The organism is Bifidobacterium apri (assembly GCF_009299485.1).
GTDB classification, from domain to species: domain Bacteria; phylum Actinomycetota; class Actinomycetes; order Actinomycetales; family Bifidobacteriaceae; genus Bifidobacterium; species Bifidobacterium apri.
Genome location: NZ_WBSO01000003.1, coordinates 1 through 57671, shown reverse-complemented (window position 1 = coordinate 57671; position 57671 = coordinate 1). Strand labels below are relative to the sequence as shown.

Annotated in this window: 42 protein-coding genes, 1 tRNA gene and 2 rRNA genes (1 of these 45 running past the window's edge); 15 read left to right on the top strand and 30 right to left on the bottom strand. The window is 60.2% G+C overall.

Annotated features, from left to right (window positions below; all coding sequences use genetic code 11):
• The 5 genes from DSM100238_RS02880 to DSM100238_RS02860 all read right to left on the bottom strand — a co-directional run.
• Positions 1-168, bottom strand: partial view of a F0F1 ATP synthase subunit delta gene (locus DSM100238_RS02880; RefSeq protein ID WP_152355243.1) — the 5' end (the start) only. Its footprint begins 660 nt before the window's first position; 168 of the gene's 828 nt are visible here — the first part of the coding sequence; the start codon lies at positions 166-168; its stop codon lies beyond the left edge, outside the window.
• A gap of 19 nt (positions 169-187) precedes the next feature.
• Positions 188-715: a F0F1 ATP synthase subunit B gene (locus DSM100238_RS02875; RefSeq protein WP_152355242.1), complete on the bottom strand. Its 528-nt coding sequence runs from the start codon at positions 713-715 to the stop codon at positions 188-190.
• Between the two features lie 62 nt (positions 716-777).
• Entirely contained in the window at positions 778-1008 is a 231-nt protein-coding gene (atpE, locus tag DSM100238_RS02870) for an ATP synthase F0 subunit C (protein ID WP_015451080.1), read from the bottom strand.
• Positions 1009-1229: 221 nt separating this feature from the next.
• Positions 1230-2042: a F0F1 ATP synthase subunit A gene (gene atpB, locus DSM100238_RS02865; RefSeq protein WP_152355241.1), complete on the bottom strand. Its 813-nt coding sequence runs from the start codon at positions 2040-2042 to the stop codon at positions 1230-1232.
• 290 nt (positions 2043-2332) lie between these two features.
• A complete protein-coding gene (locus DSM100238_RS02860) occupies positions 2333-3445 on the bottom strand; it encodes a homoserine O-succinyltransferase (protein ID WP_152355240.1) in 1113 nt (370 codons plus the stop codon).
• Positions 3446-4784: 1339 nt separating this feature from the next.
• Here DSM100238_RS02860 and DSM100238_RS02855 point away from each other — a divergent pair.
• The 7 genes from DSM100238_RS02855 (at position 4785) to DSM100238_RS02825 (ending at position 12813) form a co-directional block, all read left to right on the top strand.
• Positions 4785-4861: transfer RNA gene (locus DSM100238_RS02855), tRNA-Met, on the top strand.
• Between the two features lie 197 nt (positions 4862-5058).
• Positions 5059-5373 carry a hypothetical protein gene (locus DSM100238_RS02850; protein WP_152355239.1) on the top strand — a complete coding sequence of 105 codons (315 nt, stop codon included), beginning with the start codon at positions 5059-5061 and terminating at the stop codon, positions 5371-5373.
• 695 nt (positions 5374-6068) lie between these two features.
• Positions 6069-7625 (top strand): amino acid permease, encoded by a 1557-nt coding sequence (locus DSM100238_RS02845; RefSeq protein ID WP_205730674.1) that lies wholly within the window; start codon positions 6069-6071, stop codon positions 7623-7625.
• An 87-nt stretch (positions 7626-7712) separates the two neighbouring features.
• A complete protein-coding gene (locus DSM100238_RS02840; RefSeq protein ID WP_152355238.1) occupies positions 7713-8720 on the top strand; it encodes an asparaginase in 1008 nt (335 codons plus the stop codon).
• 323 nt (positions 8721-9043) lie between these two features.
• Positions 9044-11269, top strand: coding sequence for a maltotransferase domain-containing protein (locus DSM100238_RS02835; protein WP_152355237.1), 2226 nt, complete (start codon positions 9044-9046; stop codon positions 11267-11269).
• A gap of 115 nt (positions 11270-11384) precedes the next feature.
• Positions 11385-11882, top strand: coding sequence for an inorganic diphosphatase (locus DSM100238_RS02830; protein ID WP_152355236.1), 498 nt, complete (start codon positions 11385-11387; stop codon positions 11880-11882).
• Between the two features lie 346 nt (positions 11883-12228).
• On the top strand, positions 12229-12813 hold the full coding sequence (locus DSM100238_RS02825) for a manganese efflux pump MntP (protein WP_152355235.1): 585 nt from the start codon (positions 12229-12231) through the stop codon (positions 12811-12813).
• 405 nt (positions 12814-13218) lie between these two features.
• Here the strand turns inward: DSM100238_RS02825 and DSM100238_RS02820 are convergent, their stop codons facing one another.
• The gene (locus DSM100238_RS02820) at positions 13219-13956 is read right to left on the bottom strand and encodes a hypothetical protein (protein ID WP_152355234.1); all 738 of its coding nucleotides are present in this window, start codon (positions 13954-13956) and stop codon (positions 13219-13221) included.
• A 251-nt stretch (positions 13957-14207) separates the two neighbouring features.
• Here DSM100238_RS02820 and DSM100238_RS02815 point away from each other — a divergent pair, with 251 nt between their 5' ends.
• The 5 genes from DSM100238_RS02815 to valS all read left to right on the top strand — a co-directional run bounded on the left by DSM100238_RS02815 (position 14208) and on the right by valS (position 21013).
• Positions 14208-14948 carry a winged helix-turn-helix transcriptional regulator gene (locus DSM100238_RS02815; protein ID WP_152355233.1) on the top strand — a complete coding sequence of 247 codons (741 nt, stop codon included), beginning with the start codon at positions 14208-14210 and terminating at the stop codon, positions 14946-14948.
• Positions 14949-15170: 222 nt separating this feature from the next.
• Positions 15171-15839: an endonuclease III gene (gene nth, locus DSM100238_RS02805; protein WP_152355383.1), complete on the top strand. Its 669-nt coding sequence runs from the start codon at positions 15171-15173 to the stop codon at positions 15837-15839.
• Positions 15769-16380, top strand: coding sequence for a hypothetical protein (locus DSM100238_RS02800; RefSeq protein WP_167510999.1), 612 nt, complete (start codon positions 15769-15771; stop codon positions 16378-16380). Before nth ends, DSM100238_RS02800 begins: the two co-directional genes overlap by 71 nt.
• 88 nt (positions 16381-16468) lie before the next feature.
• Positions 16469-18031 (top strand): ABC transporter substrate-binding protein, encoded by a 1563-nt coding sequence (locus tag DSM100238_RS02795; RefSeq protein ID WP_152355230.1) that lies wholly within the window; start codon positions 16469-16471, stop codon positions 18029-18031.
• Between the two features lie 198 nt (positions 18032-18229).
• Complete coding sequence (valS, locus tag DSM100238_RS02790; protein ID WP_152355229.1) at positions 18230-21013, top strand: valine--tRNA ligase; 2784 nt, start codon at positions 18230-18232, stop codon at positions 21011-21013.
• A gap of 90 nt (positions 21014-21103) precedes the next feature.
• Here valS and DSM100238_RS02785 read toward each other — a convergent pair whose 3' ends face one another.
• From DSM100238_RS02785 to DSM100238_RS02710, 16 genes are all read right to left on the bottom strand, one after another.
• Positions 21104-23152, bottom strand: a complete 2049-nt coding sequence (locus DSM100238_RS02785) for a hypothetical protein (RefSeq protein ID WP_152355228.1) — start codon at positions 23150-23152, stop codon at positions 21104-21106.
• Between the two features lie 91 nt (positions 23153-23243).
• Complete coding sequence (locus DSM100238_RS02780; protein ID WP_152355227.1) at positions 23244-23636, bottom strand: chorismate mutase; 393 nt, start codon at positions 23634-23636, stop codon at positions 23244-23246.
• Between the two features lie 251 nt (positions 23637-23887).
• Positions 23888-25867: a transcription termination factor Rho gene (gene rho, locus DSM100238_RS02775; protein ID WP_152355226.1), complete on the bottom strand. Its 1980-nt coding sequence runs from the start codon at positions 25865-25867 to the stop codon at positions 23888-23890.
• 255 nt (positions 25868-26122) lie between these two features.
• Positions 26123-27712 (bottom strand): NAD(P)/FAD-dependent oxidoreductase, encoded by a 1590-nt coding sequence (locus tag DSM100238_RS02770; RefSeq protein ID WP_152355225.1) that lies wholly within the window; start codon positions 27710-27712, stop codon positions 26123-26125.
• Between the two features lie 147 nt (positions 27713-27859).
• Positions 27860-28174 (bottom strand): DUF2469 domain-containing protein, encoded by a 315-nt coding sequence (locus tag DSM100238_RS02765; protein ID WP_152355224.1) that lies wholly within the window; start codon positions 28172-28174, stop codon positions 27860-27862.
• Positions 28171-29346, bottom strand: a complete 1176-nt coding sequence (locus tag DSM100238_RS02760) for a GNAT family N-acetyltransferase (RefSeq protein ID WP_152355223.1) — start codon at positions 29344-29346, stop codon at positions 28171-28173. The genes DSM100238_RS02765 and DSM100238_RS02760 overlap by 4 nt, the downstream gene beginning before the upstream one ends.
• Before the next feature lie 472 nt (positions 29347-29818).
• A complete protein-coding gene (gene gatB / locus DSM100238_RS02755) occupies positions 29819-31315 on the bottom strand; it encodes an Asp-tRNA(Asn)/Glu-tRNA(Gln) amidotransferase subunit GatB (protein ID WP_152355222.1) in 1497 nt (498 codons plus the stop codon).
• 19 nt (positions 31316-31334) lie between these two features.
• Positions 31335-32867 carry an Asp-tRNA(Asn)/Glu-tRNA(Gln) amidotransferase subunit GatA gene (gatA, locus tag DSM100238_RS02750; protein ID WP_167511017.1) on the bottom strand — a complete coding sequence of 511 codons (1533 nt, stop codon included), beginning with the start codon at positions 32865-32867 and terminating at the stop codon, positions 31335-31337.
• Between the two features lie 2 nt (positions 32868-32869).
• A complete protein-coding gene (gene gatC, locus DSM100238_RS02745; RefSeq protein WP_015451102.1) occupies positions 32870-33163 on the bottom strand; it encodes an Asp-tRNA(Asn)/Glu-tRNA(Gln) amidotransferase subunit GatC in 294 nt (97 codons plus the stop codon).
• Positions 33164-33403: 240 nt separating this feature from the next.
• A complete protein-coding gene (locus DSM100238_RS02740; protein WP_152355220.1) occupies positions 33404-35167 on the bottom strand; it encodes a SpaA isopeptide-forming pilin-related protein in 1764 nt (587 codons plus the stop codon).
• A 14-nt stretch (positions 35168-35181) separates the two neighbouring features.
• A complete protein-coding gene (locus tag DSM100238_RS02735; RefSeq protein ID WP_167511000.1) occupies positions 35182-38154 on the bottom strand; it encodes a Spy0128 family protein in 2973 nt (990 codons plus the stop codon).
• 374 nt (positions 38155-38528) lie between these two features.
• Positions 38529-39587 (bottom strand): class C sortase, encoded by a 1059-nt coding sequence (locus DSM100238_RS02730; RefSeq protein WP_240812310.1) that lies wholly within the window; start codon positions 39585-39587, stop codon positions 38529-38531.
• A gap of 10 nt (positions 39588-39597) precedes the next feature.
• Positions 39598-40479, bottom strand: coding sequence for a TrmH family RNA methyltransferase (locus DSM100238_RS02725; protein ID WP_152355218.1), 882 nt, complete (start codon positions 40477-40479; stop codon positions 39598-39600).
• 65 nt (positions 40480-40544) lie between these two features.
• Positions 40545-41249 (bottom strand): type I phosphoribosyltransferase, encoded by a 705-nt coding sequence (locus DSM100238_RS02720; RefSeq protein ID WP_152355217.1) that lies wholly within the window; start codon positions 41247-41249, stop codon positions 40545-40547.
• Between the two features lie 475 nt (positions 41250-41724).
• Positions 41725-43071, bottom strand: coding sequence for a DNA recombination protein RmuC (locus DSM100238_RS02715; RefSeq protein WP_152355216.1), 1347 nt, complete (start codon positions 43069-43071; stop codon positions 41725-41727).
• Between the two features lie 87 nt (positions 43072-43158).
• On the bottom strand, positions 43159-43437 hold the full coding sequence (locus DSM100238_RS02710; protein WP_152355215.1) for a metal-sensitive transcriptional regulator: 279 nt from the start codon (positions 43435-43437) through the stop codon (positions 43159-43161).
• 231 nt (positions 43438-43668) lie between these two features.
• Here DSM100238_RS02710 and DSM100238_RS02705 point away from each other — a divergent pair, with 231 nt between their 5' ends.
• Positions 43669-46248 carry an HAD-IC family P-type ATPase gene (locus DSM100238_RS02705; RefSeq protein WP_152355214.1) on the top strand — a complete coding sequence of 860 codons (2580 nt, stop codon included), beginning with the start codon at positions 43669-43671 and terminating at the stop codon, positions 46246-46248.
• 196 nt (positions 46249-46444) lie between these two features.
• On the opposite strand, the gene clpB is transcribed toward DSM100238_RS02705, so the two are convergent.
• Positions 46445-49132 (bottom strand): ATP-dependent chaperone ClpB, encoded by a 2688-nt coding sequence (clpB, locus tag DSM100238_RS02700; protein WP_152355213.1) that lies wholly within the window; start codon positions 49130-49132, stop codon positions 46445-46447.
• Positions 49133-49362: 230 nt separating this feature from the next.
• Here clpB and rlmH point away from each other — a divergent pair, with 230 nt between their 5' ends.
• A complete protein-coding gene (gene rlmH, locus DSM100238_RS02695; protein ID WP_152355212.1) occupies positions 49363-49842 on the top strand; it encodes a 23S rRNA (pseudouridine(1915)-N(3))-methyltransferase RlmH in 480 nt (159 codons plus the stop codon).
• A gap of 10 nt (positions 49843-49852) precedes the next feature.
• On the opposite strand, the gene DSM100238_RS02690 is transcribed toward rlmH, so the two are convergent.
• On the bottom strand, positions 49853-50059 hold the full coding sequence (locus DSM100238_RS02690; RefSeq protein WP_015451113.1) for a hypothetical protein: 207 nt from the start codon (positions 50057-50059) through the stop codon (positions 49853-49855).
• A gap of 296 nt (positions 50060-50355) precedes the next feature.
• Here DSM100238_RS02690 and DSM100238_RS02685 point away from each other — a divergent pair, with 296 nt between their 5' ends.
• A complete protein-coding gene (locus DSM100238_RS02685; RefSeq protein WP_152355211.1) occupies positions 50356-50748 on the top strand; it encodes a VOC family protein in 393 nt (130 codons plus the stop codon).
• Positions 50749-50939: 191 nt separating this feature from the next.
• Here the strand turns inward: DSM100238_RS02685 and DSM100238_RS02680 are convergent, their stop codons facing one another.
• The 6 genes from DSM100238_RS02680 to DSM100238_RS02655 all read right to left on the bottom strand — a co-directional run.
• The gene (locus tag DSM100238_RS02680) at positions 50940-51758 is read right to left on the bottom strand and encodes a fumarylacetoacetate hydrolase family protein (RefSeq protein WP_152355210.1); all 819 of its coding nucleotides are present in this window, start codon (positions 51756-51758) and stop codon (positions 50940-50942) included.
• Positions 51759-51839: 81 nt separating this feature from the next.
• The gene (locus DSM100238_RS02675) at positions 51840-53162 is read right to left on the bottom strand and encodes an MATE family efflux transporter (protein ID WP_167511016.1); all 1323 of its coding nucleotides are present in this window, start codon (positions 53160-53162) and stop codon (positions 51840-51842) included.
• Between the two features lie 245 nt (positions 53163-53407).
• Positions 53408-55936, bottom strand: a complete 2529-nt coding sequence (locus DSM100238_RS02670; RefSeq protein WP_240812320.1) for a glycoside hydrolase family 31 protein — start codon at positions 55934-55936, stop codon at positions 53408-53410.
• 85 nt (positions 55937-56021) lie between these two features.
• The gene (locus tag DSM100238_RS02665; protein ID WP_152355207.1) at positions 56022-56678 is read right to left on the bottom strand and encodes a 5' nucleotidase, NT5C type; all 657 of its coding nucleotides are present in this window, start codon (positions 56676-56678) and stop codon (positions 56022-56024) included.
• 468 nt (positions 56679-57146) lie between these two features.
• A 5S ribosomal RNA gene (gene rrf, locus DSM100238_RS02660) occupies positions 57147-57263 on the bottom strand.
• Positions 57264-57434: 171 nt separating this feature from the next.
• Positions 57435-57671, bottom strand: a 23S ribosomal RNA gene (locus DSM100238_RS02655); the annotation flags it as partial.

The following is a 57671-nucleotide window of genomic DNA, read 5'->3' as shown; positions in this document are numbered from 1 at the left end:
TGCGGGGTCGGTCAGCGCCCGTTCGACCTGGATATTGTGGTCGAGCAGATCGGTGACTGCGAACAGCTCGTTGCCCACACGCCAGGCATCCTCACCGGTCGCCTTCAATTTCGGCGCCAGCGAGTCACGCGAGACGCGGTCTGCGATGCGTGAAGCCTCTCCTCGCATGTGATCTCACTTCCTTCGCTTACTTGTTGCTGTCTGCATCCATCTCGTCGATCATCTTGTCAAGCATCTGCGTCTGAGTGGCGCTCGAGCTCAACTCCGATCCGAGAATCTTGCCTGCCAGAGCCGTAGCCAGCGTGCCGACCTCACCCTTCAAGCTCACCAGAGCCTGCTTTTGCTGGGATTCAATCGAACGCTGCGCGTTCTCGGCGATCTGGGCTGCATCGGATTCAGCGCGCGAACGCGCATCAGCGATGATATGGGATGCTTCGGCACGGGCGTCGTCGCGGATCTTGGATGCCTCGACACGCGCCTGGCTGAGCTGATCCTCATACTTCTTCTTGGCCTCGTCAGCGTCTTTCTGCGCTTTCTCGGCCTGTTCCATACGACCTTCGATCTTGGCCGCACGGGCGTCGAAGACAGCTTGGAACTTCGGCATGATGTACTTGTAGAAGCAGACCGCGATGACAACGAGAATGACCAATGACCACACGATGTCATACGTTTCAGGCAAAAACAGCGAAATACCGCTTTTCTCTGCCAGTGGCATGGGTGTTCTCCTTTCCTGCTCGGGTTTCTACTTGATTGTGATCCGTCCTGTTCGCCGGCCGGTCACTTGGCCATGACGAAGGCGACGAAGCCGAGCAGGCCGAGCAGCTCGATCATTGCCAGGCCGATGAACATGAGGGTCTGAATACGGCCGGAGACCTCAGGCTGGCGAGCGGTGCTCTCCAGAGCCTTGCCGACCAGGATGCCCATGCCGATACCAGGGCCGATGGCGGCAACGCCGTAGCCCAGAACGCTGATGTTGCCTGCAACCTCGGCGAGAGTGATGATATCCATGTGTTGTCCTTTCTTACCGAAATCTGACATGGTACGCGGCTCCGCGTCGCGGGGCCGAAGATTTTCCTTGCCCGGCGCCCCAAGACACCGGTGCACTCGCTTGATTCAATTATGGCGCATCGTTCATCACGATGCCGGGCAGACACGGCCGCTATGGGCGGTCGTGCCTGGCACCGTTGCAATCCGTCACGCAGCGCGTATGGCACGCCACGTATGTCGAATCACTCGACTTCCGGATAGCTCTGGTTGATGTACACCGTCGAGAGGATCGCGAACACATACGCCTGAAGGCCTGCCACGAACATCTCGAAGCACACGAACGCGAAACCACCCAACAGCCACAGCACGCCGACAGGCTTGATAGCCCAGTTCGACGCTTCGATGAGATAGAACTGTGTGAATGCCAAGCATGTCGCGACCAGCAAGTGGCCTGCGATCATGTTGGCGAACAGTCGGACGGTCAGCGAGAACGGACGAATGATCAGCACCTCAAGCAGGTTGATCGGGCCGAGAATGATATCGATCGGCAGCGGAACCCCCGGAGGCATCAGTTCGCCGCGCAGGTAGTGAAGGAATCCCTTCTCACGGCACGCGGCAATCCAATACTGGACAAACGTCCACAGTGCGAATACGAGCGGCATGGTCACGGTGGCCGTAGCCGCCATGTTCATGCCAGGGATGACACCGCACAGATTGAACACGAAAATCGTGAAAAACAGTGTGGTAATCATCGGCACGTACCGGCGTCCGCGCTCCTCGCCCATCACCTGATAGACGATGTTGTCACGGACGAAATCAAGCAGCGTCTCAATCATGCCCTGCCAACGGCCGGGAACGAGTTTGGCGCGCTTCGCCGTAATGCACATCACCAGCAGCAGCACGATAGTGGCAACGATTCGGATGAGAATGATGCGGTTAATGGCGAACGGCGTGCCTTGGAACAGGATCGGATCGGGAAGAAAATCGTCGATCGAGGGCAGTTCAGGACCCGCGTTGGCCGCAAGCACGAGCTGCGTGCTGACTTGTGACACCATCTACGCCTCCTACTTCTCGTAACAGCTGTCAGTTTAGCCCAACGCCCTGAGCGAATGTGACCGGAAGATTTCGGCACACATGTACACGGCGTGGCGAGTAGGTCGGGCGCCGACGGGGCCGGCGCCTGCCTTCGACTCCGAACGGCTACGTGGAGATTGTACGACGTTTTCACGCGTCTTGGTAACAATTCTTTCACATTCTCGAACCGTTTTTAGATAAAACGGTTCGAATTGCCGAACGCTACGCAAGACGTTGCTATCCGGTATGTGGACAGCGCTCGCGACAGAAGTCAGGCGTCAGAGCCGGCGGCTACAGGTCCTGCCGGCCTCGGCGATATCGCGGAACGCACTCGTTCGTCCTGAGCATAATCGCCCTCGATCAAACCATATCCGTCCATGATCATCGGTGCATACCCGTCGCGGCGCGGCGCGCCCGGAGCATGGCGGATCGACCGATCCGTACCCAACCGCTTCTGCGCGCGCAACTGCGGAACCTCACGCAAGTCGTACGGCGTGGTCTGGTACACCCAATTCAGCCAGTTGCGCCACAACAAGTTCGCATGCGCACGCCAGCTGAACAACGGCTCGAGCTTCGGGTCGTCATGCGGGAAATAGTTCTCCGGGAACGGCACGTTCGTCAGCCCTTTGGCCATATCGCGCTCATACTCCTCGGCGAGCGTCATCTTGCCATACTCCCAATGACCAAGAGCGAACACCTCGGAGAAATCACGCGTCGCAATCAAACCCGGGCCGGACTCCGGGCCCCAGGTAAGCACCTGAAGATCGGGATTCGCCGCGATATCGTCCTCATCCACACCGGCAAGCCGGGAATGCGGCTGCAACGCGATCTCATCGAAGCCGTTGGTCAGGAAGCAGTACTCGTCCTGCAAGTACTGCGGATAGACACCGAACAGCTTCTGCGGCAACAGATGCTTGCGCACGCCATAGCGGTAGTGCAGGGCGCCCATCGCCCCCCAGCACAGGTACATCGTCGAAAACACATGCGAGCCAGCCCAGTCAAGAATCTCCTTGAACTCGTCCCAGTAATCGACTTGGTCGAACTCCAAATGCTCCACCGGCGCGCCGGTCACCACGAAGCCGTCGTAATAGTTGTCCCGGAACGCGTCAAGGTTTTCATAGAACTTCACCAGATGATCGGCACTGACATGCTTGGATTCGTGGGTCGAAGTCTTCATGAAATCAACCTCGACCTGCAGCGGCGACTTCGATATCAGCCGCAGCAGCTGGGTCTCGGTCTCAATCTTCTTGGGCATGAGATTCAAGATCACCAAGCGCAGCGGGCGCACACGCTGGCGCTCAGCTTCAGGTTTCTCCAGCGCGAAAATGCGCTCGGAGTCGAGGATGGCACGTGCGGGCAGGCCGCTTGGAATCTTGATAGGCATGATTCCATTATGGCTGTTGGTCCGATATGTGTTTGGTGTCGGCTGAAATGTGACCGGTGTGCGGACGGATGGCGGCGGCAGGTGCGGTATGAGCTTATCCCGGCATTCATGTGACCGGCGCGGGCAGATGACGGGATTGGCGGTCAGGATTCCGGGGATTCTTGCGCGATTCTTGCGGGAATCCTTGCGAGATTCTTGCGCTCGAGGTTGGGCGTGACCGACGCGCGAACGATTACGGGCGGGACTATCGGTGTGGCTACCGGCTGCCGTCAACCGCCGATGTGCCTGGTGCGCGAATGGTAGCGCCGTAATGCCCCGGAATCAGGAACGTCCGGCATCATTCGCCGTGTGAGCCAATCCTCACAAACCGGGTACACGTGCCAGCAAAACAGCGGATTCCCGCTTCCCAACCACCCACTGCGTGAGCCAATCCTCACACAACACGTCACCCACACCCTCCAGCCTGCAGATTCCGGACACCCAACCACCCGATTTGTGAGCCAATCCTCACAAACCCAGCACCAGGACAGCCAACACAGTGGATTCCGACCTCCCGACCACCCATTGTGTGAGCCAATACTCACACAACGCGTCACCCACACCTGCCTGCCGGCAGATTCCAGACATCCGACCCCCACTATGTGAGCGAATCCTCACAAACCACGTCATCCGCACCTTCCAGCCTGCAAATTCCGGCCATCCAACCACCCGATTTGTGAGCCAAACCTCACAAACCCAGCACCCGGCCGCCGCAAACCGCAGTCTTGGAATAGCTGCACTACCCACTGTGTGAGCCAATCCTCACAAACCGGGTACACGAGCCACAAAAACAGCAGATTCCCGCTGCCCAACCACTCACTTTGTGAGCCAATCCTCACACAACACGCCACCCACACCCGCCTGCCTGCAGATTCCAGACATCCGACCCCCACTATGTGAGCGAATCCTCACAAACCACGTCACCCACACCTTCCAGCCTGCAGATTCCAGACATCCGACCCCCACTATGTGAGCCGATCCTCACAAACCCAGCATCAAGACAGGCAACACAGCGGACTCCCACTTCCCAACCACCCGTTGTGTGAGCGAATCCTCACACAAGCGCCGTCCGTGCGGCACCCATCAGCCTCACGCATGCCACGACATACACGCCGCCCACAACAGGCGTCCTAGAACCAACATCACACCAATCAATCAGTCTCACGCATGCCACGACATGCGCCAACGCAACAGGCGATCCATCCATCCTGGGTGCCATCTGCTCTGAGCTGAACGGCACGCCGATTTGACAATTCCCTGCCGTTCGATAAAGTAGATGACTGCTGCTTGAAGCAGCCGACGCGGGGTGGAGCAGCTCGGTAGCTCGCTGGGCTCATAACCCAGAGGTCCATGGTTCAAATCCATGCCCCGCTACCAATCAATGAAAACCGTGATTCGACATCTGTCGGTCACGGTTTTCTGCATTCCGCACTGATTCGCGTCAGGTTCACCGGCGAGCGCCAGCTCTTCGCGTCAGACCGTCAACCGCAACGCGAACCACCGAATATCGGAATATGGGAGTTGACTGCTTCCTTGCGAGTAAGATTCCGACAGGAGCAGAAGAAGGGAACAGAATGCGTATCTCTCAACCGTTGCAACCCATGGCACCACTGATTGCGCTCACACTCGGATCGCTGTCGATTGTGTCGCTCGCGCAAGGCATCGTCACCGTGCCGTCGCACATCAACATCTCCACGATCATGGAAATCATCGCCGGCATCATCGGTCTCGCGTTGACCGTGTGGGTCATCATCGCCATGCGCACCAACACCAGCGATGATGATGACGACAACAACAACGATGCCAACGACGCCGATGGCTCATTCGGCAGCAACGATGACTTCGCCCACGACATCCGCTCTGACAACACCATCGATGTTGAACGGTAAGCGCCTGCTTATCTGAACGTCCTAATATCCGGATCCCCATACCCGGCAGATTCGGATAAGGCAAATCCGGGACAAGGCAGGCCAGGACAAGGCAAATCCCAAACGCGGCAGGTCCCAGACAAAGCAGGTTCGGACAAGGCAGATCCCGGAAAGGCAGATCCCGGAAAGGCAGGTTCGGACAAGGCAGGTTCGGACACGGCAGTTCCCTGACACGGCAGGTCCGGGTTATGTACCTTGGGGTATCCGGATTACGCGTGGCGGATTCGTGCCACAACATAACCACGACATAACCACGGCACAAGCACAACCACCACACAAGGCTCGGGTACCACGGCTTGACAGCCCGGAACGACGGCAGGATCAGGCATGTAGGTGAGATGATGCGCTCACAATGTGGGTGGTTGGGGTGGCTGTGGGGGGCAGGATCGGGCATGTATGTGAGATGATGCTGCAGCCTGGCGTAACGTCGCGTTATCATTGACGGCAAACGTTTGACGTAATCGGGGGTGGGCACTTCACAAACACGCATCCGCACTACGCGGCTACGTGCGAAGACGTCCCGCCGGCGCACAAAACAGGAAGCGGTGTCACCTCGCTACCGGCATGCACCGGAACGACACCCCACCAACGCCCAAACCAACAGCCAAACCAACGGCCAAACCAGCAACCAGACCAGAAACCAGGAATCCGCCCAGATGGCATCACAGCACCAGCAAGAGCAGCGTTCGACCGGCAGCCAGCCGAACGCATCAGCAATCCCATCCGCCCAGCAACACACACCGCAGCCAATGTCGCCTGCCGCCCACAAGGACAAAAGCGACGCCGGCTACGCCAAAGACCTCAAGCCACGCCACATCCAGATGATCGCCATCGGCGGCTCCATCGGTACCGGTCTGTTCCTCGGCGCGGGCGGGCGTCTCGCGCAAGGCGGCGCCGGACTGACCATCGCCTACGCCGTGTGCGGTGTGTTCGCGTTCCTCATGGTCCGCGCGCTCGGCGAGCTCGCGATCCGCCGCCCATCCTCCGGCGCATTCGTGTCCTACGCACGCGAATTTCTCGGCGAAAAAGGCGCGTACATCACCGGCTGGCTGTTCTTCCTCGACTGGTCCACTACCGTCATGGCGGATATCACCGCAGTCGCACTGTACTTCCACTACTGGCAGGCGTTCAAGGCCGTTCCCCAATGGGTGCTCGCCTTGTGCGCGCTCGCCGCGGTGTTCGCGCTCAACATGCTGAGTGTCAAGGCGTTCGGCGAGGCCGAGTTCTGGTTCGCCGCCATCAAGGTATTCACGATTCTCGCGTTCATGGTCATCGCCATCTGGGCGATTATCACCGGCGCTCCGGTCGGGCAGTATCATGCGGGATTGGCGAATATCACCGACCACGGCGGGTTCTTCCCTGAAGGCATCGCGCCGGTTTTCGCGCTGACGCTTGGCGTGGTCTTCGCGTTCGGCGGCACCGAAATGGTGGGCGTCGCCGCCGGCGAAGCGAAAGAGGCACAGCAGGTCCTGCCCAAGGCCATCAATTCCATGATCGTGCGTATTTTCGGCTTCTATGTCGGCTCGGTTATTCTGATGGCCCTTGTGCTGCCGTATACCGCCTACTCATCGAACGAATCGCCGTTCGTCACTTTCTTCTCGGGTATCGGCATTCCCCATGCCGGCGATGTCATTCAGGTTGTCGTGTTGACCGCCGCACTGTCGTCGCTGAATGCCGGTCTGTATGCGACCGGCCGCACGCTGCGCTCGTTGGCGATTGCGGGGTCCGGCCCGAAGTTCGCCGCCCGTATGAACAAGAACCATATTCCTTACGGCGGCATTATGATCACATCAGCACTCGGTCTGATCGGCGTGGTGCTCAACGCTGTGCTGCCTGCCAATGCCTTCGATATCATCATGAATCTCGCCGGTATCGGCATCGCCGGCACGTGGTCGTCGATTCTGGTCACGCATCTCGCGTTCCTCAAGCGCGTCAAAGCAGGCAAGGAGCAGCGGCCTGAATATCGGATGCCTGGAGCGCCGTTCACGGATTATCTGGCGCTCGCGTTCTTCGCCATCGTCGTCATCTCGAATCTCACCAGCGCGTCCGGCAGGTGGACACTTGCGTTGTTCGCGGTGGTCGTGGTCGCGATGGTCATCGGCTGGTATGCGGTACGCGGACGGATCGACGGCAGCTTGATGGACGAAATCCTTGACAATGACGAGGATGAGGATTCCATCGAAGAGCTGAGCGACGATTTCGCCGCCGCTTGATTCCACGCGATCGGGCGAATCGGAATCATCCCCCGCAACCGAAGCGTAGGATACTCGAAGAACACGGCAGAACCGCAAGGAGACAGGATGCGTATTCATATCACCTATACCGGCGGAACGATTGGCATGGTCGAATCCGACCATGGGCTCGTCCCCGGCGCCGACATGCGCGGATGGCTGCGCCGCTTGCTCGGGGAAAGCGACGAGCTGAGCGATGGGGATGTTACCCTCACCGAACTTGACCCGCTGATTGACTCGTCAAACGCGACCCCTGACAACTGGCAGTCGATGATTGACGACCTGTATGCCCACCGTGAGGAGGCAGACGCGTTTGTCGTGCTGCACGGCACCGACACGATGAGCTACTCTTCGGCGGCGTTGTCTTACGCGCTCACCGGTTTCGGCAAACCAGTGATTTTCACTGGATCACAGCATCCGCTGGGCAAAATCGAATCCGATGCGACCGCGAACGTGACCGGCGCACTGAACGCCGCGCTGAGCGGGCGCGCCACCGGTGTGTCACTGTTCTTCGGTCATCACCTGTTCGCCGGCAATCGCGTGACCAAAGCCTCCAGCTGGGCGTTCGAGGGATTCAACTCGCCGTCCACCGGCATGCTCGCGTGTACGGGCACGCCGTGGCAGTGGGAATCGTTCGACAATCCAGGCGAAGGCTGGCCGACCCCCAAACCATACACGCGGCATGATGTGGCGGTGATCGACACGGTGCCCGGCATGAGTGCCGACCGGCTCGCCGCCATGCTCAATCCTTTGCCTGAGGCGGTATTGCTGCGCGCCTACGGTGTCGGCAACATCCCCAGTCTTGAGCCTGGATTCACTGATGTTATCGCGAACGCACTCGACGCGGGAGTCCCCGTGATTGTCGCATCGCAATGCGAGCAGGCGAATGTGCTCCTCGGCAGGTACGAAACCGGTGACGCCATCGCAAAAGCCGGCGCGGTCGGCACTGGCGATATGACGCTCGAGGCCGCATACGCGAAAATCATCTTCCTGTTGTCGCAAGGACTGACCGGAACCGAGCTTTCCGCGTGGATGGGCCGTTCCATCGCTGGTGAAATCACCGTGCAGAACGACTAAGCGCCCCTTCTCTGTTTCTGCCGACACTGACATGCCTCCCAGCGTCGGCAGAAGCAGAATCAAAACCCTCCACCGACGCTCACATCCTCCTCAGTGTCGGTCAAACCCTCCACCGACACTCACGGCACACTCACCGTCGGCAGAAGCAGAATCAACCCCCTCTGCCGACACTCACGACGCCCTCAGCGTCGGCAGAGGCAGAGGACGACGGGGCGCCAGGAAGCGGCGCAACGGACGGAACAGAGCCTGAATTTCAGGGAAACTCCTGCGTTTCTCGCTTGTCAATCATTCACCTGTAACGATTTTGCCCATACAATGGCGGTATGACCGAACATGCAAAGACAATGAACACCGCTGCAGCGACGACAGCGAAGACAGCCACACAGACAAAGACAGCCAAGACATCAACAACCTCCAACAGCACGACACGCAAGCGCACGGTTCGGCGCAAAACCACCGCATCCGCAACCGCCACCGCATCCGCAACGGCCTCGACACGCACCGCATCCTCCGGATTCGGTCGCATCGCCATCTTCGACATCACTCCGCATGGCGAAACGACTCCACGCGTCGAACTCGGCGAACAATTCCACGTCAGCGCGCAACTCGCCGCCGAGCAGGGGCTGACGCTCGCCGCAACCGCAATCGTGCGCAATCCGCGCGGCAAAGAAACCATGCGCCGAACCATGACCTGCACCAACCCGGGACTCAGCCGTTGGGAAACCGACGTGCAGGCCGGCGAGCCAAGCGATATCCGCCCGTGGCAGTCCGGCTGGTCGGCGGTCAAACGCCAGCTCGGCGAGTGGACGGTCAGCATCGAGGCGTGGCTTGACCCGTATGCTACATGGCTCAAGCAAGCACGCAACGCCATCGACACACGCGAAGACGTCGAAAACGCCCTCGATGCCGGCGCCTCACTGCTGCGCCGCTGGGCTTCGACCCATGACGCACATCTGACCGCCGGCGAGCGCAGCGCACTGAAGAAAGCCGCCGACACGCTGGCCGACCGTCAGCTCTCGGTCGCGGAACGCTTCTCGGCAGCAACAATCGATAAGGTCACCGCCCTGCATACGGTCAAACCGCTCCGGGACGGCGTATCCGACAGCGAGCCGCGCACCTTCCGTGTGGAACGTCCGGCTTCCAGTTTCACCGCTTGGTATGATTTCTTCCCGCGTTCCGAGGGCGCAACAGACGATGATGCGGCCGGCTTCACACGCCCCGGTACCCTTGCCACAGCTGTGTCCGGTCTTGAGCGTGCCGCAGCTGAAGGCTTCGACACGGTGTGCTTGCCTCCGATCAGCCCGATCGGCGTGACCGGGCGTCGCGGCCGCAACGGTGCCGCCCATGCGGGCGCTCATGATCCGGGCTCCCCGTACGCTGTCGGCTCGGCTGAGGGTGCTGCGGACAGCGTCGATCCGGCGCTCGGCACGATGGATGATGTCCGTGCGTTCACCGCGAAAGCCCATGAGCTGGGTCTTGAGGTGGCGCTGGATGTGTCATTGTTCGTTTCACCTGATAATCCGTGGATTGCCGAGCATCCGCAGTGGGTGCGCCGCAAGTCTGATGGCACACCTGCCGATCCGCTCAATCCGTTCGATCTGCAATCAGAGCGCAAGGACATGCTCCCGCTTGACTTCGATGCCGATTCTGACGGCATTGTCAAGGCGATCGTCCGCACCTTGGATGTGTGGGTGAAGGCCGGTGTGACGGCTTTCCGCGCGGTCGAACCGTACCGCTGGCCGGCGCAGGTTTGGCAACAGATCATTGAACGGACCCGCCACGTACACCCGGAGGTGCTGTTCCTCGCCGAATCCTTCACCGCCCCCGCGATGATGGGCGCGCTGAGCCGCGCCGGCTTCACCCAGTCGGACTGCTACTTCCCGTGGCGCAATACCAAACGCGAGCTGGAAGAGTACCTGTTCGAGGCGAACAGCGACGCCGCGTACACGCAGCATGACACGTTCTGGCCGTCCACGCATCGCATTCTCACCGATTATCTGCGCGATAACGGCATCGCCGGCTACGCGATCCGCGCGGTACTCGCCGCGACGGGTGTGCCGAGCTGGGGCATTGCCAGCGGTTATGAGCTGGTGGAGAACAAGCAGCAGCCGGGCACGCAAACACCTGAGAATCCCGAGGAATACGAGATCCGTGTGCGCGACTGGAGCCAGGCCGGCAAGTACGGTATCGCCGAGCTGCTGACATCGCTCAACGCGATCCGCAAGCGTCACCCGGCAGTGCGCAGCTACCATAATCTGACGATTCTGGACAGCCCGGATGCGAATATTCTCGCGTTCGCCCGTCACACGCCCGCCGAGCTCACGGCTGATGGCAAACCGGACACGCTGATTGTGGTCGTGAACCTTGACGGCCATGAGGCGCACCAGTCCATGATCCGTCTCGATCCGACCGCATTCGGCCTGCCCGCCGGCGAGCCGTTCACTGTGGTGGACGAGCTGACCGGCCGCACGTTCACGTGGACGAACGACAACTACGTCTCTCTCGCCCCGTGGGCGGACGTCGCGCACGTGTTGAGCGTCAAGCGGTAATTCGACGAGGCGTTCGACACCCGATAGACGGCGCAATCCGCCTCGCATGGCATACGTGCCGGGTACCGAGTATCCTGAATAACGGAAATCCTGCTGTCTATCAAGGAGATTCGAAATGGCAGAAACCTTCAATGTCGTTGTGGAGATTCCGCGCGGTTCCAAGAACAAGTATGAAGTGGACCATGAGACTGGCCGCATCTTCCTGGATCGTACGCTGTTCACCGCTATGGGCTACCCGGATGACTACGGCTACATCGACGGCACGCTGGGTGAGGACGGCGATCCGCTGGACGCGCTCGTGATGATCCCGAATTCCGTGTTCCCGGGCTGCGTGGTCGAGTGCCGCGCCGTCGGCCTGTACCACATGGTTGACGAGGCGGGCGGCGACGACAAGGTGCTGTGCGTGCCTGCCGACGTGCGTTTCGACGACATCAAGGACGTCGACGATGTCAACGAATATCACAAGGCCGAAATCAAGCACTTCTTCGAGCAGTACAAGGCTCTGGAGCCAGGCAAGGAAGTCAAGCCGGGAGATTTCTGGGCTGGCGCCGACAAGGCCGAGGCTGAGATCAAGGCTGCGCGCGAGCGTCTCGCCGCTTCCGAAGCCAAGTGACGTGGCGGGTTCGGTTTTCGGCTTGACGTCTAAGGCTTGATAGCAATCGCCAGGACCGCGCCCAAATCGAGCTCCGTACATATTCGACGCAAAGGGGTCGTCCCGATTGGGGCGGCCCCTTTCGTGTGCCTCCGCACGCGTGATCTGTGCCGTTGAGCCCATCCGCATCATCCGCGGTTGTCTTTCCGCGGCAAACGACTATACTTGACTGGGTAATTTCGACATGCGAACAGATTCATGCGAATTCAAAGCCGCTCTACGCCGGCAGTCGCAATGTCGGACCGTAAGGCGTAGGCGGCACACCGTCGAGGCCCATCCGCGCCGCGGATGAACCCATGTAGTGACTATGACATCAAGCACTTCCCTGGTTGGCATTCTTCTTATCGCGCTTTCGGTTTCGATGGACGCGTTCGCCGTCTCCATCGGCAAAGGTTTGACCGTGCGCCGGGTACGCCCGTTGGACGCGCTGAAAACCGCCCTATGGTTCGGCGGGTTCCAGGCGCTGTTTCCACTGCTGGGATATCTGGTGGCCGGTACCTTCAGCAACTATGTGACCGCTGTGGATCATTGGATTATCTTCGGACTGCTCGCGCTGATCGGCGGCAATATGATCCGGGAAGCGTTCGAGGAGGATGACGAGAACGCGCGCGAGACGCCTCAGTTTGATTGGCGGCACATGCTGCCGCTTGCCGTGGCTTGCAGCATCGACGCGTTCGCCATCGGCGTGAGTTTCGCGTTCATGAAGGTGAATATCGTGTCGTCGGTGTTGATCATCGGTGTGGTGACCGGCGCGTTCTCCGCCGCCGGCCTGCATATTGGCCACGCGTTCGGTGCCAAATGGCAGAAGCCTGCGCAGATTGCGGGCGGCGTGATTTTGATGCTGATCGGTATCAAGGTGCTGCTCGAGCATCTCGGCGTCATCGCCTGGTAGCGGGCGGTACCCGCAGCGACGGACGATGGGCAGATAGCGCCGCATCTCCGAGTTCCCGGCGAGCATCGCGCGCAGGATATCCGAAATGATACGGCTGCTGCCGCAGATTGTGGCACATGCATTTCCAATCGTGTGATTCTGCGGCGCAGACAGCCCGGGATGTCGGCGAAGCGGTCACATCTGCGAGACGCCGGAACAGTCCCCACGCGGCCCCGGGCATGTGGGGATGCATGTACGTCATCTTGCCCGAAATACCACGGAAATTGGGAGAATCCGCCCTAGAGATACCCTGGCAACCGCACGTTGCGAATCCATCTCGAAGCAGCCGGGACCCCTCAATCCCGCCGCGGCAATGGCGCTACGGCAATCAAAGTCGTGAAACGCAAGATGTACGGCCGCGGAACATCAGCCTGCAACACCAAACTGGCACAGCAGCAACGCCAGCGTCGCCGCGAACGACACCAGCCCCAGCAGCATCACCGGAAGCAGTGCAATCCCGATCCACGGGGCAGGCACGGCTGGATCTGGATCGAAATCCTTCAGCCAGAACCGCGACGCAATCACCATCAACACCACCAACGCCAACGCAACCACGCACACCGCGTCAGCCGCCCAGAACCGCGGACCGCCAAATGGGCGAGTGGATGCGACAACCGAAATGAACAACCAGCCCGGCATACTCGCCATCGCCACCACACCGGTCAGGCTCTGCGACAGCGAGCGCAGCAGATTGGTACGCTCTTTACGCGCCATCTGACGAGCGAACCCGATAACCGTAAACAATGCGAGCAGCATCACGTACACACAAGCCCAACGAATCAGCGGGCTTGCGGCGACAGCCAGCTTGCCGGTCACACGCAGCGGGGGATACAGCACCCCACTGCCCAGCGCGTTGAATGCGAACACGAACGAAACCAGCCCTGCGAGTACGCCGAGCAACCGGTCGATCCACGTGCCGCGGAACGGCCAGAACACGGTGAACGCCACCATCGCCGCGATGCACAGCGGGACTTCCAAGAACAACGCGAACTGGCCGAGCAGACCGGCGCCGACCAGCAGGACCAGCGCGATGATCTGCACGGCGAGCACACCGCGGTACGACCGGCTCGGGAGGGTGCTGTCGGATTGTGTCTGTTGTTCCATAAGTCCATTCCTTCCGCCGAGGGGCTGACCTGCTGCAGCACGGTGCCATGCGAATCGCGCAGCCGCGAAACCCGCAATCATGTTATGGGCATGTTACCGGCATGTGACGCCATGACAGGTTCCTAACACATTGTAGCCGCGCTCTTGCCCATACTCTGCCATATGGAAGCACTGCTCCTGATCATCTGGGTTGCCATAACATTACAGCTGTAAACTATGTGAAAACCGTAATTCGACCGGAGGGCTGCAACATGACTGATTTGACGTTGATGACCTCTGCCAGTGACCCCGCATCCGTATTGCCGTCGCTCGCGCTGCTCTCGCATAGGGTGCGCGTGCTGCCGATGGATGCGGCGAGTCTGGTGAAGATGCCGGAAAGCACCGTCTTGTTCCTTGATGCCAGGGACGATCTGGCCACGGCGAAGACCTTGTGCCGTCTGATTCACGCCTCCGGTTTGTCCACACCGATCGTGCTGATCCTCACCGAAGGCGGGTTCACCGTCGTCAACTCACAGTGGGGCATCGCCGACGTGGTCGTCGCCAACGCCTCACCAGCCGAAGTCGAAGGTCGTTTGCGACTGGTCACGGAACGAGGCAACATGCCGTCAGGCGTTCCGTCCAGCGCCGGTGGCACCCAAGACACGGACGGACTGATTCGTTGCGGCGATCTGGTCGTCGACACGAACGGGTACACCGCCAGTCTGCACGGCCACCCCATCGATTTGGCGTATAAGGAATTCGAACTGCTCAAATATTTGGTCCAGCATCCCGGCCGTGTGTTCACCCGCGCCCAGCTGCTGCAGGAAGTGTGGGGGTACGACTATTACGGTGGCACGCGAACCGTGGATGTCCACGTGCGACGGCTGCGCGCCAAGCTCGGCGGTGAATATGAGCACGTCATCGGCACGGTGCGCAATGTCGGCTACCGTTTCGATCCGCCGGAAGATGACAAAGACGACAGCGCGGCCCGGGCGAACGCTTCCCAGGCTTGATTCCGGCTGTTCAGGCTGATTCGAGCCGCCCTTGTGCGGACGAATCCTTACGCAACACCGCCGCCACTGCCGCCACCTTCGCCGCAGCTACCACTGCCGCCATGGCATGATTACCGCCAATCATCATCGTTATTCCGGCCAATGCCCCGCCGAGTGTGCGAATCCGCCATGGGCATACGACCCGCGGTTGGACGGATGGCAACCGTGCCTTATCATGCGGGTATGGCCAGCGAAAGCAAACGACATCGTCTCGAACGTATGCATGATGAATACCGGATTCTGTGCGAGGAGTTCCCCGCCCCGGCATGTGCGTTGCATTTCACCAACCCCTTCGAACTGCTGACCGCGACGATTCTGAGCGCCCAAACCACTGACAAACGCGTGAACACGGTGACCCCAGCGCTGTTCGCGCGCTACCCCGGACCGGAGCAACTGGCTGCGGCACGGGCGGAAGACGTCGAAGACATCATTCGGCCGCTCGGCTTCTACCACGCCAAAACCCGCAATATCATCGCCATGGCGCATGACGTGCACGAACGGTTCGGCGACACCGTCCCGCGCACCATGGACGAATTGACATCACTGCCGGGCGTCGGACGGAAAACCGCGAACGTGGTGCTCGGCAACGCGTTCGACGTGCCGGGCTTCCCCGTCGATACGCATGTGATCCGTGTGACCGGCCGCTTGCGCTGGCGCACCGACTGGCGAACCACACACCCAGACCCGGTGCATATCGAACGCGAAATCACCGCGTGCTTCCCGCCCGAGGAATGGACCAATCTGTCGCACCGGCTGATCCTGCACGGCCGGGCGACATGCCATGCACGCAAACCCGACTGCGCCGCCTGCCCCCTCAACGACACCTGCCCCAGCGCCGGTACCTTCGGGTGACTATACCAGCCAGAGAACCGTTACGACAGTATTAAAGTATGCTGATATGAACAAAGTATTCTTCGGTTTTACCCAAGTTTCATTGGCCTTGCTGACAGCCGGCTTCACTTGGCTCTTCTGCGATACGTTCACTCCTGCACTGTTTGTGGGATGGGATGCCATTTCCAATCTCGAGCCGCTGGTCAACGCAGCCATCATTATCACCGCGATATGTCTACTTGTGGCGGTCGAATCCGTTAATGCGACGCTGTATTCAACACATTCAATGCATTCATCGCGTTCAACCGCCAACTCCAGCACATCCGACCCCCAAACCGCCACCGAGGGCAATGCCCGGGGAACCTGTGTTCGCGGCGCCTTGACCATTGCGGCGATATCCATGCTCGTGCAAGCCGCCGCGAGCGTTGTTCTGTTCATCATATTCTGGGCATGTTCCGGCCTGATGCACCCGTCACTTGTCTTCGCCGAACTATTGATGCTTGTCTGGTCCTTGGGCACCGCCGCCCTGTTCTCTGCCGCGCGCGACAAGCGCGTCGGGTGACCGAAAGACCGCCAGAAGACCGCCACCATCCGATCGAAGGGGGTATGCACGGGCGGCGCATCGGCGGGGTTCGCGGTAGACTCGAATCATGACGAAGAAGCAGCAGGGCGAGCTCAGACGATGGATTGCGTTCAGTGCCATCGTCGTCGCCCTGTTCGCGCTGATCATCCTCGGAAAATCCATCGCCGAGCGTAGCGGGATCCTTGACGACACCGGATTGATCGGCTCCAATTCAACCATCGACATCGGCCTCATCGACGCCCCGAAATCATTGGATATCCGCACCGAACAAGGCACGGCGGTCGAACAGGCACTACTGGGCAACGTCTATGAAACGCTGATCGGTCGCGACGAGAACAACAGACTCATCCCCTCGCTCGCCAACAGCTGGTCCACGTCAAAGGACGGCCGGACAGTCACGCTCCGCCTGCGCGCCAATACAACCTTCTCCAATGGCGACACGCTTGACGCCGACGATGTCGTCTGGTCGCTTCAACACATCATCAGCGACAAATATGTTGGATATGAACGGCTGGGTTCCATTGCCGCCGTCTCCAGCGAAGACGCCCGCACAGTGACGTTGACGCTTCGTGAACCTGACGCGACATTGCTGCGTGCGCTATCGGGACGCGCCGGCATCGTCTACGACAGCACAGCGAACCCCGATTATGCGACGCAGGCGATGGGAAGCGGTCCGTTCATCGTCGAAAGGACATACCGGCAAGGCGCTGCCACCATCACCCTGCAACGCAACGAACGATATTGGGGCAGCAGTACAGCGGCGAGCTCACAAATCAGTCTGCATTATTATGGCGACGAATCCTCGTTGATCAAAGCCGCCGCCGATGGCAAAGTAGAGCTCGCACTGCCGCTGGAGCATACCAGCATCGCGGATATCAGCAAACGCACCGGCATGAAAGCGGTCCAAGGCTCCAGCACGTCGAAAGTGATGCTCGTCTTCAATTGCGGTACGGAATCCCCGATGTCGGATCTGCGCACACGCCAATCGTTCCGTTATCTGATCGATACCGCCGCGGTCGCCTCCTCAGCTACAGACGCGAAACAGGCGCTCGGCGGCCCGATCGGCCCGCTGGAACCCGGGTATGAGGACTTGACGGGGGTCTACCCGCATGATCAGACGAAGGCCGCGCAGATGCTCACCTATTATTCGACCCGGTATTTCGGCGATCTGACGTTCCTGGTACCGCAGGAATACCAGACGCTTGGCGAGCAGTTGAACGAGTATCTCAAACAAGGCACTTCGACGCTGACGACCATCAATCCGGATATGCAGGTGGTCGATGACGCGACACTCAACCAGCGGCTGGCAAGCGGTGATTTCAAGCTCGCGCTGATAACCGTCAGCGGCACGGACAATGTGGACTTGTTCAACGGCGTGAACAACACGCTGCAATATCAGAACGGCAACGCGCAGCAGGAATACCAGCAGGCGGTCGCATCGGCGAACGATGCCGACTACGCCGCGCATATGAAAACGTTCGCACAGACCGTCAGCCAGGACGCGGCAGCCGCATGGCTGTACGAGCGGGGCATCAACATCGCGGTCAACCCGAAGCTGACCGGATACCCGGTGAATCTGACCGATGAGATCCTCCCGCTCAAGGATCTCACACTGGGCAAGCAGCACTGAGCGGCACCCGACGGTCGGCGGCTCCGGCAGACGGCAGCCGGAAACTCATATGAGCCGGAGTCCGTCGCCATCCGAAGCCCGTCATCAACCGGCATGCGTCCACAGCTGACGCGCGCCGAACGGAAGCGTCTCGCAACCCGTCTTGCCACCCGAAAGGCCGCTCCCCTGTTGTCATAATCGCTCCCTAAACTAGCGGTTATGACTGATCAGGACAATACCATCACCGCGAACCTGACCCCGCTGCCTGACAAGGTGGGCGTCGACGGGCTCGAAGACAAGTGGCGCAAGACGTGGGACGAATCCGGCGTCTACAAATTCCGCAACACCCGCGACCGCAAGGCCGTCTATTCGATCGATACCCCGCCGCCCACCGTTTCCGGACATTTGCACGTCGGTCACGTGTTCTCCTACACGCACACCGATATCATCGCCCGTTTCAAGCGCATGCAAGGCTTCGACGTCTTCTACCCGATGGGCTGGGACGACAACGGCCTGCCGACCGAACGCCGTGTGCAGAACTATTACGGCGTGCGCGTGGACACATCGCTGAAGTACGATCCTGATTTCAAACCGCCGTTCGAAGGCACTGACGGCAAGAAGATCGACGCGAAGGACCAGGTGCCGGTCAGCCGCAAGAACTTCATCGAACTGTGCGAGCGTCTCACCAAGGAAGACGAGAAGCAGTTCGAGGAGTTGTGGCGTTCGCTCGGCCTGTCCATCGACTGGTCGCAGACCTACCACACCATCGGCGAGCATCCGCAGCGCGTCGCCCAGAAAGCCTTCCTGCGTAATCTCGCACGCGGCGAGGCCTATCAGAAGGACGCTCCGGGCCTGTGGGATGTGACCTTCCAGACCGCAGTCGCCCAGGCTGAGCTGGAAAGCCGCGAATACCCCGGCTTCTATCACAAGATCGCGTTCCGTTTCGAAGACGGCACCCCGATTTACATCGAAACCACCCGTCCTGAGCTGCTCGCCGCCTGCGGCGCGCTGATCGCCAACCCCGACGACGACCGATACAAGCAGTATTTCGGCCAGTATGTCTACTCCCCGCTGTTCAAGGTCAAGGTGCCGATTCTCGCGCATCCGGCGGCGGAGATGGACAAGGGCGCGGGCATCGCGATGTGCTGCACCTTCGGCGATGTGACCGACGTCGAATGGTGGCGTGACCTGAAGCTGCCGACCCGCCCGATCATCCAGCGCAACGGCCGTATCATCATGAGCGTGCCGGATTGGATCGAGGATCCGCAAGGCCGCGCGATTTTCGAGGAGACGGAAGGCAAGACCACCTTCTCCGCCCGCAAGATCATCGTCGACCATCTGCGTGAATCCGGCGATATGGACGGCGAGCCGAAGCCCACCACCCGTATGACGAACTTCTACGAGAAGGGCGATAAGCCGCTCGAAATCGTCACTTCCCGCCAGTGGTATCTGAAGAACGGCGGCACGGACAAGAAACTCAACGCCGAACTCATCGAACGCGGCAACGAGCTGAAGTTCCACCCGGACTTCATGCATGTGCGGTACGACAACTGGGTCAACGGCCTCAACGGCGACTGGCTGATTTCCCGCCAGCGCTTCTTCGGCGTGCCGTTCCCGCTGTGGTATCCGCTCGATGCCAACGGCGAACCAGATTATGAGCATCCGCTCACCCCGCGTGAAGACCAGCTGCCTATCGACCCGACGAACGACGTGCCGGACGGCTATGACGAATCCCAGCGCGACCAGCCGAACGGCTTCACCGCTGAGAAAGACATCATGGACACGTGGGCGACGTCCTCCCTGACACCGCAAATCGTGACCCACTGGGCGGAACCCGGCGAGGAGAACGAAGCGCTGTTCAAGGCGACCTTCCCAATGGATCTGCGTCCGCAGGGCCAGGACATCATTCGCACCTGGCTGTTCAGCTCCATCGACCGCGCGCATCTCGAAAACCATTGCCTGCCGTGGGCGAACGCCACCCTGTCCGGCTGGATTCTCGACCCGGACCACAAGAAGATGTCGAAGTCCAAGGGCAATGTCGTTGTGCCGAACAAGCCGATCAAGCAGTTCGGTGCGGACGCCGTGCGCTACTGGGCCGCTTCCGCGCGCCTTGGCTTGGACGCCACGTATGACGAAGGGCAGATGAAGATCGGCCGTCGTCTGGCCATCAAACTGCTCAACGCCACGAAGTTCGCGCTGGCCATCGGCCGTGAGGACGAGAACCATCATGTCGGCGCCCCAGCCGTCGCGCATTGGAATCCCGCCGACGTGACCGAGCCGCTCGACCGCGCGGTCATGGCGAAGATGGCGCTCGTGATTCGTCAAGCGACGAACGCGCTGGACTCCTATGAGCATTCAAAGGCGCTCGAAGTCATCGAAAGCTTCTTCTGGCAGTTCTGCGATGACTACATCGAACTGGTGAAGAACCGTGCGTATGGCACTGCTGATTCGACCGGCAAGACCCCGAGTGAGGCGGCGGTCAAGTCCGCGCGCACCACGCTGGGGCTTGGTCTCGACACCTTCGCCCGCCTTCTTGCCCCGTACCTGCCGTACGCGACCGAAGAGGTGTGGTCGTGGATGCATGCGGGCGAAGGCTCCGTGCATCGCGCTGCATGGCCGAAGCCGGAACCGTTTGAGCAGGCGGCGTTCAAGGTCTCCCCGGACGTGCTGACGTATGCCGGCGAGGCGCTGGCTGCGCTGCGTAAGATCAAGTCCGAGGCGAAAGTCTCGATGAAGACGCCGATTCTGTCTGTCACGCTTGACGCGGTGGATGATGCCGCTGATTCCATCAAGTCCACGCTTGGCGACATCGCCGAGGCGGGACGTGTGGTCGGCAATATCACGCTGGTTCGTGCCGGCGCTGCAATCAAGGCCGTCAAGCAGGTTGCCGCCGCAGCCAAGAGCGCTGCGGAAGACGCGAAGAACGAGGCTGATGCCGCGGTCGCCGTCATCGTCAAGGACAGCGAACTGGGCGAACCGCCTGCCAAGAAACCGCGCAAGTAACAGCAGGCATTCCTTTTCGCTCCTGATACGCAAACTGGTTACGCTGGGCAACCGCTCAGCGTAACCAGTTTGCGTATCGGGGGGGTGGGATCACAGCCCGTCGGTGACCATCAGGAACCGTGCGCCTGTGGTATGCGTATTGACCGGGGTCACTACATCTCGCGAAGCCCCCTGACGCCCGATACGCGAAGCCTCGGTGGCATCCGCCTCAGGTCGAGTGCCACCGGATGTTGACGCTTTCGACACGGCAGTTCGCGCTTCGGCGATCGCCCGTGTCAACGCGGCGGATGAGGACGTTCCGTCTGCAGTCAGCGTGTCCACGGCATTCTTGATGATGTCGGCGGCGGTCTCCACCGCGACCACATCGTTCACGGTTCCCGACATATCGGTCTCAATGCCGTGCGTCTGCCCTGACAGGCCATACAAGGTCCGCGTGGAGGCAAGCGGAGCGGCGGGTGCGCTGGCGGCAGCATCCGGGTCGGCCCCGTCAGAGTCACCGTCAGAACCACCGCTAGAGCCACTGCCGATACGAGTCCCGGCGCGCCTTTGCGAAGCGTAGGAGGCCAATCCGGTCGCCGTCACCGTCTTCCAATCCGATGCCGTGTCTTTGGCCGAACCAGAGGCATCGCCATCGGATTTCGCAATGAGCGCGGCCAACGTGAGCAGCATATTCCCCTGCCCCTCACGTGCTTTCGCCGCCGCCATCGTGTCCAGTGCCGCTTGGACTTTCTGATTGTCAGACGTGAGGTTCTTGTTCGAGGCGAACTCGTCATTCGTCTGTTCGATGGCCTGCTTCGCGTACGCATCCGCGCCCGCCGCCGTACCTCCGGTCATTTTGCTCAAATGGCGTGTGTATGCGTCGGTGTAGGCCATCGAAAACGGGATCATCGCGTCGTGCATCATCTTCTGTCCGGTCTTGAAATCCTTCGCCGCGCGCGATAGTTGAGAAGCCGCTTGGCGTTTGAGGTCCGCCGCCAAACCGGTTGTTCCGCGCAACTCGATCTGCCTGATCGCATCATCAATCGCATCAGCCGCACCCTGATGGGATCGCGCGGCACTGCGATCATTGGTCGCATCGGAAATCTTGGCGACGGCGTGCGCCACCGGGGTATCGCCTTTCAATTCGGCTGCCGTGCCGAGCAGCGCACTCATCTGGGTGCTGTCGCCGATCGAACCGCTTAAATGCCCGGTGTACGAGGTCACATATGCGGCCATATAATCGTGGAACGCCTGCTGATACGCCGGGTCTGCGGCGGCGATGGCCTGTGTCGCCTTGTCTTGCTCCTCATCACGCATGGTCTTGAGCCGGTTCAGCAGTTTCGTATCATGTTTGCCGCCGCCGATCGCGATATCCGACAAGTTGCTGGCACGCGTGGCGAGCGCGGTCATGGAACGGCTGAATTCCGCGATATCGGAAGCTTCGACCGCGGCGACTGCCAACGGGCTCATCGAACAGTGCTTCGCATTGAAGAAAAAGTCGAAGGACGTGGTGCGCGCCGGCCTGCCGACCGCCACCACCAGCATATCCGTACCGTTTTGGGCGACCAGCGTGCCACTGCTGCCCGTAATCGCGCTCGTGACTTTGGTCGGCACGGTGAAGGCGATGACCGGGATTGTAGTCGTCGCATAATCCGTGTCGGCCAACGGGTTCGGGGACACAGTCACATGCAAGCCGACCAGGCCGTTCGCTCCGCTGACCGCCGACGAATCAACATTCGGCCCATTGAGACTGTACTGTACGCGTACGGTCCAAGGCATCGCTTTGAGACCACTGCTGACTTTGGTCAACGTGTTGGCGGCCGTGCCGGCGGCATGCTCTCCCCCGCCAACCGCCGTGGCAATAGGCTCACCCGCTCCAGTAAGCCCATAATCGATGATGGTGCCGGACTGGTCGATCTGGAAATCGTTGACGATATACAGTTCGCCGGAAATCGTCCCCGCGTGCAGAATACCGAAAACATCCTGCGTTTTCGTGGCAGCGGCAGTGCCGAGCGGATATTCCGCTTCGTGGGCGGGAGCTGCCCCTCCGGCTGCTATGGCAAGCGTCATCGCGCATGATACGGTAATGCCGCACACTCTGCCTGCGATGCGCCCCGGATGTTTTCCCTGTCCGCGCCGTGTGCTGCGGATCACCGTCATCAGTGTCGTTCACTCCTTGTTTTCGTGGTATTGTCTCGGATTCATGCCTCCGATGCTTGTCCGGATACGTCGTCCGCGCCGAGTTCCCAACTCACGCGAACACATCCAACACGCCCGGATCCCCGCCGGCGTCGGCGATGCGTTGATGGCGCTTCTTGGCTTCCGTGACGACGAATTCCCGGTACATCTCCGCGATTTCCGGGTCGAGGCCGGCTTCCTGCGCCACCCGGTGGAGCCGTTGGATTTGTGCGTCTTCACGCTTCCAGTCGGCAGGGGCGAATCCCGCCTGCGCCTTGAGTACGCCGACTTCGGAGGTGAATTTGAATCGTTCCGCGAGCAACGAGACGATAGCCGTGTCCACATTGTCAATCGACTGACGTAACGCCTTGATTTTCTGCACCGCCTGTGCGACTTCCGGATGCTCCTGCGCCTGCCGGGAATCGATGGTCGTGTCCTGCCAATCACCATGTTCGGAATCGTTCATGATGTCCAGATTATCAGCCTTGCCTTACCGAAGGCGATTTCACGTTTATCCACCAGCGGCAGCGTATCCCGCACGGATATCGCGTGGATGCGGATCCGCCGGTGTCGGCGCGCTGATGCCGCCTGCCGACACCGACGAGCCACCATGACAATGATGGCGGATCATCATCGGACAATCCGCCATCATCATGGTCAGCCGATGCGGCGCATACCGTCATCGCCTGATGGGCATCGGGTGAGCATCGGGGACACTCAGTTCGAGGATGCGCCCACACCCGACTGCTGCACCAGTGCCTTGAGGAAGTCACGATTGCTGGGGGTCTTCTTCAAGCGCGGCACCAACGCCTGATACGCCTGCTCGGGTTCGAGTCCGCCAAACAGACGACGCAAACGGTAAATGATCGGCAGTTCCTGCGGCGAAGTGATCAGCTCCTCGCGGCGAGTGCCGGATGCGTTGATATCGACGGCGGGGAACATACGCTTGTCGGCCAAATCGCGGCTCAACCGCAATTCCATGTTGCCGGTGCCCTTGAACTCCTCGAAAATCACTTCATCCATCTTCGAACCGGTTTCCACCAGCGCGGTCGAAATAATGGTGAGCGAACCGCCGTTTTCGATGTTGCGAGCGGCGCCGAAGAACTTCTTCGGCGGATACAACGCCTGCGCATCCACACCACCGGACAGGATGCGGCCTGACGCCGGTGCCGCGATATTGTAGGCGCGGGCGAGACGTGTCATGGAATCCAGCAGCACGACGACATCCTGACCGAGCTCGACCAGACGCTTCGCGCGCTCGATCGCCAATTCGGCGACCATCGTATGATCGCTCGCCGGACGGTCGAAGGTCGAAGAGATGACTTCGCCTTGCACAGTCCGCTCCATATCCGTGACCTCTTCAGGGCGCTCGTCCACCAGCACGACCATGAGATGGACTTCCGGGTTGTTCACGGTAATCGCATTCGCGATGGCTTGCAGGGTGATGGTCTTGCCGGCCTTCGGCGGGGAGACGATCAGACCGCGCTGGCCCTTGCCGATGGGGGCGACCAGGTCGATGATTCGGCCGATCAGCTTATTCGGCGTGGTTTCCTGACGGAGCCGCTCCTGCGGGTACAGCGGGGTGAGCTTGGCGAACTGCGGACGGTTCGCAGCCTCGTCGACACTCATGCCGTTGATGCTGCTGATCGCCTGCAACGGCACGAATTTCTGCCGCTGGTTGCGCCGGTCGCCTTCGCGCGGGGTGCGAATCGTGCCTTGCACGGCGTCTCCCTTGCGAAGACCGTATTTCTTCACTTGTCCCATGGAAACGTATACGTCATTCGGGCCGGGCAGATAGCCCGACGTGCGGATGAACGCATACGAATCCAGCACATCGACGATGCCGGCGACCGGGACGAGTTCCTCATTCTGCTCTTCGCCACGACGTTCGTCAAGATCGCGGCCGCGCAAGCGACGATTGCCGTTCCTGCGGTCATTGCGCTCGGAGCGGTCGTTGCGATCAGACCGGTCGGAATGCTCGCCACGCTCGGTTCGTTCATTGCGTTCCGCACGATCATTGCGCTCGATACGGTCGTTGCGACCGGTTCCACGACGGCGACCGAATGCGCGATCGTCACCGGCATGTTCCTCGTTCTTCTGCGCCGGAAGGCTTGCGAGAATATCGTCAAGATCCCGCACGGCTTCTTCCTCACGTTCCTGCACGGTTGAATCCGCACGACCCCCACGACGGCGAATCTCACCATGGTCACTGCCACGACGGCGGGTGCGCATGCCTTCGCTGCTGTCAAGATCAAGCTGGTCGAGCAGAGACGAGCCCCCGGACTCACCGCCGCGACGATGATTGCGGCGCTCATGCACGCGCGACATTTGCAATTCACCTTCCATCGAGGAAATCGCCTCGGTATGGGCAATCGGCGGGACGCGCAACGGCCTGCGCTCGGTGTGTGCCACCGGCTGAGCACTCTCGGCTGCCGGCTTGAAAGCCGGCTCAGACTCGGATTTGGATGCTTTCGCCGCAACTGTCGGCTGCGCTTGCGATTGTTCCGAAGCGGCGGTCTTCTTCACCGGCTTCGCCACACGCACCGTAACCCCGGCCGGCGCCTGCCCTCCAGTGCGAGCCGCCTGCAACGTTGCGAGCAGCTGGGGCTTACGCATGGTTGACGTGCCACGCAGACCCATCTGCTTGGCGAGCTCCCTGAGCTCGGGCAGCTTCATATCCTCAAGATTTTGGCTCATTGCCTAATGTTGCCTTTCTGTGGCTTCTACCGACGCTACGACGGCGAGCTGTATGACAAGATGCGGAAAAACCGCGATGAAACGTTCGATGACCACGGTCTTCAGACCCGACCGAACTTTCATTACTGTACAACGCAGCCGCGACCGGCGCAACACACCGCCACCTATGGTGACGCGCTTTGCCGCCATGTGAATCAAACAGCCCGCCGACCCGATGACGGGAAGGCGGGCTGTCAGCAATGCTCGCGGTTGCCGCTACTTCTGCTCGTGATAGGACTTGTCGGTATTCACCGACCACACGTTCTTCTTCGACGTCTTGCCGGTCTTGATGTTGTTGACCGCCTCGATCGCCGTGGCCATGGAATGATCCATGTTGTTGTACCGGTGCTGGCCGTTCCGGCCCACACAATACAGGTTGCCGAAGGAATCAAGGTATTCGACGAGCTCCGGCATTTGCGCGTAAGTGTCGAAGTACGCAGGATACGCCTTCTTGACACGCTCACGATGCGAATCCAGTACATCCTGCGGGCCGTTGATCACGCGCATGCGGGTCATTTCCTCGATGGCGAACTTTGTGGCCTCCTCATCGGTCATATTCCAAAAATCGTCGCCTTCTTTGCAGAAGTATTCAAGACCGATCCACACGGTGTCGTCAACATCCTTGACCAGGTACGGGCTCCAGTTGTTGAATACCTGGATGCGGCCGACCTTATAGCCCGGATCCTGCACGTAAATCCAGCAATCCGGCACAATCGGCGGGTTGCCGAGCGTGGGGATATCGGTCGTGTTCTTCAAGCGAAGATGCTTGACCAGCAGGCCGACAGTCACGAAATCACGGTACGGCAGACCATTGGCGATCGCTGTGATGTCCTTCGGCGCAGGCTTGTCCGACTCGTCCACCGCATTGATCAAATCCTTGACCGGCATGGACGAAATGAACTGGTCGGCTTTCAGCTCGGTGCGATTGCCCTCATGATCGACGTAGATGACGGACGCGATCTTGCCGCCTTCCTGACGTACTTCGACCACCTTGGCGTTGGTGATGACCTTCGCCCCAGCCTGCTCACAATTATGCTCGACCGTCTCCCACAACTGGCCCGGGCCGAACTTCGGGTACCAGAACTCTTCAATCAGGGAAGTCTCGACTTCCTTCGAATCACGCTTCTTCGGCAGGAGCTTCTGGAACGCGTTCTTGAGCACGCCCATGATGCTCAGGCCCTTGACGCGCTGCGAACCCCAGTCAGCGGAAATCTGGCTCGGGTGACGCCCCCACAGCTTCTCGGTATACCCTTCGAAGAACATCGAATACAGTTTGCGGCCGAAACGATTGATGTAGAAGTTTTCAAGGTTCGTTTCCGGCAGCTTGTGGAATACGGATTTCAGATAGCTGAAGCCGGCGACCATGGTGAGCTTGAAGCCCATGGCCTTGAGCGTATTGGCAGACAGGGAAATCGGGTACTCGAAGAAATGCTGATTCCAGAAAATACGGGACACACGGTGACGCTTGAGCATCACCTTGTCTTCTTTCTCCGGATCCGGCCCGCCCGGTTCCAAATCATGATGACGGCCGAGCTTCTTGTCGTCATAGGACGGGGCGCCCTGGAGCGGCAGCACGTCCTTCCACCAATCCATGATGCGGTCGTCCTTCGAGAAGAAACGGTGGCCGCCGATATCCATACGGTTGCCGTTGTGCTTCACGGTACGCGAAATGCCGCCGAACTCCCCGGTCTCTTCAAGCACTGTCACGTCGTACTGCTCGGCGCCGCCTTTTTTCACCAGTTCCCACGCGGCGGTAAGACCGGCGGGACCGCCGCCGATAATCACGACAGACTGTTTCTGTGCCACAATGACCTCCTGGATAACACAACAAATCAGTGAAACTCTACATGATTCGGCGCATCATGGACGCCGAAGCCGAAAAGGTACACGAATAAACCGTATGTCATGCTAGCACTCCCCGCCACCAAACGGCGGGGAGCCGCATGAACCGCGTCAGGTCAACGAATCCGGAATATCGATATCGGTTTTCTGGACCTCTTCGACATTCACATCTTTGAAGGTGACGATCCGTACGCTTTTGACGAATCGGGAAGAACGATAGATATCCCATACCCACGCATCTGTCAATTGCACGTCAAAATACACGTCCTGCCCAGCGGAACGCACGTTGAAATCGACTTTGTTCGCCAGATAGAACCGGCGTTCCGTCTCAACGACGTAGGTGAACAGCTTGATGACATCCCGATACTCCCGGTACAGGGCGAGTTCGGCATCCGTCTCGTAATTGTCAAGATCTTCCGCGCTCATGCGCCCTCCTCCGTCCTACGCTCACGCTTACGACCGATGGTGCGCCACCACGCCTGTTTGGACGGTTGACGGTCGTGCGAGCTGTGCGGCCAATTCCCCTCACCGTCCAGCGTCTGATGGCCAGGCGCTCCCGCGGACGCGCGCTCATCAGCATCGGTTTCTTCATGAGACGGGTCGGCAGCCGCACGATCGGAACCGTCATGCGAAGCATCATCTTCCGACGCGCCGGTTTCGCCAATCGTATCCGGTGCCTGGGCATGCGCTTGCTTCACCTTCTGATCGCTCTGGTCAAGGTGCCGCTCGCTTGTAACGGCTGTGTCCGATGCGTGATCGACGCCATCAGCGGGGTGTTCACGCTTGCGAATCGCCAGCGAATGCTCACGCGCGCACAACGCTTCCTTGACACCCGGATTGTCTTCGAACACATGCATGCCGAAGACCTCGAGCGAACGGATCGGATCGTATTCGTCCGTCAGCATGTCCATAACGATGAGATCCTGATACTTGTTGTTCTCGGCGTCCCACAACGCATCGCGTGACGTGCCGGAAGGGATGAATCCAAGAGACTGATATACCGACAGCGAGCGCGTGTTCTTCTCCGGCACCGCGACCCAGATGCGGTGCATGCCCAAGCCGACCGGCCTCGGTGCAAAACCGAAGGTCATCACACGCGGCATCGCGTCGCGCGAATAGCCGCGGCCACGGTAATCTTTGCCAAGCACCACTTGGATTCTGGCGGAGCGGGACCATCCGTCGATATCGATCAGGAAAATCATGCCGATGACATTGTCTGTCGCCTCAGCGTCGATGACACCGTCGCCGTCGCGGTCGGCATCGGTCAGAATCGCCCATGCGATGGTGGGGCGCGATTCGGGATCCGCCACGCCGCAGTCCACGGATGCGCGGCCCTGCGCCCATGCTACGGAACGACGCACCCATGCGTTGACCGCCGCACGTTCGGATTCGCGGTCCTTGCCGGTGATGCCGGATGCATTGTAGAACGCGTCAAGCCGGTCGAGGCGCTCGAGATCCTCAAGACTTGCCGGGCGCAGATGCACCATCTCCCCACGGATTTCGGGAATGGTGATCTGGGCAGGCAATTCACGGCGATCATCACCGGTGACCGCATCATTGACCGTGCCATCCGCCACTGACTGTGTTTGTTCAGACATTCGCTTTCATCCTCATAAGCGTTACCAATACGGTCCCATTCTACCGAGCTGCGCAACAAAGTTGAAGGATTTCACGCAGACCTGTACGGAACATGCGAATACCAGTCCCCGTGATGCCCCCGACACGCCATGGACCGGATGTATCATACCCCCGAACGGATACCTTCGACGCGCTATGGATCGACTCGCCATGCCCCAGCGTCCGCTCCGCCTTCTGCCGACGCTGAGCGTCACCCCAGCGTCGGCAGAAACAGAAGAACAACCCTCTGCCGACACTAACGCCGCACCCAACGTCGGCAGAAACAGAAGGTGCACGCCGAATACAACAGCCCCGCAGAGCGTTGGTTCTGCGGGGCTGTCCTGCTTGGCAGGTCGCACATTCTGTCACGGCGGCAATGTCGGCGATTTGATACGGCAACCGTCTGACGGTCACGCCGTGCAATCACGCGACACAGCCGCCCGGGTCAACCGGTCAGTGCAGCTTCTTCATGACCAGTCCACTGACCGCCTTGGCGTCAGCCTGACCCTTCGTCGCACGCATCACGGCACCGATGATCGCGCCCATCGGCTTCATATTGCCGCTCTTGAGCTTCTCAACGATGTCCGGATTGTCGGCGAGCGCCTGGTCGACCGCGGCTTCGAGCGCACCCGTATCCTGGACGACCTCGTAGCCGTGCTTCTTGACGACCTCGTCCGGAGTGCCTTCGCCGGCGAGCACGCCGGCAACGGTCTTCTTCGCGAGCTTGTCGTTGAGCTTGCCGGAAGCGATGAGCTTCTCGACTTCGGCGACATCAGCAGGGGTGATCGGCAGTTCCTCAAGCGAAACGCCCTGTGCGTTCGCTTCGCGGGACAGTTCGCCGAGCCACCACTTCTTCGCACCGGACGCACCGGCACCCGCCTTGACGGTCTCTTCGATCAGGTCAAGCGCGTCGGCGTTGATCACGTCGCGCATCTCAAGATCGGAGAACTTCCATTCCTTCTGCAGACGGTTGCGACGCTCACGCGGCATCTCCGGCATATCCTTGGCGATACGCTCGATATGCTCCTTGGTGATATGCAGCATCACCAGATCAGGATCCGGGAAGTAACGGTAATCGTCGGCATCGGTCTTGACACGACCGCCGGCGGTGGTCTGCGTGGCCTCATCCCAGTGGCGGGTCTCCTGCAGCACTTCGCCACCGTCGGTCAGCAGCGCGGCTTGACGACGGATCTCGTAGACGATGGTCTTCTCGATGCCGCGGAAGGAGTTCACGTTCTTTGTTTCCGAACGCGTACCCAGCGGATCGGTGGGCTTGTTGCGCAGCGACACGTTGACGTCGGCACGCATATTGCCCTGCTCCATACGGGCGTGGGAAATACCCAGGGCGCGCACGATATCACGCAAGGTGCGCATATACGCGCCTGCGATTTCGGCGGCGCGCTCGCCCGCGCCTTCGATCGGCTTGGTGACGATCTCAATCAGCGGGACACCGGCACGGTTGTAGTCGACCAGCGAATGGTCAGCACCCTCAATGCGGCCATCGGCGCCACCCACGTGGGTGTTCTTGCCAGCGTCGTCTTCGATGTGCGCACGTTCGATCGGCACGCGGAAGATCGAGCCGTCATCCAGTTCGACATCCAGGTAACCGTTGCCGTTGGTCGGCTTGTCATACTGCGAGATCTGGTAGTCACGCGGCATGTCCGGGTAGAAGTAGTTCTTGCGGGCGAACTGGCTCCATTCGGCGATTTCGCAGTGCAGGGCGAGGCCCAGCTTGATGGCGAAATCGACCGCGGTTTCGTTGATCACCGGCAAGCTTCCCGGCAGGCCAAGGCTCACCGGGGTCAGCTGGGTGTTCGGTTCACCGCCGAATTCAATATGCGCCGGGCAGAACAGTTTCGTGTTCGTGCACAGTTCGACGTGGGTCTCCAAGCCGATCACCGGGTCGAACCGCTTGACGGCTTCAGAGAATTTCATCAGTTTTTCAGCCATTTGTCTTCGTCCTCCGGTTTCAGGCGTTCAGCCACGGCGTGGCCATCTTCGTGAGGATATTGCCGCCCCACTGCTCTTCCAAAGCCGCTTCAAGCGCTGCGGCGGGCTTGTACATGGCCTCGTCGTGACGCTGCGGCGCAAAGAACTGGAAGCCGACCGGCATGCCGTTGTCCGACAGGCCGCACGGGATGGACATGGCGGGCACGCCAGCCATGTTCGCAGGAATCGTCGCCACGTCGCCCAGATACATGGACAGCGGGTCGCTGGTCTTCTCGCCGAAGTGGAACGCGGTGCTCGGAGCGGTTGGGGACACCAGCACGTCGACCTGTTCGAAGGCCTTGTTGAAATCCTCGATCACCAAAGTGCGCACCTTCTGCGCGGAACCGTACCAGGCGTCGTAGTAGCCGGCGGACAGCGCGTACGTGCCGAGGATGATACGACGCTTGACTTCGTCGCCGAACCCGGCTTCACGCGTGTAGGCCATCATATTGGCGGAAGTCTGCGGCACGCCTTCAGGCGGCATCACGCGCAGACCGTACCGCATACCGTCGTAGCGCGCCAGGTTGGAGCTGACTTCGGACGGCATGATGATGTAGTATGCGCCCAACGAATACGGCAGATGCGGCAGGCTGACTTCCTTGACTTCAGCGCCCATGGACTCCAGCAGCTTGACCGCCTCGTTGAACCGGGCGGCAACACCGGATTCGAAGCCGTCACCGCCGATTTCCTTGATCAGGCCGACGCGTACGCCCTTGAGGTCACGCTTCAGGCCTTCACGGGCCGCAGCGGCGACCGGCGGGACCGGGGCGGGGATGGACGTGGAATCACGACGGTCGTTACCGCCGATGACCTCGTGGAGCAGTGCCGTGTCCAGCACGGTACGTCCGCAAGGACCGATCTGGTCGAGCGAGGACGCCATGGCGATCGCGCCATACCGGCTCACACCGCCGTACGTAGGCTTGACACCCACCGTGCCGGTGAATGCGCCCGGCTGGCGGATGGAACCGCCAGTATCGGTGCCGAGTGCAAGCGGAGCTTCATACGAACCGACCGCAGATGCGGAACCGCCGCCGGAACCGCCCGGCACGCGGGTCGTATCCCACGGGTTGTGAGTGTTGCCGAACGCGGAGTGCTCGGTCGAAGAACCCTGCGCGAACTCATCAAGGTTGGTCTTGCCGAGAATCGGCATACCGGCCGCCTTGATCTTCTCGATGACGGTCGCATCGTACGGCGGAACCCATCCTTCGAGGATCTTCGAAGCCGCCGTGGTGGGGATGCCCTTGGTGACGATCATGTCCTTGATCGCAATCGGCACGCCGGCGAGCTCCGGCAGGCCTTCCGTATCGCCCGCGGCGAGCTTCTTGTCAAAGGCGTCGGCTTGAGCGAGCGCCTCCTCGCCGGAGACGTGCAGGAACGCATTGATTGTCGGCTCAGCGGCTTCGATGACATCGAGGTGCGCTTGGGTCAGCTCACGGCTGGAAACTTCTTTGGAACGGATTTTTTCCGCCATGTGTGCGGCGGACAGTTTCACGAGTTCAGTGGCGTTGCTCATCATCACTCTCCCAGGATCTGCGGGGCAACGAACATGCCTTGATCAGTCGCGGGGGCGCCGGCGAGCGCCTCCTCCTGCGTCAGCGGGGTCACTGCGACATCGGGGCGCAGGTACGCCTCGAGCGGGACCGGGTTGGCGGTCGGCTGGACATCGTCCGTCGCCACTTTCTGGACTTCGTCAATCGCGTCGGCGACAGCGTTGAGTTCGCTCTGCATGCGGGTGATTTCCTCATCCGTCAGGGCGATTCTGGCCAAGTCGGCCAGATGCTCGATTTCTTCACGTGTGAATGTTGCCATGCACTCCACTATATGAGCCGAGTGTGACGTACCGGCGCATGCGGCGATGCAGGAAACCCTCGCTGAATCAGCTGCGAGACGCCACTCGTCCTATACGTCAAGGGCCTTGTGCCGAAACCATACGCTGGTTCTGGCACAAGGCCCTGAGTGGCGCTGCGCTGTGCGGACGTTCAATCTGCAGTCGGGTACACCGGCATGCGATCACAACGCACAATCACAACGTGCCATCACACCGCACAATCACACCGTCGTGTTTCGGCGCGAACGCACAACCACGATGACGCCCGCGGTGCCGAGCAGCGCCGCGATGACGATCATGAAGGCGATGCCGGCGCCACCGGTGAGCGGCAGCTGCGCGATGCTGTGCACATTCTCGACAGTCAGCGAATTGCTGCCATTGGTGTCCACGGCAGTCGCGGTGACCAGACCATACGGGTCAGATGCCACAGAGTCGCCGAACACGACCTTCTCGCCCTGATTGCTGATGGTGACGGTGAAGCTCAACCCCAAGGTGATATACCCGCTCGGGGCGGACACCTCGGTGATCTTGTAGGCCACATCCGGGTTCTGGGCCAGACCGTCGAAGGTCACCCAGCCATCGGCATTGGAAATCGCCTCATCATTGCCGCATGAAGCGTCACGGTTCGTGTTCGCGTTGACGTAGCCGGAAGGCAGCACCAACTGGTCCGGATCGGCGGATTCGATCTTGAACCGTGCGCCTGCAAGCGGTTTACCGGCGGCATCGACCTTCTTGAAGGTCAGCGTGGCGAGCACGCTATGCGCATAATTCTTCTTGTCGGGCAGCGTGCTCATATAGAACTCGTTGTCCACCTGGCTGCCGGCATCGTCGGTGACCAAGGCATCGTACGACACCTGCATGGAATACCCGCTGCCGATGTAGTTCTGCCACTTGGCGAGCGTATCTTTGGTGAACCGCACGGTGATGGTGTGACCGGTCATGCCGGTGGAAGAGTCGCCCGTGCCGTCGGCGGTGAACCATTTCTTGCCGCCCTCGGTGGTGACATTCGGGCCGTCTGAAGGCAGCACACGGTAATCCGATGCCGAAATCAGCGCGGAGCCGTCATCCGCGGTTACAGCCTTGCCGTCTTTGTCGACGATGGTGACTTTGATGCTGGACAGGTCGACCTTCAGACCCTTCTGCGGGGTGTTGACATAGTCGAGGTTGTTGTCGGTGACTTCATCGGTCTTGGGCACGTAGCCGTTCATCGTGTAGGTGAGCGTTTCGCCACGTGACGCGGTACGACCAGTACTGTCAATCTTCGTATCACTAGTCACGCCGAAGGACATCTCGGTGGAGTAGTTCTTCATTTCAATGAGCGCTTCGGATGTGATATTCGTCAGATGATGATTGCTGTCAATCGTGCCCGAGGCGATGATCATGGGGACCGCGTTGCTGGAATCTTCGACCACGGGGCTGGTCACATCGCGGAACAGATAGATGCCTGCCGGCAACTTGACGTATGCGCCGTACGAATTCGATGACCCTTGTGCGGTGGCGTTCATCAACGTCGCGGTTCCCGCAGTGGGCAGATCGCTCATGTGATTGACCAGGTACGTGGCGAACTGGCGGGTGACGCCATCCCATGGGGCGTCGCCTTCACGGTCGAGCATCCCCTTCGACAACGCCCAGGCGAGCGGATCGTCCACATCGGAGGGAACCTGCTGCGTAATCGTGGAATCCTTCAAGGCGTCGTTCAACGCCGCGGTGATGAGATTCGGCGATTTGGTCATCAATGCCGAATTGACGCGCACACCATACGCGGTACCGCCTTGGGTGGTGCCGTATTGGATGTAATCGCCGATTTTCACATATTCGAGCTTGTGCCCGTCGAGACGGTTCTTCGCGCTCGCCGTGAACATGAACTGCGCCTCATCCGTGGCTACCGTGCCCTGCGCGTTTGCAGGCGCGGCGCCGATGGCCAATCCGGCTACAGCGATGGCTGCCGCAGCGGTGGCGGACAGCAGTCGTTTCATGCTGAACATGATATTTCCTTTCCCTAGTGGTGGTCTCTCTCGTACAACGATTCCGATAATCCGTCCGGATCGCCGGGCGGCCTATCGGTGCGCGAGCGTCTTCGGCGTATCGCGGATACTGCGCAGACCATGACAGCGCCGCCGGCAAGCGCCGCCGCCACGCGCATGACAGCACCCGCCATCTGCGCCTGTCCACGCCCACCGGCGGCCGGAAGGGCGGCGACGCGCAGGAACCGGTTGGAGAAGTCGGCGACAGTGCCTGATATCTCCTGTTCATCTTGTGCGATCGCATCCCCCTCGTCATCGGTGGTGCGTGAAAGTTTCATCGTCGCCTGCAATGTGCCATCCCCGTCGTCGGCGACAGTGACCGTCACGTGGAATACAGCGGCGGAATGGAGCAGACCCGTATGCATGCCTGCATCGTTTTGCGTCAGCGTATAGTGGTATTCCCCTGCGGCCGGGAAGGCGATGTCGGGGAACACGGCCTGATGGCTTCGGCTTGCATTGTCGATGGTGATGGTGGCGGATGTCGCTCCCGCAGGCGTGCCTGCAGGCAACGGCGCGCCATCCAGTGCGGTCAACGTGTAGGTGAAGGTATCAGACGACTGCCATGGCCGGCCAACAATCGTAGATTTCACACCGATCGCCGTATCACCGGACAGAGTCGGGACATACCGGTTGGTCCATACGAGCCGGTCGTCTGCGGCTGCATCGCCGCTGGCCCCGGGAGCGACGGTGATGGCGGGGGCAGACACCTCCAAGGTGCCCGCACTGGTTTCGCTGACCTGGTACGTGACGGTATACGCGGCATCTGAATAGGTGATGCCGTTGGCGCTTGTCACACCGCTTTCCGGCACGCTGACGCCGTTCTCCCACGCCTGGGCGACGGTATACGTGTATGTGCCCGGCGTGCTGAACGCGATGCTGCCGAATGTAAAGTCGCAGAAGTTCTGCGTGCCGTTCATCGCGGCCGTGCACGGTTCGATGTCGCCGGTGCCGCCTGTACCGATGGAGAAGCGACCGACACCGTCCGCCGCCCGGACCGCATTCGACGGCAACGGAGCTTCGACTTGGTAGGTCTGTCCGTCAACGGTTGTGGTGCCGGAACCGTTGATGGAAAACAGGAAACGGTCCCCGGTGCGCCATTTGCGGTTATCAAGGATGAGACGAGCAGATAATGGCGTTGAGGTGACCGACGGACTGGAATAGTTGACGATATTGATGGCGCCGCTTTGCTGTTCGAGCGGTTTCCATGTCTTGTCGCACATGACGATCCGCAGCGTCAAATCCTGTGAGTTATAGTCGCGATAATCCACACTCGCCGTGAAATACCGCGTGTCCAGATCATACGTGATGCCATCGTGCTGGAATCCGGGCGTTGCACTGTCATCGTCTTCGACGGTCTTGCCGTCGAAAACCGGCAATTCCTGAATGCTGTAGCGGTACGTGCGGTGGACGGCCGCCGCGTCGAACTGTGCATCACCGAAAATCACCATGCCGTCGATGGTGTTGGTCTGGTTGGCGGCGCACGTTCCGGCAGCGCTGTCGCACGTGACGGTGGTGGGGTTCGCGTTCTCGAAACCGGTCGTCGGCATCAAGGGTGCGGATGCGTCGATGGTCGTGCCGGATTCCGCGTCCCAATTGCCGTACCAGCCGGTCAGGCGGAAGGTGAACTCTCCGGCATGCAACGGCTGAATCGTGTCAGACGATCCTCGTTTCAGGGTTTTATGCGCCACGAACTGTCTGCTCGAAGACATGATGTTCGAGGACAGTTTCAGGCTTGATTCCCTGCCGCCGCGGTTGAGATAGAACAAATCCAACGTGTGCCGGCTGCCTGCCGCGAAGGTGTCCGTCTGTTCGGCATCCCATGCGTTGTTCCGGTTCGTCATCAGGCCATTGCTGTCATATTCGGGTGCCGTCAAGCCGACCATACTGCTGATGGTCGATGACACGGTCTGTGCATTCGGCGTTCCGATCCTCGCCGTGACTTCCACCTTGCCGGAAGAGAAATCAATGGTTGTGCCTGCCGCGGTATGGATACCGCCCAAATCGCCGACCAGATGGCCGTCGAAGAACACCCACACGTCATCGTTGCCGGAGAACGTGAAGGTCATCGGACGGTAGATGCCGTCGGCAGACAATACGGTGCCATGGTCGGGCTGGGTGAAGTCGATATTGAGATGCATGCCGAACCAATGGCGGATTTTCTGCTTGGTGTTCGCACCTTTGGTGTGAATGTCGACCGTGCATCCGCCCGACGATGAGGACGGCAATGCGCTTTCGGCATTGAACGGCAGGAACTGGCCGCCGTATACAGAATCCGTGCAAGGTGCTGTGTACAGGGAGACCTGATTGCCGCCGTCGGCATCCTTGTTCGGGTCGAATGTGCTGTCGTCGGCGATCAGCGATGCGAAATTCTTGCTGCTGTCGTATGAGTATCTGCCGGTCGAATCCATCTGGAACAGGCCGCCGACACTGGAATACGCATATTTGTTGGTGGAGTAGTCGGTGTTGAACAGGTACCCCAGCGATTCGCTGCTGCCCGTGACAGCAGACGACAAAGCAGGTGCACCGTCGCTGCCAAGCTTCGACTGTACGATCCCCTGGGTCAAGGCGCCGTCGGATGTGCGTCGGTTGAAGGATTGCATGGTCTGCTGCTCGCCGTCGCTGAATTTCAGCGCATGGTTCCTGTTGATACCGGAATTGGCGTAGCCCGTCTGATAGTCGAACCCTGTGCTGAAGGAACTGGTGAAACGGTAGTTGAACAAATCCAATTGACTGCCCGCGGGCTCTATGGTGTTCGACGGGTCGATGGCGGTCAGGGCGGCGGCTTGGGCGGATCCGTCGGCATTGAGCAGACCTGCGGTGCAAACGACGGCGATGGCGATAGCCCACGCGGCAACGGCAGCGACGGCAGCACGCAAGGTCGAGCACGCGGCCCGCTCCATGCTTGCCGCGCTGCGCTTGCGTTGCCTGTACCGTTCAATGCCGATCATATCGTCCGCTCCTTCACCGGACCCGTTTCCACCCCAGCGTTCCCCCCTCGTTGGGAGAGCGCAATGTCTTCTTACAATCTTCATTATACCTGTATCAACAGTCCGCCAAGCGAACGCCACATAAACGAACGATGCCAACTCATCAATCACATGGATACCCCCGGATATGCCTCCTACGCACACAGCAGATGCGCGGGTTCCAGCGAACAGCGCTACACCGTGGATTCGCAAGGAATCAGGGCATGGCGTACGACAAGGTGTACGCGTCCGACGGGGCCAAGTACGACAGGCTGCACGACATGCCGGTGCGGGCGCAGCCGGTTCGGCGACCCGGACGGCGGACCACACTCGCCAGACGGCGGCGCGGTGCCGCGCTATCGGTCGGAATGCCCGGCAGGCGCCGTACCGGTCGCAGTCTGTTGACGATGCCGTACCGGATAAACTCTCGGCCGAAAACGCAAAGCCAGCAGCCCATACACCAGTGTCATCACGGCGACGGCGAGCGCGGTGAGATTCGCCCGTTTGATGTCCTGCGTCGCGTCTGCAGGCTCGGGAATGCTTTTGGGAATATTCGCGCGCTTGCCGGTCACAAGCAAACGATGCGTGTTGATGCCGTAAGGTGTGCAGGTCATCAGTGTCACCAAGTCTTCACCTGTGCGGATGGTCAGATCCTTGATCTGCGTCGGTTCAATCGTCGTGATGCTGATCACGCGGTAACCGAGAGTCTCGTTCATGACTTTGATGTAGAAGGGATCGCCTACCTGCAATTCATCAAGCCGAGTGAACAGCGTTTTGTTGGACAGCCCACGGTGGGCGGTGAGCACGCTGTGGGTTCCGGCACCGCCGACCGGCAGGCTGGTGCCGTACAAGTGGCCGACGCCATCGTCCAGCACCGCATCGGACGTACCGTGGTAGATCGGCAGATTCACGGAGATTTTGGGGATCTGGATCGAACCGATGACGCCATGCCCGACATTGAGCAAGGAAAGATACTCCTCGTCGCGAAGCCAAGCCTCGTGCGATGAGGAAGATCGGTTGGATGTTCGGGACGACCCTTGTGACGTTGTGTCCGACGAGTTGAATGGGTCGGACGCTTCCCCGATCACCGGTTGGCCGCTTGCCGCCAACCGTCGGTTGTATGCCCGCGCTTGGGCGAACATACGCTCCGCCTTGCCGGATGGCCATCCCATGACGTGGGAGGACGCGGCATCGGCAACGCTGGATTGCTTCATCGACTCCCGTTGTTGTAAGACGAACGGTGTGAACAGCACCGCGAACGCCATCGTGAACAAGATGAACGCAGCTACGGTCGCCCGAGTGTACCGGCGCTCGGCGCGCTGGCGCGATTCCATCAACGCCGCCGCGGCACGGACATCGAAAGCGCCATCCCACGGGACGGCGGTTGGCGCGGAAGTATCGTGCTGCATCATCATTCGTCAAGGTTTAGCGATGGACCGTCGCCGATGAGCCGCTTTCCGACGCTGCGCCCGGCCCATCGATCACCGCATGCTGGGCGACCCAGCTGTGCATGGCGACGGCCGCTGCGGCGCCGGCATTGATTGAGCGGACCGAACCGAACTGGGAAATATACACGACATCGTCCGCTCGGTCGAGCGCCGCCTGGGACAGGCCGGGCCCCTCCGCGCCGAACAACAGCAGACAGCGTTCCGGGAACCGGTAGCGTTCGATCGGGACGGCGCCGGGAACGATATCAAGTGCGATGATTTTGGCCGCGGCGAGGGTTTCGAGCCGACGGGCCGAATGCTCTTGCGAACGTTGTTCGCCGGCTGTGAGTGGTCTGTGCGCGAGCGCCGCGCGGTTCTCGCGGGCATTGATACGGGCTTGTTCCGCGGCGATTTCACCGGCAATACGGTATCTCCAGGACGTTGCGAGATCAGCGATGGACGGATGATAGTCCACATGCTGGTACAGTTCGGTCATCAACGCGCCTTTGCGATTCCACTTGTGGGGGCCGACGATGTGGACGCGAGCTGCCCCGAAGGCGTTGGCGCTGCGGACTGCCGATCCGATATTGAAGTCGTGGGTCCAGTTTTCGACGGCGATTTCGAACGGGTACCGGCTGTGCATATCAAGATCCGTTCTGATCGCTTCCACGGTCCAGTACCGGTAGCGGTCCAAGACGTTGCGGCGGTCACCTTGGTCGAGCAGGTCGGTGTCATAGCGCGGGTCGTAGTTCGCCGATCCCGGGATATCCGGACGCGGCTCGCCCGGATGCTCTTGCGCCCAGGGACCGACACCGATGTCGCGGAACTGCGGTTCCCCCGATGCCTGCACTTGCTTGGTGTATTCGCTTGGTTCGTGCACCTGTTGCCTGCCTTGCTGTTATTCTGCTGTCGTTGACGTCCTGATCTTTTGCGACGGTCAGGGTCTTATGCGGCGTTCAGCTCCCGTTCATCGAACACTTGGATCAGCGGCAGGGCAGCGTGTTCCGCGGTGACGGGATTGATGACCTCGATCTGCTGGCGCTCTCCGGCGACATGGTCGGCATCCCCTACCCCGCCGATCAGCGAGGCGACGGCGAGAACCTGCGCGCCCTCATGTTCCACGATGCTGAAATCAAGGCTTAATTCGTTGCCGTTGCGCAATGTGACCAATGAGGAAGTTTGCACGTAGGATTTCTCGGACAGCCAGGCGTCGAGCAGAATCACCCGTTTACCGGCGATGGACGGCCCTTTGACCGACGGGTAGACGAAATCCATGACGAAGCCGTCGAGATCTTCGCCGCGCGAGGCGGCTGCAAGGATAACCGCGGACACCAGCGGGACCGCCGCCGCGGTGAGTGCACCGACCGCATCGAAATCATCGACACCGTAGCCTTGTTCTTCGAGGGCGTCGAGGAGCACGTGGCCGACCGTCGCCGCCGTGCGATGGTCGAACGCCACTGAGTACAGTTCGTTGAACGGTTTGCCTTTGATCGCTTGGGCGAGGACCTGCCGCAGTTGTTCGCGTGGTTCAAGCATGGCGAATGCCGTCGCGTCCTGCTCGTTGGTGTTGCCGGCGCTCTGTGCAGCGGCAGTGCGGTGGTCTGTGGATCCGGTGCGTCTGAACGTCTGATGCTCGCTGTTCTCAGTCATACTGCTACTCTACCTACGCTTCCGTACGACCACCGGCTTGACACCGGATGGCCGCCATACGGCCGCCGGACAGCCACAAACAGCCACCCAAAACCACCACGGGAACACTCCACACAAACTGTCTACACTAGAAGCCCCGTTAGCGTAGACAGTTTGTGAAGGGGAGATGTCCGCCGTATGACCGCCGGACGGCCACCGGACAGCCACAAACAACCACCCCGGGAACACTCCCCCGCACAAACTGTCTACACTAGAAGCCCCGTTAGCGTAGACAGTTTGCGAAAGGAAGACAGCCGCCGTATGGCCGCCATACGACTGCCGGACAGCCGCCGGACAGCCGCCAACAACCACCCCGGGAACACTCTCCACACAAACTGTCTACGCTAGAAGCCCTGTTAGCGTAGACAGTTTGTGAAGGGGAGATGGTCGGCCGAAGGGCTGGAGGGGCGGGGCGATGGGCTGGCAGGATAGACGGCTAGCGTTCGGAGGTGTCGGATTGCACTTCGGGGGCGGTCAGCTCGCGGACGTCTGCTTTCTCTGGTTCGATGGCGGTAACCGTGTCGATGATCTTGTTCTGGTCGATTTTCTGCAGTTTGCGTGCGGTGACCAAGACACGGGACTCCAGCGAAGACGCGAACTGGTTGTATGCGCTGACCGTTCTGGTAATGGCTGCTCCGAGCTTGTTGGCCCTGTCCCCGAGTGTCGAGAAACGCTCATAGAGTTCTCGTGACAAGTCGAACAACTCCTTGGCGTCGTCGGTCAGGCTTTGCTGCTGCCATGCGTAGGCGACCGACTTGAGCACCGCCCACAAGGTGACCGGAGACGTCAATGCGACTTTTTGCGCGAATGCGTCATCAAGCAAGGTCGGATCCGCTTGCAAGGCAGCCTGGAGCAGTGATTCATTCGGAATGAACGCGATGACGAAATCCGGCGCGGTGTCGAACGCATTCCAATACGCTTTGTTTCCCAAGGTTTTGACGTGTTCACGCAACGCTTTCGCGTGAGCGCGCAGCAGCTGGTCTCGCCGGGCGAGTTCTTCGGGGGATGCGGTGTCGGGGATGGCACAAGCCCGTTGATAATCCGCATACGGGACTTTCGCGTCGATTGGGATGCTCTTGTTCCCCGGCAGATGAATCACCATATCCGGACGCTGCGTGGCATCGCCCTCAGTCTTGACCACAACCTGCGTGTCGAAATCAACATGTTCGAGCAGACCCGCGGATTCCACGATATTACGCAGCTGCGCCTCACCCCAGGCGCCTCGGACTTTGTTGTCACGCAATGCCGCAGACAACGAACTGGTTTCCTTGTCGAGCCGCGCCTGCTGGTCCCCCAGCCCTTTGAGCTGCTCGCCCAGCGCGCCCATCTCACGCTTGCGGCCTTCTTCAATATCCGCCACCTTCCGCTGCAGGGCGTCAAGGTTCTTCTGCACAGGAGCGAGAGCGGACAACACTTTGCTTTGTTCGGCCAGAGACTTCGCCTGCTCCTGCCGCTTACGTTCCTCCTCGGCTTGGGCTCTCTCGCGCTCATGCTGGATGCGGATCTGTTCAGCCTGTTGGGCTTGGGACAGCTGGAATTTCACGAATTGCAGCTGTTCTTGCAGCCCGTCAACCTGTGCACGGAATTGCGCCGTTTGCGCAGTGAGTTCGCCAATATGCACACGCGCCGATTCCGCCTCGCCGCGAGCGCTTTCCAACTCCTGCTGGTTCGCACCCCGGGCGTCCCGCTGCCCTTTGCTCCTGCCCAGCACAAAGCCCGCCACGACCCCCAGAATCGCGACGACGATCATCAATATCAATGCCTCAACTACATGTTCGAACATATGTTCTATTCAACAGCAACGCATGGACTCAATCCGACACGTCATATGAATCCATCGGCACACGGTCGCACAACGACGCGCCCAGCCTCACCGGACCAGTCGCGACACCGCCTGAGACACCTCGTCAAGCTTGTCGTCGGCCACCTGCCCGCCCTGCTCAACCGCCTGACGCACGCAATGGTCGAGATGGTCGTCGAGCAGCACCATCGCGACCGACTTGAGTGCCGATTCGACAGCAGCTATCTGCGTCAACACGTCGATGCAGTACCGGTCATCGTCGATCATGCGACCGATCGCCCTGACCTGTCCTTCGATCCGGCGCATCCTCGTCTGGACATTGCCCTTATCTGCCGCATAACCGTTCATTGTTGCCGCCTTCCATCGATGCCATAGGTTCCGGATGCCGTTATCCCCAGGGCGGAATACTCTGGAACAGTATACCCCCATGGGGTATACGTCGTGTGTGCATCATACCGCCGACCGGAAAACACCGAACGGCACGCCCGGCAAACGCGCCGCGCCGACGGAAAACCACCACCATCCGCACAGTATGGTCATCACCGACTGCGACGATGAGAACAACCAAGGAGGAGACGTATGGGATTCGACCTGTTCACCGCAGTCATCGCGGCCGTGCTCGCCATCATATTGACCTGGCTGACGCTGCGGTTCTTCTTTGCCAAACAGCAGGGCACCGCGGCCAAGCAGGAACAAGGCATGCAAAGCGCCGATATCATCGTCAAAGGCGGGTACGAGCCGTCCCTGATCACCATGAAGCCCGGCGTGCCGATCACCTTGCATTTCGACCGTCAGGAAACCGGCGAATGCACCTCGCATGTCGTTTTCTCCGACCTCGGTCTCGACGCCATGCTGCCCGGCAACGCGCACACCGACGTACAGCTGCCGGCGCTCGCACCCGGCGACTACCCATTCGCGTGCGGCATGAACATGGTCCACGGCATGCTTCACGTCGAAGATGACGAGACCGACGAAGATGGCAACAGCAGCCGCAGTAAGACACGCCAGCACCATCGAGAAGCATCATCCGCATCCGTCAAACCCACCGCGAACGCCCAGGAGGCACTGGACAGCGAGCGCAAGGAGGCTGACGAGCGGCGCAAGGAAATCCGTCAGCTTGGCCGTCTGGTCATCATCGGCACCGCACTCACTCTGCCGATATTCATCGTGTCCATGCTCCATATGGCCGGCCATGTCTCCATGCCTGCCTGGCTGATCAATCCTTGGCTCCAAGCGGTGCTCATCACCCCGGTCATGTTCTACTGCGGCGCCCCCATCCACAAGGTCGGATGGCCGGCGCTCATCCACCGCTCCCCCGACATGAATTCACTCGTGTCGTTAGGCTCCGCCGCCGCATACCTCTACAGCCTGGTCGTTTGCGTGGCAGGCCCGGTGCTCCCGGCTGGGTCACGCGAACCGTATTTCGAATCGGTCGGCGTGGTGATCACCCTCGTGCTCGTCGGGCGTCTACTGGAAAGCAAAGCCCGCGAAGGCACCGGCGAAGCCGTCCAATCATTGATCAAACTGCGCCCCCGCAACGCCCAGACCATCAGCCCGGCAATCCTCGACCAAGGCGAGCATGCATGGCATCATCCCGACAATCAAACCACCGTCGGCATCGACGATCTCAACGTCGGCGACTTGATGGTCGTCAAGGCGGGCGAGCGCATTCCCGCTGACGGCGTGGTCGTCGCCGGCATGCTGGATATCGACGAATCGATGATCACCGGCGAATCCGCATCAGTCCACAGCGACGCCGGCGACACCGTGACCGGCGCGACCATCGCGCTCAAAGGCGAGGCCGTCATCCGCGTCAGCCAAGTGGGCGGGGACAGTGTTCTGGCGCAGATCATCGCAATGGTCGCCCGCGCCCAAGCTACGAAGGCACCGGTCCAGCAGCTCGCCGATCGCATCGCGCGGGTGTTCGTGCCGGCGGTCATCATCATCGCCATCTGGACCTTCGCAATCTGGGTATCGTTCGGCCCGCAACCGCGGCTCGCCCACGCCTTGATCGCAGCGGTCAGCGTACTGATCATCGCCTGCCCATGCGCCTTGGGACTGGCGACCCCGTTGTCTGTGACCGCAGCGACCGGATTGGGCGCCACGAACGGCGTACTGGTCACGTCGGCGAAAGCACTCGAGCAGGCACGCAATATCAGAACTGTAGTGTTCGACAAAACCGGCACCATCACGCGCGGAACCGTTGATGCGGGTGCTGATCCGGATCATCCCTCCTACACGTCAGACACCGTCAAGCCCGGTTCGCAGCAAGCGGTCGCGGCATTGCGGAAAGCCGGCGTACGCACCATCATGCTCAGCGGCGACAAAGCCGAAGTCGCCGACAATATCGCCAAACAGGTCGGCATCGATACGGTTATCGCACAAGTGCGGCCGGACGGCAAGGCATACTGGATCGAACGCCTGCAAGCGCAACGCGACACCGACGGGCGTCATGGTGAGCTGATCGCGATGGTCGGCGACGGTATCAACGACGCTCCCGCCTTGGCGCAGGCTGATCTCGGCATAGCGATCGGCACCGGCACGGATGTCGCCATGCAATCGGCGGACGTCACTCTGATGAGCGGTGATGTACGCGGCGTGTTGAAACTCATCAACCTGTCGAACGCGACCATGCGCAATATCCGCGAGAATTATGCGTGGGCGTTCGGTTACAACATCATCGGCATCCCGATTGCGGCAGGCGTACTCTACCCGTTCACCGGATGGCTGCTCAGCCCGATGGTCGCGGGACTTGCGATGGCCCTGTCCAGCGTGTGCCTGGTACTCAACGCCAACCGGCTGCGTCACGCCCATATCAGCGATGACCTGGCTGCCGGGCCTGCCGACGCTCCCGCACCAACCGCCGAACCCACCATCATCATCGATGAGCACACGACGCTGAACCAACCGGCGCCCGCCGGTCACAGCACCACCCACCCCAACGACAAGGAGAACACCATGGACATGCATCATATGGGACAGATGGCCGAAGCGAACCCCGCCGACGGCAAGACCGCGACCGACCCGGTGTGCGGCATGAGCGTCGCCGTGAACGATCAGGCGATCACCCGCACCTACAACGGCACGACCTACTACTTCTGCGGCGAGCATTGCGCCACGAACTTCAGCAAAGCGCCTGAACTGTTCCTCGAGAAGTAACTGATTCCCTCTGCTTCCGCCGATGCCGGGTTCGTGCGCGGAGTGCGTGCTCAGCGTCGGCAGAAGCAGGGCTTGGCAAAGTACCGCAAACCGCGGTGCAATATGCGAACGGCCGGCGCCCAAGCCATATTAAGGTTTGGGCGCCGGCCGTTCGCATATCATGCAACAGGTGCCGCAGCCGGCATTCAAGCTTGCGTCACTTGTCTTCCTCGACGCCTTCGACAGTCACGCCGGACAGCGGATCCTCAGGCATGTCAGTGAGTTCGAGGTGTTCGCCACCGGTCTGGTCAACAAGCACCGTGTCACCGTCATGCACCTTGCCGGCAAGCAGCAGACGCGCCAGCTGATCGCCAACCTCGGTCTGGACGAGCCTGCGCAGCGGACGAGCACCGTACGCCGGATCGTACCCGGTGTTGGCGAGCCAATCGCGAGCCGCATCCGTGACCTGCAGCGAAATCCGGCGTTCGGTAAGCCGCGCGGCCACCTGACGCACCTGCAAATCGACGATGCTGCCGAGCTCCTGACGAGTCAACGGGTGGAAGATGACCAGCTCGTCAAGGCGGTTGATGAATTCCGGCTTGAAGTGTGCGTGCACGGCATCCATCACAGCCTTCTGCTTGGCTTCCTCATCCAAATCAGGCTGCACGAGGAACTGCGATCCAAGGTTCGATGTCATGATCAGAATCGTGTTCTTGAAGTCCACGGTCCTGCCTTGACCGTCAGTCAGGCGTCCGTCGTCCAACACCTGCAACAGCAGATCGAAGACTTCCGGATTGGCCTTCTCGACCTCGTCGAACAGCACCACCGAGTACGGACGCCGACGCACAGCCTCAGTCAGCTGACCGCCTTCCTCATACCCGACGTACCCCGGAGCGGCACCGATCAGGCGGGACACGGAAGCTTTCTCCATGTACTCGCTCATATCGATGCGGACCATGGCCTTCTCGTCATCGAACAGGAAGTCGGCGAGCGCCTTGGCGAGTTCGGTCTTGCCCACGCCGGTGGGTCCCAGGAACAGGAACGATCCGGTCGGACGGTTCGGGTCGGAGATACCGGCGCGCGAGCGGCGCACCGCGTCGGAAACCGCGCGAATGGCGTCCTTCTGGCCGATGACACGCTTGCCGAGATACTCCTCCATATGCAGGAGCTTCTCGTTTTCGCCTTGCATCAGGCGGCCGACAGGAATGCCGGTCCATTCGGACACGATTTGCGCGATGGAATCCGCGTCGACCTTGTCCGGCACCATCGGGGTTTCCTCGGCACCGGTTTCCTTGGCGTCACGTTCCTCCTGCTCGGCGGCGGCGATTTCCTTCTGGATGTGCGGGATTTCGCCGTACCTGATTTCAGAGGCTTTCGCGTAGTCGCCGTCGCGTTCGCACCGTTCGGCTTCCACTTGCAGCTCGTCGAGCTTCTTGCGCAGGTCACCGACCTTGTTGTGACCGCTTTTCTCCATATTCCAGCGGGCGTTGAGACCGTTGAGCTTCTCCGTCTTGTCGGCGAGTTCCTTGTCGAGATCCGCAAGACGTTCACGCGACTTCTCGTCGAGCGCGTCAGCCTTCTTCTGCTCGGCTTTCTCGTTCTTCGGGTTGCCCAGCAGATAGGCGCGTTCCATCTTGAGCCGATCGACCTGACGCTTGAGCTCATCGATTTCCTCAGGCGAGGAGTCGAGTTCCATGCGCAGGTGCGCCGCCGCCTCATCGACCAAATCGATGGCCTTATCCGGCAGCTGGCGACCAGAAATATAGCGGTTCGACAGCTGCGCCGCGGCGACGAGCGCGTCATCGCCGATGGTCACCTTGTGATGGGCCTCATACTTGGGTGCGATGCCACGCAGGATCGCGATGGTGTCTTCGACGCTCGGCTCGCCGACGAACACCTGCTGGAAGCGGCGTTCAAGCGCCGGATCCTTTTCGATGTTCTCCCGGTATTCGTCAAGCGTGGTGGCGCCGATCAGCCGCAGTTCGCCACGCGCAAGCATCGGCTTGAGCATGTTGCCCGCATCCATCGAGCCTTCGGCGGCACCCGCACCGACGATGGTGTGAATCTCGTCGATGAAGGTGATGATCTGCCCGTTCGCGTTCTTGATTTCATTGAGTACTGCCTTGAGGCGTTCCTCGAATTCGCCGCGGTATTTCGACCCGGCGACCATGGATCCCAAGTCCAGGCTGATGAGCTTCTTGTTGCGCAGCGTGCTCGGCACGTCCCCGGCGACGATGCGTTGGGCGAGCCCTTCGACGACGGCGGTTTTGCCGACGCCCGGCTCACCGATCAGCACCGGGTTGTTCTTGGTGCGGCGGGACAGGATCTGGATGACACGGCGGATTTCCTGATCACGGCCGATCACCGGGTCGAGCTTGCCTTCCTTCGCGGCGGCGGTCAGGTCGGTCGAATACTTTTCGAGCGCCTTGTAATTGCCTTCCGCGTCCGCGCTGGTCACGTGGGCGCCACCTCGAATCTGCGGCAACGCTTTGCGCAGGGATTCCGCGGTCACTCCGTTGGCTTCGAGGATGTCCGCGGACTTGTTCGGTTTGCTCGCGGCGATGGCGATGAGCAGGTGTTCGGTGGAGATAAAGTCATCCTTGAGCTGCTTCATCTCTTGTTCGGCCTGGACGAACACCGCTTCAAGTTGACGGCTCGCCTGCGCCTGTGTGGTGCTTGAGCCGCTGGCGCTCGGCAGATTGACCAACCCGTTGCGTACAGCGGTGCCGATGGCTTTGATATCTCCCCCTGCCGTCTTGATCAGGCTTGGTACGACGCCGTTTTGCTGGCGTAGCAGCGCGTCGAGCAGGTGCAGCGTCTCGACTTGCGCGTTACCTGCGGCGGACGCGCTCTGCACGGCGTCACTGATGGCTTCCTGGGCCATATTGGTGAATTGTGCTTGCATGGTTCCTCCATTCGCGCCTGCCGGGCGGCTTCACCCGTGGGCGCTTCGTTGTCTGTGTCTGCTGTATTCAACCGATTTCATCACCGATTATTCCAAACTTGAGTCAACTCCACTCAAGTTTTGAACGTTCTTGATGATGAGCGCGGACACACCGCCTGCGCGAGACCACAACGCTGTGTTGGAACCCGCCGCCGCTACGATGGCACTGGTTGACGGAAGGAACACACCCCATGAATATCGACATCATCGCCCCCGGACGTATCAAGGAACGCTATCTGCGCGACGCAATCGACGAATATTCAAAACGCCTGTCGCGCTTCTGCAGGCTGAACATCTACGAAGTGGCAGACGAGAAAACGCCCGAACACGCGACGCCCGGCACCGACGAGCTCATCAAGCGCAAGGAGGGCGAGCGCATCGCGAAACATATCAAGGACGGCGCGTATGTGATCGCCCTTGCGATTGATGGGCAGATGCTCGGCTCGGAACGGTTCGCAGCCAAGCTCGAAGACCTCACGGTGCACGGGGTGAGCCACATCCAGTTCATCATCGGCGGGTCGCTGGGGCTCGACCCCGCCATCCTCAAGCGCGCGGACTGGAAGCTGAGCTTCTCGCCCATGACTTTCCCGCATCAGCTCATGCGCGTGATCCTGCTCGAGCAGGTCTACCGCGCGTTCAAGATCAATGCGCACGAGCCGTACCATAAGTAAGGCGCGCGGCCTAGTCCTGCTTCTCCTTGCCCGCCTCGCGGCTCTTGGCAAAGTGGAATCCCATGACGCCGAGCTCAACCAGCATGAGCACGCACAAAATCGCCGAATACACCCAGTTGCCCGACTGCAGAAGAATGCCCTGCGTGCACAGCAGGACGCATATGTTCAACAAATCCATGGCGACGGTCGCAGACACAGTGGTCTTCTTCTTGCTCATCAGATACTCCCTTTGTTGAGTTCACGGCTGCGCCGGTTCACTACGGTTGGTTCACGATGGCGGTGACGCCGCAGTCACGTGAAACGGTCTTTACGATCCGGCCGGATGACCCAATCATCTGAACACCACCAATCTACCACAGCGTCGGTTCGGGCACGGCAAGGCTGGCCAGCCAATCGAATATACTGGGACACACGGCACCCGCGCCCCGCACCGTCAACCGCTCGAGCGCATGGACCAACCGCCGTCGACGCGGATCACAGCCACACACCAGACCGCATCAGAAGGAAAGAGCCATGACCCCCATCATCAACCACATCGCCCTGTACGTCAACGACCTGGAGGCCGCGAGGGGCTTCTTCGTCACCTACCTCGGCGCCACGCCGAACAGGCTCTACCACAACCCGGTCACCGACTTCCGCTCGTACTTCCTGAGCTTCGAGGGCAGCGGCACCCGCCTCGAGATCATGACGCGCCCCGGCATGGAGGACCGCCCGAAGCCCTTCGCGCGCACCGGCTACGCGCACGTCGCCTTCAGCCTTGGCAGCGCGCAGGCCGTGGACGAGCTCACCGCGCGCCTCAAGGCCGACGGCTACGAGGTCATCAGCGGCCCGCGGACCACGGGCGACGGCTATTACGAAAGCTGCGTCATCGCCCTCGAAGGCAACCAGATCGAACTCACCGTGTGATTCCGCCATATTTCCGGCAAGTACCAGCGCAATGCGCCGGGATACACCGGGATACCGGTTGCCAAACTGAACTTGCCACTTAACTTCCCACTTGCTGACAAGCTGGCAAGTAAGTGGGAAGTTAAGTGGCAAGTTCAGACGAGGTTCATTCCAATGTCGGCTGCCCATTAAGCAACCCGCCGGCCAAACAGTCAGCCCTGCACCACAACATTACGCAGGCTGCCGATGCCCTCCACATGGACAATCGGCTCATCACCCGGCTTGAGGCTGCCGGACGCGTTCGGCGTGCCCGTCATGATCACGTCGCCCGGCAGCAGCGTGGAGAAACTTGAAATCGCCGCGATCTGCTCCGGAATGCCATGAATCAGCTTCGCGGTCGTACCACTGGCTTCGGGTACATCCTTGCCGTTGAGCGTGAACGAGATCTTCGCGTCTTTCCAGTCCAGGTCGGTCTGGATCCACGGGCCGAGCGGGCAAGCGGTATCAAAACCTTTCGCGCGTGTCCACATCGGGTCGGCGCCTTGCAGATCGCGCAGGGTCACATCGTTGACGCATGTGAAACCAAGCACATAATCCATCGCCTTTTCGACAGGCACATTCTTCGCGATTCGGCCCATAATAACCGCGACTTCCGGCTCGAAATTCATGTCATGAGAGAATGGCGGAATGACAATCGGATCGTCAGGGCCGATAACCGAGGTGCTCGGCTTGGAGAAAATCACCATATCCTCCGGCGCGTGCGCGATGTCACTATGCCCCGCCTCATGCATGAACTGGGCGTGCGCCTCATAGTTCTTCGCCAAACCGTAGATCTTTGAGGGGATCACCGGGGCGAGCAGACGCAAGCCGTCCGTGTCGAGCGGAAAACGCTCGCCGGTCGGTTCCACCGGCTGGGCGCCGAATGGGTAGCCGCTGAGCACCACGAGATAATCTTTGCCGTCCTGCTCATCCTTCTGTACGAAGGCGTATTGCGGGGTCTTGTCGTCTTTGGTGAAACGTGCGATTCTCATATCCCACATGATACAAGCCGCCATTGCCACAACCGTTACGCCGGGCGCGCATACGACGACAAGCTCGGCTGACAGGCACGGTCACACGGTAGTACGCGGTTTGCCGAGCGAACGCAGAATCCAGGCCTGCAACGGCACAGTCACGATGAAGGAGATGATGTCGGAAACCGATTGCGCGGCTTGCACACCCGGCACACCGAAAAGATGCGCAAGGATCAGCACCGCCGGAGCGAGGAACAATCCAAGCCTGCAGACCGCCACAAAGGAGGCGATGACCGTCCTGCCCATGGTCTGCTGCATCATATTGGACATCATCGCGAATCCGTTGAGAGGCACCGTGCAGCATTGGATACGCAACGCTACGGTGCCGACGGCGACCACCTGCGGATCGGATCGGAACAGGGCGATGATATCGGGGGCAAACACCGCGGCGAGCACCGCGATGACCATCAGCGCGATGGTTGACAGACGCACGCAGAACCAGTAGCCGTCCTTGACACGCCGGTACAGCCCGGCCCCGAAATTGTATCCGCACACCGGTTGGAAACCTTGCCCCAGACCGACAATGATGGAATTGATGGCAAGCATGACGCGCATCACAATCGCCATGGCGGCGATAACCGCATCGCCAAAGGGGTTGGCAGCGAGATTCACGCATGTGGTCGCAAGCGAACCGGCACCTTGTCTCAGCAACGACGGCATGCCGCCGCCGATAATCTCACGCACGAGCAGCATATCCGGCCGGCTGTTGCGCACGTCAAGTGTGACGACACCGCGACGGACGGCGAACGTGACCAGCAGGATGAAACTGATGGTCTGGCATATCGCGGTGGCGATGCCCGCGCCGGTAATGCCGAGCCTGACAACAAAAATCAAGAACGGAGCGACCAGAAAATTCAACAATGCGCCGGTGACCAGACCGATCATGCCGTATAGGGACAATCCTTGGTAGCGCAGCAGACCGTTGAGCGCGAACGATCCGCACACCATGGGAGCCGCGAGAAGAATCGGCGTGAGATATGCGATGGCATACGGTGCGATGGTCGGCGTCGAGCCGAGCGCGACCACCAGACGAGGCAAGGTGACCAGCCCGATGACGGCGAGCACGCATCCGCCCAACACCGCTCCGCAGAAGCCGACCGCAAGCAGTCGCGCGGCACGCTCGTTATTGCGTTTGCCCAGTTCCCGGCTCATGGAATTGCCGGAACCATTGCCGAAGAAGAAGCCGAACGCTTGGAATACCGTCATCACCGAGTAAGCGATGCCGATTGCGCCGGACTGCGAAGTGCCCAGACGACCGATGAAATACGTGTCAGCGAGATTGTATGCGGTGGTGACCAAGTTTGAGATGACCGCCGGGAGGCACAACGCGAGGATCAGGCCGCGAACCGGGGCGCCTGTCATACGGCGGTATTGTGCGTCAGCGCTCGCATGGCGTGGTGCGGCGTCGCCTGCGGACCCCGGCGCGGCATCAGATACCGCGCCCGGAGCCGCCGGGGACGACGACATACGCTGCCCGCGCCCATGATCTGATGAATTCCCTGTCACTCGATTCATCCTAACCGTGGGTGGTATCGGAAGACGAACGGTTTGCACACGTCCGGTGTCACCGCCGCCGACGAATCCAAACCACGCCAATCCCCTACGGTTCAGTCCCGCAAGAGAATTTCCGTCAACGCGCCGATCACCGCGTCAGGCATCCCGTTCGCCGCGAATAATCCGCCACCAAAGGCGGGTGCCGTTGTGAAGGTGCGCAAAGCGCCGATCGCACGCACGCCCTGCTCATATATCGCCTGCATGGCGTGTTCCTTGGAACCATACGGCATCTGAGCGTGCATGAGCACCTTGAGCGCATCGGACTCGATCGGGCTGTCCGCGATGCGCAGCCCTCCCTTGATCGCCATGGTCACACCCGCAGAAGACGGCACCTGAGGCACGGTGATCGACAGGCTCAACGTCTCAGTATCATAGGAGACTCCCACCCGGTCGCAGACGGTATCGTCGATGTTGACGCTGATGTCGGCAGGATTGACGTCGGCGACGCCGCGGAACACAATCGTCCAGTCGCGTCGCAATGGCACCGCGTCTGCCTTGCCCTCAACCGGGGCGATAGTGAACAGCGAACTGCAGCCATCGCCCGAGGCCATCCCGCTGGTGTCGTTCCAGTTGAACGCCATGCGCGTAGTCGCAGTGTGGCTCCCTGATTCGCCGACTGGTGCGGATTGTGCAGACGGCACAGGCAGCGCAGACGGCACGAAGACTCCATCATCCTCAATCATCGTGAAACGACCGTCCGCGCCGGGGAACACCAGCACTCGCAGGGATTGCGGATTGTCCAGGTTGTTGACGTCATCGCCATCGCCGAGCTCCTGCAACGGCACGATGCCTCCGGCTCGGGCGAACACAGGAATGCGATCGATGGCACGCCAGACCTCCAACCGTCGCCCGGACAGGTTCGAGGAACCGTAGCGACGACCATCGAAGAAGTCATACCATTCGCCTTGCGGCAACCATGCTTCGGTGCGACCGAGGCGGGCGGAATCGTCATCATCCGTGACGATCGGCGCCACCACCAGCTGCGTGCCGAAACGGAATTCATCCGGGACTTCATATGCCTGCGGATTATTCGGGTCAGCCCAATACATCGGCTCGACAAGCGGCATGCCTTCGAATGCCGCCCGGTAGTTCATGGTGTACAGGTACGGCAACATCATGTGGCGCAACCGCAGAGCGTCCACCATGGCATGCCGTACTTCAGCGGAGAAATTCCAGGGCTCTTTGCCCATGAACTGCGAGTTGCTGGAATGCAGACGATTGATCGGGCTGAACGCGCCAAGCTGATACCAGCGCGCTTCCAGATGCTCATTTCGATACCCGCACATATGTCCGCCGATATCGTGGCTCCACCATCCGTAGCCGATATTCGATGCCGTCGCGGTGAAATACGGTTGGAATTGCAACGATTTCCACGTCACGACGGTATCTCCGGAGAATCCGACCGGATACCGGTGCGATCCCGGACCCGCATAACGTGAGAAGGTCAACGGCCAGCCATGGTCACGGCCTGAATCCAGATAGTGCACGTGGTTCAGCGCCCACAACGGGTCGAGTCCGGGCTGACGGGTCGCACCGCCTTGCTGCCAGTCGAGCCACCAAAAATCAACGCCTTCGGACTCCAAGCGATGATGCATGGCAAGATATGCGCTGATGAAATCAGGATTCGTCAGGTCGAATTCCACCGCTTCTTCGGTTGTGGGATCAATGCCGACCCGTTCGGCCACTTGCCGGTAATCATCTTCAAACGCGCGCACACCGTCTCGAGGATGCACATTCAACGTGACTTTGAGCCCACGCTGGTGCAGATCGCGCAGCAACGCCTTGTGGTCGGGGAACAGTTGTCTGTTCCACGAATATCCGGTCCAGCCGGAACCGTACTCCGGGTCGATGTCGTCGACACGATGCCAGTCCATGTCGATCACCGATGTGGTGAACGGAATGTCTTCGCGTTTGAACCGGTCCATGAGCTTGAGATATTCGTCTTGGGTATACCGGTAATAGCGGCTCCACCAGTTGCCGAGCGCGAAACGCGGCAGCAGCGGCGTCGGCCCGGCAAGTCGGTAGAAGTCCTGCACTGCCTCGGTGTAGCGTCGACCATAGCCGAAGAAGTACACGTCAGTTTCCTGATGGTCTCGAGGCGTGATCCATGCGCCGAGAGGATTCGGCTTGCCGTTCACCTCATCCGTCAGTACGATCACATTCGCCGCGGAATCATCGATTACCGCCCAACCGTCTCGCGAAATAACCCCATCTCCCAGCGCGATCTCGCCATCTGCCTCGTCAAGCGTGCGCGCGGTGCCTTTGAGATTATGTTTCGGTTCGTCCCCGTAATGCCAGGTGTTGAACTGGGTGTCGGCCACGCCTTTGACGACCACGCTCAACCCCTCTTTGCTGAACGGTTTGCCGTCATATGTGATGTACAGGTCCGGGGTGTCGATGATGAGCAATCCGTTGCGATGTGTCACTGTGAATCGCGGTGCTGTGCCGAAATCACGGCTGACAACCATCTGCGTGGGATTGTCCTCGAATTCGCCGGAATCTGACCATTCGAAACGAACCAATGATTCGGTCAGGATTCCGATGCGCCAATGGTCTCCTTGCACAACCGACGCCGCGCGCATCATCGGACGCGTGGAACGCACATATGCCACGAAGACGTTGTCTTGGCCGTTAACGTTGACTGATGCTTCTGTCATGCTGCCCCTCTCACTTGCCGCTATCATCGCACCACTGATCCATCCATGCCATCAGCTTGGGAACGCTGGTTTCGTCCCATGCGGACAGACGTGGACCGTCCAGCTGCCGGTTGTACGGCTGGTCGAACACGACGACATGCTCACCGGCTTGACGAAGTGCAAGAATATTTGCAGGCGAGTCATCAATGTGGATGGTCGCGTGCATGGTGTCTTTGAGACCGGTGAAGCATAAGGACATGTAAGGGATGTGGTTGTCGTCAAGCCATTTGGCCGTATCTGACACGACGATCTGATGCTGTCCGGAGACGAACAAACGATGGGTAACGACTCTGATGTATACGTGCTCATCAGCGAGTCGCCGCAAGGCTTCGGGTGCACCTTGAATGACGGGCATCGTTGCATAGAGGTGATTCGCCTCCGCCTCTCGGTGAGCCTGTTTGTACTCTTCGACCGATTGGAACGGCCAGCCGGTTGCTGATGTCATTTCGTAATGCCGCATGTCAGGATACGTATCAGCAGCCATACGGCCCGCATGAACAAGCCACTGACGCATGGCTTCCGTGTAATCCGCACAGACGCCATCAAGATCGAGATCCATCACACGATACACATCTGTACCCGGGTGACCGACACCCGCATATGGTGATTCATACTTCGCCGGAACCATAGCATTCTCCTCAGCTGAGCCGTGACCCGTCAACATATACCTCTCATCATATGCAGTCGACACGCTGGAAACGATGATTTGAGATTTGAGGTTCAAGAAGTGGGATGCGAGATGGAACTCTCAATATGGCTATGAACGGTATAGAGGATGGCGAAAAGATGAATCCAGATGGGAAGAGCGGACGCTGGTGTTGAAATTCCACGCAGTAAGGTTGGATGCTGGTCAGATGGTCATGCCAAGGTGCATGAACAGTCAATACCGTATGTGGCGCCCGCAAGGAAAAGAGTAGATGCAGGGTGCGCGCGTGTGCGTGTGTTGTGGGTGGGTGTTCTGAAGCCTGCCGTCCAAACGCGACGTGCATGTGTGGTGTGCGCGCGTGTGCGTGTGGGTCGCGGGTTGTGTGTGTTTTGGGAGTAAAAGATGAGGGGGAGGGATGCCGTGTGGCGTCCCTCCCCCTCGTAGGTGTTGGTGCGGCGGCGTGCTACTCTCCCACATCCTTCCGGATGCAGTACCATCGCCGTGCCAGGTCTTAGCTTCCGGGTTCGGAATGGAGCCGGGCGTCTCCCCTGGGCCAAGGCCGCCGCAAATCTGTGATTATCATCCCGGGGCCCTGTGGGGTGTTCCCGGGGGATTGTGGTGGTTCGGGGACCGGATAGTGGACGCGTCTGAGGGATCGATGTGTGATGCGCGGGGTGTCTCCCCGTCATCCGAGTTGAATGCTTGTTTGTTTGTTCCTGCCCACCCTGTGGGGTGGTGTGTGTGTTGCCGTTCGACTGTTAGTACCGGTCGGCTCCACCCCTTGCGGGGCTTCCACGTCCGGCCTATCAACCACGTGTTCTGCATGGAGTCTCCAGACCCCCCGAAAGGGGGTCACGGAATCCTGATCTCGGAGCAGGCTTCCCGCTTAGATGCTTTCAGCGGTTATCCCTCCCGAACGTAGCCAACCGGCCGCGCCACTGGCGTGACGACCGGCATACCAGAGGTTCGTCCACC

Coding starts and splice junctions, on each gene's coding strand:
- DSM100238_RS02875 (WP_152355242.1), bottom strand. CDS start 715: ATGCCACTGGCAGAGAAAAGCGGTATTTCGCTGTTTTTGCCTGAAACG.
- atpE (WP_015451080.1), bottom strand. CDS start 1,008: ATGGATATCATCACTCTCGCCGAGGTTGCAGGCAACATCAGCGTTCTG.
- atpB (WP_152355241.1), bottom strand. CDS start 2,042: ATGGTGTCACAAGTCAGCACGCAGCTCGTGCTTGCGGCCAACGCGGGT.
- DSM100238_RS02860 (WP_152355240.1), bottom strand. CDS start 3,445: ATGCCTATCAAGATTCCAAGCGGCCTGCCCGCACGTGCCATCCTCGAC.
- DSM100238_RS02850 (WP_152355239.1), top strand. CDS start 5,059: ATGCGTATCTCTCAACCGTTGCAACCCATGGCACCACTGATTGCGCTC.
- DSM100238_RS02845 (WP_205730674.1), top strand. CDS start 6,069: ATGGCATCACAGCACCAGCAAGAGCAGCGTTCGACCGGCAGCCAGCCG.
- DSM100238_RS02840 (WP_152355238.1), top strand. CDS start 7,713: ATGCGTATTCATATCACCTATACCGGCGGAACGATTGGCATGGTCGAA.
- DSM100238_RS02835 (WP_152355237.1), top strand. CDS start 9,044: ATGACCGAACATGCAAAGACAATGAACACCGCTGCAGCGACGACAGCG.
- DSM100238_RS02830 (WP_152355236.1), top strand. CDS start 11,385: ATGGCAGAAACCTTCAATGTCGTTGTGGAGATTCCGCGCGGTTCCAAG.
- DSM100238_RS02825 (WP_152355235.1), top strand. CDS start 12,229: ATGACATCAAGCACTTCCCTGGTTGGCATTCTTCTTATCGCGCTTTCG.
- DSM100238_RS02820 (WP_152355234.1), bottom strand. CDS start 13,956: ATGGAACAACAGACACAATCCGACAGCACCCTCCCGAGCCGGTCGTAC.
- DSM100238_RS02815 (WP_152355233.1), top strand. CDS start 14,208: ATGACTGATTTGACGTTGATGACCTCTGCCAGTGACCCCGCATCCGTA.
- nth (WP_152355383.1), top strand. CDS start 15,171: ATGGCCAGCGAAAGCAAACGACATCGTCTCGAACGTATGCATGATGAA.
- DSM100238_RS02800 (WP_167510999.1), top strand. CDS start 15,769: ATGCACGCAAACCCGACTGCGCCGCCTGCCCCCTCAACGACACCTGCC.
- DSM100238_RS02795 (WP_152355230.1), top strand. CDS start 16,469: ATGACGAAGAAGCAGCAGGGCGAGCTCAGACGATGGATTGCGTTCAGT.
- valS (WP_152355229.1), top strand. CDS start 18,230: ATGACTGATCAGGACAATACCATCACCGCGAACCTGACCCCGCTGCCT.
- DSM100238_RS02785 (WP_152355228.1), bottom strand. CDS start 23,152: ATGACGGTGATCCGCAGCACACGGCGCGGACAGGGAAAACATCCGGGG.
- DSM100238_RS02780 (WP_152355227.1), bottom strand. CDS start 23,636: ATGAACGATTCCGAACATGGTGATTGGCAGGACACGACCATCGATTCC.
- rho (WP_152355226.1), bottom strand. CDS start 25,867: ATGAGCCAAAATCTTGAGGATATGAAGCTGCCCGAGCTCAGGGAGCTC.
- DSM100238_RS02765 (WP_152355224.1), bottom strand. CDS start 28,174: ATGAGCGCGGAAGATCTTGACAATTACGAGACGGATGCCGAACTCGCC.
- DSM100238_RS02760 (WP_152355223.1), bottom strand. CDS start 29,346: ATGTCTGAACAAACACAGTCAGTGGCGGATGGCACGGTCAATGATGCG.
- gatB (WP_152355222.1), bottom strand. CDS start 31,315: ATGGCTGAAAAACTGATGAAATTCTCTGAAGCCGTCAAGCGGTTCGAC.
- gatA (WP_167511017.1), bottom strand. CDS start 32,867: ATGAGCAACGCCACTGAACTCGTGAAACTGTCCGCCGCACACATGGCG.
- gatC (WP_015451102.1), bottom strand. CDS start 33,163: ATGGCAACATTCACACGTGAAGAAATCGAGCATCTGGCCGACTTGGCC.
- DSM100238_RS02740 (WP_152355220.1), bottom strand. CDS start 35,167: ATGTTCAGCATGAAACGACTGCTGTCCGCCACCGCTGCGGCAGCCATC.
- DSM100238_RS02735 (WP_167511000.1), bottom strand. CDS start 38,154: ATGATCGGCATTGAACGGTACAGGCAACGCAAGCGCAGCGCGGCAAGC.
- DSM100238_RS02730 (WP_240812310.1), bottom strand. CDS start 39,587: ATGATGATGCAGCACGATACTTCCGCGCCAACCGCCGTCCCGTGGGAT.
- DSM100238_RS02720 (WP_152355217.1), bottom strand. CDS start 41,249: ATGACTGAGAACAGCGAGCATCAGACGTTCAGACGCACCGGATCCACA.
- DSM100238_RS02715 (WP_152355216.1), bottom strand. CDS start 43,071: ATGTTCGAACATGTAGTTGAGGCATTGATATTGATGATCGTCGTCGCG.
- DSM100238_RS02710 (WP_152355215.1), bottom strand. CDS start 43,437: ATGAACGGTTATGCGGCAGATAAGGGCAATGTCCAGACGAGGATGCGC.
- DSM100238_RS02705 (WP_152355214.1), top strand. CDS start 43,669: ATGGGATTCGACCTGTTCACCGCAGTCATCGCGGCCGTGCTCGCCATC.
- clpB (WP_152355213.1), bottom strand. CDS start 49,132: ATGCAAGCACAATTCACCAATATGGCCCAGGAAGCCATCAGTGACGCC.
- rlmH (WP_152355212.1), top strand. CDS start 49,363: ATGAATATCGACATCATCGCCCCCGGACGTATCAAGGAACGCTATCTG.
- DSM100238_RS02690 (WP_015451113.1), bottom strand. CDS start 50,059: ATGAGCAAGAAGAAGACCACTGTGTCTGCGACCGTCGCCATGGATTTG.
- DSM100238_RS02685 (WP_152355211.1), top strand. CDS start 50,356: ATGACCCCCATCATCAACCACATCGCCCTGTACGTCAACGACCTGGAG.
- DSM100238_RS02680 (WP_152355210.1), bottom strand. CDS start 51,758: ATGAGAATCGCACGTTTCACCAAAGACGACAAGACCCCGCAATACGCC.
- DSM100238_RS02675 (WP_167511016.1), bottom strand. CDS start 53,162: ATGACAGGCGCCCCGGTTCGCGGCCTGATCCTCGCGTTGTGCCTCCCG.
- DSM100238_RS02670 (WP_240812320.1), bottom strand. CDS start 55,936: ATGCGCGCGGCGTCGGTTGTGCAAGGAGACCATTGGCGCATCGGAATC.
- DSM100238_RS02665 (WP_152355207.1), bottom strand. CDS start 56,678: ATGGTTCCGGCGAAGTATGAATCACCATATGCGGGTGTCGGTCACCCG.